At 60.0% G+C, this 56,888-nt stretch carries 53 protein-coding genes, 2 tRNA genes and 1 pseudogene (2 of these 56 running past the window's edge); 28 read left to right on the forward strand and 28 right to left on the reverse strand.

Going from position 1 to position 56,888, the window contains the following annotated elements:
* Together Q8L25_RS22400 and Q8L25_RS22405 are read left to right on the forward strand one after the other, a co-directional pair.
* Positions 1–292, forward strand: the 3' portion of a protein-coding gene (locus tag Q8L25_RS22400; protein WP_308921504.1) for a thioesterase family protein. It extends 152 nt beyond the left edge of the window; the window shows 292 of its 444 coding nt (coding positions 153–444); the start codon falls outside the window, past its left edge; it ends in the stop codon at positions 290–292.
* Between the two features lie 111 nt (positions 293–403).
* Positions 404–1,768, forward strand: a complete 1,365-nt coding sequence (locus Q8L25_RS22405) for an amino acid permease (protein WP_308921505.1) — start codon at positions 404–406, stop codon at positions 1,766–1,768.
* Between the two features lie 73 nt (positions 1,769–1,841).
* On the opposite strand, the gene Q8L25_RS22410 is transcribed toward Q8L25_RS22405, so the two are convergent.
* A complete protein-coding gene (locus tag Q8L25_RS22410; RefSeq protein WP_308921506.1) occupies positions 1,842–3,419 on the reverse strand; it encodes a hypothetical protein in 1,578 nt (525 codons plus the stop codon).
* A gap of 477 nt (positions 3,420–3,896) precedes the next feature.
* On the opposite strand from Q8L25_RS22410, the gene Q8L25_RS22415 reads away from it, so the two are divergent.
* From Q8L25_RS22415 to Q8L25_RS22425, 3 genes are all read left to right on the forward strand, one after another.
* Positions 3,897–4,610, forward strand: coding sequence for a tail fiber protein (locus tag Q8L25_RS22415; RefSeq protein WP_308921507.1), 714 nt, complete (start codon positions 3,897–3,899; stop codon positions 4,608–4,610).
* 228 nt (positions 4,611–4,838) lie between these two features.
* The gene (locus Q8L25_RS22420) at positions 4,839–5,522 is read left to right on the forward strand and encodes a tail fiber protein (protein WP_308921508.1); all 684 of its coding nucleotides are present in this window, start codon (positions 4,839–4,841) and stop codon (positions 5,520–5,522) included.
* A 105-nt stretch (positions 5,523–5,627) separates the two neighbouring features.
* Entirely contained in the window at positions 5,628–6,341 is a 714-nt protein-coding gene (locus Q8L25_RS22425) for a tail fiber protein (protein ID WP_308921509.1), read from the forward strand.
* Positions 6,342–6,344: 3 nt separating this feature from the next.
* Here the strand turns inward: Q8L25_RS22425 and Q8L25_RS22430 are convergent, their stop codons facing one another.
* Entirely contained in the window at positions 6,345–7,328 is a 984-nt protein-coding gene (locus Q8L25_RS22430; RefSeq protein ID WP_308921510.1) for a class I SAM-dependent methyltransferase, read from the reverse strand.
* Positions 7,325–7,636: a hypothetical protein gene (locus Q8L25_RS22435; protein WP_308921511.1), complete on the reverse strand. Its 312-nt coding sequence runs from the start codon at positions 7,634–7,636 to the stop codon at positions 7,325–7,327. The genes Q8L25_RS22430 and Q8L25_RS22435 overlap by 4 nt, the downstream gene beginning before the upstream one ends.
* 96 nt (positions 7,637–7,732) lie before the next feature.
* On the opposite strand from Q8L25_RS22435, the gene Q8L25_RS22440 reads away from it, so the two are divergent.
* The 4 genes from Q8L25_RS22440 to Q8L25_RS22455 all read left to right on the forward strand — a co-directional run bounded on the left by Q8L25_RS22440 (position 7,733) and on the right by Q8L25_RS22455 (position 11,323).
* Positions 7,733–8,224, forward strand: coding sequence for a GNAT family N-acetyltransferase (locus Q8L25_RS22440; protein WP_308921512.1), 492 nt, complete (start codon positions 7,733–7,735; stop codon positions 8,222–8,224).
* On the forward strand, positions 8,221–8,934 hold the full coding sequence (locus Q8L25_RS22445) for an aspartyl/asparaginyl beta-hydroxylase domain-containing protein (protein WP_308921513.1): 714 nt from the start codon (positions 8,221–8,223) through the stop codon (positions 8,932–8,934). Before Q8L25_RS22440 ends, Q8L25_RS22445 begins: the two co-directional genes overlap by 4 nt.
* Positions 8,931–9,947: a hypothetical protein gene (locus Q8L25_RS22450; protein ID WP_308921514.1), complete on the forward strand. Its 1,017-nt coding sequence runs from the start codon at positions 8,931–8,933 to the stop codon at positions 9,945–9,947. Before Q8L25_RS22445 ends, Q8L25_RS22450 begins: the two co-directional genes overlap by 4 nt.
* A gap of 74 nt (positions 9,948–10,021) precedes the next feature.
* The gene (locus tag Q8L25_RS22455) at positions 10,022–11,323 is read left to right on the forward strand and encodes a diguanylate cyclase domain-containing protein (protein WP_308921515.1); all 1,302 of its coding nucleotides are present in this window, start codon (positions 10,022–10,024) and stop codon (positions 11,321–11,323) included.
* Positions 11,324–11,398: 75 nt separating this feature from the next.
* Here the strand turns inward: Q8L25_RS22455 and Q8L25_RS22460 are convergent, their stop codons facing one another.
* From Q8L25_RS22460 to Q8L25_RS22475, 4 genes are all read right to left on the reverse strand, one after another.
* On the reverse strand, positions 11,399–13,630 hold the full coding sequence (locus tag Q8L25_RS22460; RefSeq protein WP_308921516.1) for an NADP-dependent isocitrate dehydrogenase: 2,232 nt from the start codon (positions 13,628–13,630) through the stop codon (positions 11,399–11,401).
* A gap of 285 nt (positions 13,631–13,915) precedes the next feature.
* Complete coding sequence (locus tag Q8L25_RS22465) at positions 13,916–15,304, reverse strand: amidase (protein WP_308921517.1); 1,389 nt, start codon at positions 15,302–15,304, stop codon at positions 13,916–13,918.
* Positions 15,305–15,337: 33 nt separating this feature from the next.
* Positions 15,338–15,946, reverse strand: coding sequence for a glutathione S-transferase (locus tag Q8L25_RS22470; RefSeq protein ID WP_308921518.1), 609 nt, complete (start codon positions 15,944–15,946; stop codon positions 15,338–15,340).
* A 45-nt stretch (positions 15,947–15,991) separates the two neighbouring features.
* Positions 15,992–16,897 carry a LysR family transcriptional regulator gene (locus tag Q8L25_RS22475; RefSeq protein WP_308921519.1) on the reverse strand — a complete coding sequence of 302 codons (906 nt, stop codon included), beginning with the start codon at positions 16,895–16,897 and terminating at the stop codon, positions 15,992–15,994.
* A 120-nt stretch (positions 16,898–17,017) separates the two neighbouring features.
* Here Q8L25_RS22475 and hmgA point away from each other — a divergent pair, with 120 nt between their 5' ends.
* Together hmgA and Q8L25_RS22485 are read left to right on the forward strand one after the other, a co-directional pair.
* Complete coding sequence (gene hmgA / locus Q8L25_RS22480; RefSeq protein WP_308921520.1) at positions 17,018–18,313, forward strand: homogentisate 1,2-dioxygenase; 1,296 nt, start codon at positions 17,018–17,020, stop codon at positions 18,311–18,313.
* Positions 18,314–18,403: 90 nt separating this feature from the next.
* On the forward strand, positions 18,404–19,489 hold the full coding sequence (locus Q8L25_RS22485; protein ID WP_308921521.1) for a DUF1176 domain-containing protein: 1,086 nt from the start codon (positions 18,404–18,406) through the stop codon (positions 19,487–19,489).
* Positions 19,490–19,505: 16 nt separating this feature from the next.
* On the opposite strand, the gene Q8L25_RS22490 is transcribed toward Q8L25_RS22485, so the two are convergent.
* Positions 19,506–20,405, reverse strand: coding sequence for a LysR family transcriptional regulator (locus Q8L25_RS22490; protein WP_308921522.1), 900 nt, complete (start codon positions 20,403–20,405; stop codon positions 19,506–19,508).
* A 129-nt stretch (positions 20,406–20,534) separates the two neighbouring features.
* Here Q8L25_RS22490 and Q8L25_RS22495 point away from each other — a divergent pair, with 129 nt between their 5' ends.
* The gene (locus Q8L25_RS22495) at positions 20,535–21,284 is read left to right on the forward strand and encodes an SDR family oxidoreductase (RefSeq protein WP_308921523.1); all 750 of its coding nucleotides are present in this window, start codon (positions 20,535–20,537) and stop codon (positions 21,282–21,284) included.
* Between the two features lie 236 nt (positions 21,285–21,520).
* Here Q8L25_RS22495 and Q8L25_RS22500 read toward each other — a convergent pair whose 3' ends face one another.
* From Q8L25_RS22500 to Q8L25_RS22505, 3 genes are all read right to left on the reverse strand, one after another.
* Positions 21,521–21,811 carry a hypothetical protein gene (locus Q8L25_RS22500; RefSeq protein ID WP_308921524.1) on the reverse strand — a complete coding sequence of 97 codons (291 nt, stop codon included), beginning with the start codon at positions 21,809–21,811 and terminating at the stop codon, positions 21,521–21,523.
* Between the two features lie 38 nt (positions 21,812–21,849).
* Positions 21,850–22,068, reverse strand: a complete 219-nt coding sequence (locus Q8L25_RS31770; protein ID WP_374694193.1) for a helix-turn-helix domain-containing protein — start codon at positions 22,066–22,068, stop codon at positions 21,850–21,852.
* A gap of 78 nt (positions 22,069–22,146) precedes the next feature.
* Positions 22,147–22,539 (reverse strand): hypothetical protein, encoded by a 393-nt coding sequence (locus Q8L25_RS22505; protein ID WP_308921525.1) that lies wholly within the window; start codon positions 22,537–22,539, stop codon positions 22,147–22,149.
* 66 nt (positions 22,540–22,605) lie between these two features.
* On the opposite strand from Q8L25_RS22505, the gene Q8L25_RS22510 reads away from it, so the two are divergent.
* Positions 22,606–23,786, forward strand: a protein-coding gene (locus Q8L25_RS22510; protein ID WP_308920653.1) for an IS3 family transposase whose coding sequence is annotated in 2 segments (ribosomal slippage) — positions 22,606–22,876 and positions 22,876–23,786 — 1,182 coding nt in all. Because the reading frame shifts where the segments join, the coding sequence is not laid out codon by codon here.
* 129 nt (positions 23,787–23,915) lie between these two features.
* Positions 23,916–24,083, forward strand: a complete 168-nt coding sequence (locus Q8L25_RS22515; protein ID WP_308921526.1) for a hypothetical protein — start codon at positions 23,916–23,918, stop codon at positions 24,081–24,083.
* Between the two features lie 341 nt (positions 24,084–24,424).
* Here Q8L25_RS22515 and Q8L25_RS22520 read toward each other — a convergent pair.
* Positions 24,425–24,497 (reverse strand) — tRNA-Gly (locus Q8L25_RS22520).
* 821 nt (positions 24,498–25,318) lie between these two features.
* Between Q8L25_RS22520 and Q8L25_RS22525 the strand changes: the two genes are divergently transcribed.
* From Q8L25_RS22525 to Q8L25_RS22550, 6 genes and pseudogenes are all read left to right on the forward strand, one after another.
* Positions 25,319–26,185 carry a hypothetical protein gene (locus tag Q8L25_RS22525; RefSeq protein ID WP_308921527.1) on the forward strand — a complete coding sequence of 289 codons (867 nt, stop codon included), beginning with the start codon at positions 25,319–25,321 and terminating at the stop codon, positions 26,183–26,185.
* Between the two features lie 1,384 nt (positions 26,186–27,569).
* A pseudogene (ltrA, locus tag Q8L25_RS22530) lies at positions 27,570–29,269 on the forward strand (group II intron reverse transcriptase/maturase).
* 133 nt (positions 29,270–29,402) lie between these two features.
* Positions 29,403–30,107, forward strand: coding sequence for a hypothetical protein (locus Q8L25_RS22535; RefSeq protein ID WP_308921528.1), 705 nt, complete (start codon positions 29,403–29,405; stop codon positions 30,105–30,107).
* Between the two features lie 276 nt (positions 30,108–30,383).
* Positions 30,384–31,316, forward strand: coding sequence for a hypothetical protein (locus Q8L25_RS22540; protein ID WP_308921529.1), 933 nt, complete (start codon positions 30,384–30,386; stop codon positions 31,314–31,316).
* Between the two features lie 99 nt (positions 31,317–31,415).
* Complete coding sequence (locus Q8L25_RS22545) at positions 31,416–31,883, forward strand: helix-turn-helix domain-containing protein (protein ID WP_308921530.1); 468 nt, start codon at positions 31,416–31,418, stop codon at positions 31,881–31,883.
* An 8-nt stretch (positions 31,884–31,891) separates the two neighbouring features.
* A complete protein-coding gene (locus tag Q8L25_RS22550; RefSeq protein WP_308921531.1) occupies positions 31,892–32,416 on the forward strand; it encodes an IS630 family transposase in 525 nt (174 codons plus the stop codon).
* A 390-nt stretch (positions 32,417–32,806) separates the two neighbouring features.
* Here the strand turns inward: Q8L25_RS22550 and Q8L25_RS22555 are convergent, their stop codons facing one another.
* Positions 32,807–33,052, reverse strand: coding sequence for a hypothetical protein (locus tag Q8L25_RS22555; protein ID WP_308921532.1), 246 nt, complete (start codon positions 33,050–33,052; stop codon positions 32,807–32,809).
* Positions 33,053–33,555: 503 nt separating this feature from the next.
* On the opposite strand from Q8L25_RS22555, the gene Q8L25_RS22560 reads away from it, so the two are divergent.
* Positions 33,556–34,724 (forward strand): IS3 family transposase gene (locus Q8L25_RS22560; RefSeq protein WP_308921162.1). Its coding sequence is split into 2 segments (ribosomal slippage): positions 33,556–33,820 and positions 33,820–34,724, totalling 1,170 coding nucleotides; the frame shifts between segments, so codons are not numbered across the junction.
* A 7-nt stretch (positions 34,725–34,731) separates the two neighbouring features.
* Entirely contained in the window at positions 34,732–35,085 is a 354-nt protein-coding gene (locus Q8L25_RS22565; protein ID WP_308921533.1) for a hypothetical protein, read from the forward strand.
* Positions 35,086–35,782: 697 nt separating this feature from the next.
* On the opposite strand, the gene Q8L25_RS22570 is transcribed toward Q8L25_RS22565, so the two are convergent.
* From Q8L25_RS22570 to Q8L25_RS22600, 7 genes are all read right to left on the reverse strand, one after another.
* Positions 35,783–36,325 (reverse strand): hypothetical protein, encoded by a 543-nt coding sequence (locus tag Q8L25_RS22570; RefSeq protein ID WP_308921534.1) that lies wholly within the window; start codon positions 36,323–36,325, stop codon positions 35,783–35,785.
* Between the two features lie 64 nt (positions 36,326–36,389).
* The gene (locus Q8L25_RS22575; protein WP_308921535.1) at positions 36,390–36,914 is read right to left on the reverse strand and encodes an IS630 family transposase; all 525 of its coding nucleotides are present in this window, start codon (positions 36,912–36,914) and stop codon (positions 36,390–36,392) included.
* Between the two features lie 8 nt (positions 36,915–36,922).
* Complete coding sequence (locus Q8L25_RS22580; protein WP_308921530.1) at positions 36,923–37,390, reverse strand: helix-turn-helix domain-containing protein; 468 nt, start codon at positions 37,388–37,390, stop codon at positions 36,923–36,925.
* A gap of 450 nt (positions 37,391–37,840) precedes the next feature.
* Positions 37,841–37,915: transfer RNA gene (locus tag Q8L25_RS22585), tRNA-Val, on the reverse strand.
* An 83-nt stretch (positions 37,916–37,998) separates the two neighbouring features.
* Positions 37,999–38,712, reverse strand: a complete 714-nt coding sequence (gene dnaQ, locus Q8L25_RS22590) for a DNA polymerase III subunit epsilon (protein ID WP_308921536.1) — start codon at positions 38,710–38,712, stop codon at positions 37,999–38,001.
* Between the two features lie 101 nt (positions 38,713–38,813).
* A complete protein-coding gene (gene rnhA, locus Q8L25_RS22595) occupies positions 38,814–39,251 on the reverse strand; it encodes a ribonuclease HI (RefSeq protein ID WP_308921537.1) in 438 nt (145 codons plus the stop codon).
* Positions 39,244–40,020 (reverse strand): class I SAM-dependent methyltransferase, encoded by a 777-nt coding sequence (locus Q8L25_RS22600; RefSeq protein ID WP_308921538.1) that lies wholly within the window; start codon positions 40,018–40,020, stop codon positions 39,244–39,246. The genes rnhA and Q8L25_RS22600 overlap by 8 nt, the downstream gene beginning before the upstream one ends.
* A gap of 19 nt (positions 40,021–40,039) precedes the next feature.
* Here Q8L25_RS22600 and gloB point away from each other — a divergent pair, with 19 nt between their 5' ends.
* A complete protein-coding gene (gene gloB, locus Q8L25_RS22605) occupies positions 40,040–40,849 on the forward strand; it encodes a hydroxyacylglutathione hydrolase (protein WP_308921539.1) in 810 nt (269 codons plus the stop codon).
* Between the two features lie 71 nt (positions 40,850–40,920).
* On the opposite strand, the gene aceB is transcribed toward gloB, so the two are convergent.
* Positions 40,921–42,519, reverse strand: a complete 1,599-nt coding sequence (gene aceB / locus Q8L25_RS22610; RefSeq protein ID WP_308921540.1) for a malate synthase A — start codon at positions 42,517–42,519, stop codon at positions 40,921–40,923.
* Positions 42,520–42,691: 172 nt separating this feature from the next.
* Here aceB and Q8L25_RS22615 point away from each other — a divergent pair, with 172 nt between their 5' ends.
* Positions 42,692–43,603 (forward strand): LysR family transcriptional regulator, encoded by a 912-nt coding sequence (locus Q8L25_RS22615; protein ID WP_308921541.1) that lies wholly within the window; start codon positions 42,692–42,694, stop codon positions 43,601–43,603.
* A 173-nt stretch (positions 43,604–43,776) separates the two neighbouring features.
* Here Q8L25_RS22615 and Q8L25_RS22620 read toward each other — a convergent pair whose 3' ends face one another.
* The 4 genes from Q8L25_RS22620 to Q8L25_RS22635 all read right to left on the reverse strand — a co-directional run bounded on the left by Q8L25_RS22620 (position 43,777) and on the right by Q8L25_RS22635 (position 47,164).
* Positions 43,777–43,980 (reverse strand): cold-shock protein, encoded by a 204-nt coding sequence (locus tag Q8L25_RS22620; protein ID WP_010398811.1) that lies wholly within the window; start codon positions 43,978–43,980, stop codon positions 43,777–43,779.
* A 309-nt stretch (positions 43,981–44,289) separates the two neighbouring features.
* Complete coding sequence (locus Q8L25_RS22625; protein WP_308921542.1) at positions 44,290–44,652, reverse strand: Hpt domain-containing protein; 363 nt, start codon at positions 44,650–44,652, stop codon at positions 44,290–44,292.
* Between the two features lie 22 nt (positions 44,653–44,674).
* Entirely contained in the window at positions 44,675–45,325 is a 651-nt protein-coding gene (gene upp, locus Q8L25_RS22630; RefSeq protein ID WP_308921543.1) for a uracil phosphoribosyltransferase, read from the reverse strand.
* Between the two features lie 144 nt (positions 45,326–45,469).
* Complete coding sequence (locus tag Q8L25_RS22635; protein ID WP_308921544.1) at positions 45,470–47,164, reverse strand: isovaleryl-CoA dehydrogenase; 1,695 nt, start codon at positions 47,162–47,164, stop codon at positions 45,470–45,472.
* A gap of 383 nt (positions 47,165–47,547) precedes the next feature.
* Here Q8L25_RS22635 and Q8L25_RS22640 point away from each other — a divergent pair, with 383 nt between their 5' ends.
* Positions 47,548–49,287 carry a GGDEF domain-containing protein gene (locus Q8L25_RS22640; protein ID WP_308921545.1) on the forward strand — a complete coding sequence of 580 codons (1,740 nt, stop codon included), beginning with the start codon at positions 47,548–47,550 and terminating at the stop codon, positions 49,285–49,287.
* A complete protein-coding gene (locus tag Q8L25_RS22645; protein ID WP_308921546.1) occupies positions 49,284–50,780 on the forward strand; it encodes an HDOD domain-containing protein in 1,497 nt (498 codons plus the stop codon). Before Q8L25_RS22640 ends, Q8L25_RS22645 begins: the two co-directional genes overlap by 4 nt.
* A gap of 199 nt (positions 50,781–50,979) precedes the next feature.
* On the opposite strand, the gene aroC is transcribed toward Q8L25_RS22645, so the two are convergent.
* Positions 50,980–52,074 carry a chorismate synthase gene (gene aroC / locus Q8L25_RS22650; RefSeq protein WP_308921547.1) on the reverse strand — a complete coding sequence of 365 codons (1,095 nt, stop codon included), beginning with the start codon at positions 52,072–52,074 and terminating at the stop codon, positions 50,980–50,982.
* 285 nt (positions 52,075–52,359) lie between these two features.
* Here aroC and Q8L25_RS22655 point away from each other — a divergent pair, with 285 nt between their 5' ends.
* Positions 52,360–54,621, forward strand: a complete 2,262-nt coding sequence (locus Q8L25_RS22655) for an EAL domain-containing protein (RefSeq protein ID WP_308921548.1) — start codon at positions 52,360–52,362, stop codon at positions 54,619–54,621.
* A 65-nt stretch (positions 54,622–54,686) separates the two neighbouring features.
* On the opposite strand, the gene Q8L25_RS22660 is transcribed toward Q8L25_RS22655, so the two are convergent.
* Positions 54,687–55,133 carry a CBS domain-containing protein gene (locus Q8L25_RS22660; protein ID WP_065309015.1) on the reverse strand — a complete coding sequence of 149 codons (447 nt, stop codon included), beginning with the start codon at positions 55,131–55,133 and terminating at the stop codon, positions 54,687–54,689.
* 144 nt (positions 55,134–55,277) lie between these two features.
* On the reverse strand, positions 55,278–55,886 hold the full coding sequence (locus Q8L25_RS22665; protein ID WP_308921549.1) for a 2OG-Fe(II) oxygenase: 609 nt from the start codon (positions 55,884–55,886) through the stop codon (positions 55,278–55,280).
* Between the two features lie 243 nt (positions 55,887–56,129).
* On the opposite strand from Q8L25_RS22665, the gene Q8L25_RS22670 reads away from it, so the two are divergent.
* Positions 56,130–56,888, forward strand: the 5' portion of a protein-coding gene (locus Q8L25_RS22670; protein ID WP_308921550.1) for an O-acetylhomoserine aminocarboxypropyltransferase. 552 nt of this gene lie beyond the right edge of the window; 759 of the gene's 1,311 nt are visible here — the first part of the coding sequence; the start codon lies at positions 56,130–56,132; the stop codon falls past the right edge of the window.

Consider the following 56,888-nt stretch of genomic DNA (forward strand, 5'->3'; position numbering starts at 1 on the left):
GGACTACCGCCGTCTCGACCGGGCCATGGCGATCCGCCGTGGCGAATACGATTATCTGCTGCCCACGCGAGAAGGCGAAGCCTTGCGCCTGGCCACCTGGCTGTGCGCCAGCGATGGACGTTCCAGCATGGAACGGCGCTTCCAGCTGATCCGCGACAGCGACGGCGCCACCGTGGTGCGCGGGCGCTGGGAACTGGTATGCATCGAACTCGGTAGTGGCCGCGCGCGCCGTTTGCCGGCCGAGTTCCTGGCCGTCTACGAGCCGGCCATCGTCGCCAGCAGGTCCGCCTGAACCTGGTGCGGCTTGCCACCCCGCAATGCAACATGTTTTTCCCTGCTGTTCATGCGTTTCATGCATTAGAATCACTGGCCTTGCCCACCCATGAAAACAGGATAAAACAAGATGACGGCAGTCGGTAATACGGAAGCGACAGAACTCAAGCGCGGGCTGAAAAGCCGCCATATCCAGCTGATCGCCCTGGGCGGCGCGATCGGCACCGGCCTGTTCCTGGGCATCGCGCAAACCATCAAGATGGCGGGGCCGTCCGTGCTGCTCGGCTACGGCATCGCCGGCGTGATCGCCTTCCTGATCATGCGCCAGCTGGGCGAGATGGTGGTCGATGAACCGGTGGCCGGCTCCTTCAGCTACTTTGCCGACAAATACTGCGGCCACCTGCCCGGCTTTCTGTCGGGCTGGAATTACTGGGTGCTGTATGTGCTGGTCAGCATGGCCGAACTGACGGCCGTCGGCATCTATGTGCAGTACTGGTGGCCGGGCGTGCCGACCTGGGTCTCGGCGCTGGTGTTCTTTTGCGTGATCAATGCCATCAGCCTGTTGAACGTCAAGGCCTTCGGCGAGATGGAATTCTGGTTCGCGCTGATCAAGGTGGTGGCCATCATCGGCATGATCGTCTTCGGCGCCTACCTGCTGGCGTCCGGCGACGCCGGACCGCAGGCCTCGGTGGCCAACCTGTGGCAGCACGGCGGCTTTTTCCCGAACGGCTGGCAAGGCCTGGTCATGGCGATGGCCGTGATCATGTTCTCGTTTGGCGGGCTGGAGCTGGTCGGCATCACGGCGGCCGAAGCGGACGATCCCAGCACCACCATTCCGCGCGCCACCAACCAGGCCATCTACCGCATCTTGATCTTTTATATCGGCGCGCTGGGCATTTTGCTGTCGCTGTACCCGTGGCAGAACGTGGTTACCGGCGGCAGCCCCTTCGTGCTGATCTTCCACGCACTCGACAGCAACCTGGTGGCCACCGCCCTGAACGTGGTGGTGCTGACGGCCGCGCTGTCCGTCTATAACAGCGGCGTCTACTGCAACACGCGCATGCTGTTCGGCCTGGCGAAACAGGGCAATGCGCCGCGCGCGCTGTTGCACCTGAACCGCCGCGGCGTGCCGCTGGTGGCGCTGGGCGTGTCGGCGCTGGCCACCGGCATCTGCGTGGTGGTCAATTATTTCATGCCCGGCGAAGCGTTCGAAGTGCTGATGGGGCTGGTGGTGTCGGCCCTGATCATCAACTGGGCCATGATCAGCTGGATCCATCTGCGCTTTCGCGCACAAAAGAAAATCGAAGGCAAGACCACCCTGTTCCGGAGCCTGGGCTATCCATTCACCAACTACCTGTGCCTGGCGTTTTTGGCCGGCATCCTGGTGATCATGTTCCTGACCCCGGGCCTGCGCATTTCCGTGTACCTGATTCCCGTCTGGCTCGGGGCGCTGGGCATCGGTTACTGGATACGACAAAGCAAGGCCAAGGCCTGACCTTACCTGGCCGCAAATGAAAAGAGCCCGTCCTGGCAGCAGGACGGGCTCTTTTTCATGGTGCGCGGACAGACTACCTGCCGGCATCGGCCTTCAGCAATACATCGCCACTCAATTCAAACAGCCTCTGCGTGCGCTGCTGCGCCTTCTGCTCAAGGTTCAGCTGTGTCTCGCCGGCCTGGTACGGCGCCAGGCTGGCCACCAGGTCGCGCGTCAGAGAATGGACGCTCGGATTGGTCAGATCCGACTTCAGCTTGCCCATTTCGTAGCGCTGCACGCGCGTGGACTGGCTGGACGACTGTTCGAGCGTGGCCTTGGCCAGCTTGCCGTCCCGGTAAGATATATTGGCCTCGCTGCGGGCGCTGTCGTCGATCTGGTGGTAGCTATAGTTCTGCGACTCGGCGGCGGTGGTCAAACGCAGCGAGGTGCCGGCCACCAGCGGCATATGGAAGCTGGCGCTCAGGCTGGAGGTCTGCTTCTGCGATATCGCGCGGTCATCGATACTGCGCCCGGCGATGCTGGTGCTCTGCCCCACTTCGTAGTGGAACGCATCCTGCTCGGACAGGCGCATCGGATTCTCCATCTTCGGCGTTTGCAATACGGACGCCGAAAAATCGGCCAGGCCCGTCAGCATGGCCTGGTCTTGCGCGGCCAGCTGCCATTTGCCGGGCGTGGCGCCGCCCAGGCTCAGCTGCGCTGCATCGCCGACAGTGGTGTGCAAGGCGCTGAAGGTCTCCTTGAACAAACTCATCAAGGCACCGTCGGCATGGCCACGCGTGGCCGCCTGGTCGAACTGGCTCATGTAGCTTTTCATGGCGCGTGCCTGCTGTTCTGGTCCGCCCAGGCTGGCCGCCTGGCTGGCGTCAACTTTTACGTCCAGGCTGCCGGCCGCGCCGCTGAACGCGACCTTGCGCTGGGTGGCGTCCGCCTGGAACGACAAGGTCTGCACGCTGGGCGGCTGGGTATCGAGACCCACCCTGGCGCGCAGGTCGAGCGAGGCCAGCTGCTTCGCATCGAACTGCATCAGGCCCGCCAGCTTGAGCTGGGGCGGGTCCTGCGCCATGCCGTCGATCGCTTCCTGGAAGGCTTTCGACAACTGGCCCAGCGCCCGCGTTTCAGCGTCAGTCAATTCGCCGCTGGCCGTCATCTGCACGGCCAGGGCATCGCCATCGCTGTCGAGCGACAGTCTCACTTGGACCCCGCTGTTGGTGGTGATGCCCAGGCTGAACTTGTCGTCGCCCATGCCGTGCAAGGCGCCCGAGACGCCAGTGGCGATGCCGGCGTAGGTAGCGGCCTGCGCGCCGTTTGGTGCACGCTGCGCCGTTTGCGACAACTGCGTCACGCCGCCCTTCAACTGGTCGAGCAGGGCGGCACCGAGGCCGCTGAAGCGCCCCGCGCTGGAACCGGCCGCGAAGTTTTTCGCCATCAGCTCGCTGACCTGGTCGCGTGAGGCGCGTTCCCACTGCAGCGGCGCCGCAACGGCCTGGGCAAGGCCCTGGGCAGCGGCGGCGCCGAGCGCAATAATGGTGGAAGACGTGCCGGAAGACGTGGAGACTGGCAAGGAAGAAGCCTCCTCGCGGCTGGCGGGGGGCGTGGCGGTACTGCGCAGGGTGCTGGCATTCCAGCTTGCGATGGAGGAAACAGAAGTCATGGCCGTCATAATGGGTGCATGGATAAAACTGACAAGCTTCAGTTTTTGACAATGATTTACCGCCAGGCAGGCACGCGCATGCAAAGCAGTCACAGCTATAACGACCGGCCACGCCAAAACATGAGTCCCGTTCGCGTGCCATTTTATTATTATCCCCGGTTTTGCACAAGCGCCGGCGATCGATTCGGTTGCATGTTTTTCAATAATAATATGGCAGCGATAATTAATAGATATTTTTAAAATTTTGAATTAATATATCCACTCCATGCCGCGCCGGCTTAATCGGCAGCGAGACAGCCGTATTCCATATCCGAAAGGAAGAACATGCAAGCCTATGCCGCCAGCATAATCCATGCGGACTTTTCTTTTCAGCTTACGGCAGGCTGATCCTTGCATGCAGAAGCTTCAACATCCCCCCCCCAGCGGCGTGGTCGCGCCGCCTGTCTTTTCATTCCCGTCAATTGAAAGAGTACACGCATGGATCCGATTTTAGGTAGTGTCATCTTGTGTCCCTACACCTTTGCACCGCAAGGCTGGATGTTCTGCAATGGCCAGACCCTCAATATTCAAACCAATGCCGCGCTGTACGCACTGCTCGGCATACAGTTTGGCGGCAATGGCCAGACCACCTTCAACCTGCCCGACTTGCGCGGACGCATCCCGGTGGCGGTCAACAACACCGTCGCGCCCGACCGTATCGTTACCGCCCCCGTCAATGCGCAGGGCCAACCGACCAGGCCAGGCGTGGTGGGCGACACCCTGGGCGCCAATGTGCGCCTGGTCAGCACCGGCGGCATCAGCTTCGCGCTGACGGTCAACAATCTGCCGGCACACACCCACGCCGCTACCGTGTCGAGCGGTTCGTCGACAGTCGACGTGACCCTGACCGCCTCGCTCGATGAAGCCACCGACCCCGCGCCGACGGCCGGCGGCTACCTGGCCACCGCCGCATCGTCCAGCGCTGCTGTCACCAATATGTACCTGCCGGCGCTGGGCAGCAACGGCAGCGTAACCCTGGCCAAGGCAAGCGGACAAGTCAGCTTCAACCCGACCGTCACCAACGCCAGCACCGGCAGCGGCGTACCGGTCGCCGCGCCCATCACGCTGACGGCGCAAAACGCGCCAACGCCGCCCTTCCTGGCCATGCAGTACATCATCGCCGTGGAGGGAGTTTTCCCGCAACGCAACTGATAACGGGGCGCATGCGGCGTCGGCCATATGATTATTATCGTTTATATTTTTACGATGTGGCGGTATATTGTCTTTTTAAAAATAACACCGTAGTGCAAATTCGGCCTCATGTTTTTAAAACCGACTTAATATGCCCAGGCTGGATGCGTTTCATCCGGACCAGCCTGGCGGTCCCGGCGACATAATATTGAAGTTCTCATTTGAAAGGCAGCAAACATGGATGCATTTATGGGTACCATTCTTGGCGTAGGCTTTGCTTTTCCACCACGCGGCTGGATGACATGCAATGGCCAGCTGCTGAACGTTAATAACAACGCGGCCCTGTTTGCATTGCTCGGCACGCAATATGGCGGCGACGGCATCAACACCTTCGGCTTGCCCGATTTGCGCGGCCGCGTCGCCGTGGGCCAGAATCAGGCCGGCATGGCGAGCCGCATTCCGGGCGGCAATGGCGCCGCCGGCGGCACCGTGTCCAGCACGTTCGTCGCGCCAGGCACCGGCTCCGCCACCGCCACCCTGACCGTCGCCAACCTGCCGGCCCACAACCATTCCGCGACGTTTACGGCCGGTAGCGGTGGCGCGCCCATCACCGTCGACATCAATGTCAGCACCACCGATGCCACGTCAGCGGCACCGCTGAACAGCGGCTACCTGGCCGCCGGCGCCAGCGATGGCAGCAGCCCGCCGTTCCTGTATGCCGAAGGCGGCACGCTGACCAAGCTCAATGCCGCCACGGCGACCGTGTCCGGCGGCGGCGGCAGCGGCACCGTCACGGTTGGCAATACCGGCGGCGGCGCCCCCGTGGTGGCAGCGGTCACCACCACCACCAACGGTAGCGTGCCCACCGTGCCGCCGTTCCAGACGATACAGTACATCATCTGCATCAACGGCATTTTCCCTAGCCGCAACTAAACCCCTGTGGCACGATTCGGGGCGCACAAGGCGCGCCCCGGTTCGCAGCGCTCGCAGCTGTTTCACCTACCCATCTGACCTACTCCTCACTTCACCAGAGACAATATGGATCCACTTATCGGCACCATCATGCTGGCGGCATTCCCTTTCGCACCGAAGGGCTGGATGTTTTGCAATGGCCAGATACTCAACATCAGCACCAACAACGTGCTGTACGCGCTGCTGGGCGTGCAATTCGGCGGCGACGGCAAGACCACCTTCGCCCTGCCCGACTTGCGTGGCCGCATTCCGGTGGCGCTGAACAACACGGTCGCGCCTGACCGCATCGTCACCGCGCCGGTCAATAGTGCAGGCGCACCGACGCGGGCGGCGCAAAATGGCGACACGCTGGGCGCCAACGTGCGGCTGGCCAGCACCGGCGCAGCCAACATCACGCTGACGGTCAACAATATGCCGGCACACACCCACGCGGCCACCGTGTCGAGCGGCTCGTCGACGGTCGACGTTACCTTGAAGGCGGCCCTGGACGAGGCCACCGACCCCGCGCCAACGGCCGGCGGCTACCTGGCCACCGCCGCATCGTCAAGCGCTGCGGTCACCAATATGTACCTGCCTGCACTGGGCACCAACGGCAGCGTCACCCTGGCCAAGGCCAGCGGACAGGTCAGCTTCAACCCGGCCGTCACCAACGCCATCACCGGCAGCGGCACGCCGATCATCGCGCCGGTCACGCTGACGGCGCAGAGCGCGCCGACGCCGCCCTTCCTGGCGATGAATTACCTGATCGCCGTCGAAGGCATCTTCCCGATGCGCAATTAAGCATCAGCGCAATACCTCGCACGCCAGGCCCGGCGTGCTGCCCAGCTGATAGGAAAAAGCCAGCGTTTCCGATCCCGTCAGTTGCGGCTTGCCCGGCAGGTGCAGCGGCAAGTTCAGGCTGCAGTCATAATCGTGCAGCACGATCTGGCCATGCACCTGGATGCGCGTCAGCAGTTTCGGCGCGCGCGCCAGCTGCGCCGGCAGGCGGATGCTGGCGGCCGGCAGGGAACCGCCCTGCTGTCCTTGCCACGCCAGGATACTGGCGGCATTCACTTCAAAGATGCGGCCCCAGTCGGCGCACGGCTCGTCCATGGCGCGTCCCGGCTGGCCCAGATGCACCGCGATGGCGGCAGGCACCAGTGCCGCCTGCGGCGCCTGTACGAACAGATTGCGCATGATGGCCACCTGCGGTTCCTTGCCCAGTGCCGTATTCATGGTCTCGCTGACGATCACGTCCGGCATCGCATCGGGCGCGATGCGCCAGGTCGCGGCGTCGGCGCAGACGAATGCCGCCACGTGCGCGCCATAACCGAGCTCTTCGATCAGCGCGCGCGCATAGTCGAGCGCTTCCTGGTGCACCTCGAGGATGGTGAACTGTACCTGCAAGGGCGAAAAAATCGCCATTAGCGGCAGGGCCAGCAAGGCAAACGGGCCGCAGCCCGCATACAGCACCGATACCGGCCGCTGCGGCGTGGACGCGGCGTGGATGGCCGCCGCCAGGCCCTGGATGAAGGCGGCGCTGCGCAGCGGTTCGCGCGCGCACAGCGCCGCTTGCACCGGTGAAATCGCCCAACCGCTGGGCAAGGTGCTTTCACCCTCGGTCATGCGGTCCGAGCCCGCCATCGACAGCTGCGAGTGGCGCTCGACAAAGGCGCGCAGCTGTCCGGTTTCGCCGATCAGCGAGGCCAGCGGACGCGCCGGATCGGCGATGGCGCGGGCGATCTGCGCCAGCTCCGCCTGCTCGGCGGCGCGATCAACGCCGCTCACGACAGCGATACCTGGTAGCACTGCTTGCCGATCTCGCTGGGTCTGGCCGGCAACGGCGCCGAGATCGGCCACAAGTACAGCTCCAGCCGGCCCAGCTGTTCGTGATCGAGGGTGTAATTGCCGTCTGACAGTACCAGTTCGGCCGGGCCCGCGAAGATCATGCTCAGCGGCGTACGGAACTGCTCCGGCAAGCCGCGCCGCGGCAGTTCCTTCGCTTCGGTCAGGATCAAGGGAAGCACGCCGGCGGCGGTATGGGCCATGAAGACGCTGTCGACCAGAGGAGCGACCAGTTCAAGAGTGATGTTCATAGGGGAAATCCTGTAAATGTGATTGCAAGACGGCGTAAACATTGGCAGCATAGCAAATAGATAGCCATTTGAACCACCCCTTTTTTTGGAGCGCCGGTGTATTCCTTATCCTCCCCTTTCAACTTGCGCGAGCTCGATGTCGCCAGCGAAAGCGACCAGGCTTTTGTGCGCACGCTGTACCGCAGCAGCCGCGGCGACTTGCTGCAGATGCAAGCCGAAGCCGACTTCATCGACCAGCTGATCGCCATGCAGCAGCGCATGCACGATCAGGGCTACCGCCAGTCCTATCCGCAGGCGCGCCACCTGATGATCGAACGCGACGGCGCGCCGATCGGCCGGCTGATTGTCAACCCCGCCGAACAGGCGCTGCGCGTGGTCGACATCACGCTGCTGCCGCAGGCGCAGGGCCAGGGCGCGGGCAGCGCCGTGCTGGCCGGCCTGCAGGCGCATGCCGCAACGCAGGGATGCACCGTCAGCCTGGGCGTCAATCACGCCAACCTGGCCGCGCGCCGCCTGTATGCGCGGCTCGGTTTCGTGGCCGACGGCGAAGACCCGATCCAGCAACAGCTGCGCTGGAGTGCGCCATGACCGCGCCCAGCACGCATCTGCGCCTGCCTTTGCTGTTCGACGTGGCGCGCATGCAGCAGGAAATTGCCCGCTTCCACGCCACCGACTGGCTCGCGCATTTCAATACGGGCGCCTATGAAAATGGCTGGAGCGTGCTGCCGCTGCGTTCGGCCGGCGGCGACGCGCGCCACATCATGTCGCTCGACGACGTGGCATATGCCGACACGCCGCACCTGGCGCACTGCCCGTATCTGCGGCAGGTGATTGCCAGTTTTGACTGCGAGATCGGCGCCGCGCGCCTGATGGCGCTCGAAGCCGGCGCCGTGATCCGCGAACACCGCGACCCCGGCACCGCGCTGGTCGACGGCGTGACGCGCATCCATATCCCGATCAGGACCTCGCCGCAGGTGCTGTTCCGCATCGATGGCGAGCAAGTGCATTTCAGCGCCGGCCATGCCTGGTACATGGATGCCAGCTGCCGCCACGCCGTGGAAAACCGTGGTGCGGCGCCACGCGTGCACCTGGTGATCGACTGCGTCACCAACGACTGGCTGCAACGCTTGTTCGCCAGCGCCGGCTTCGTGCCGAAGGCGACGCCCAAGTATGGCGACGCCAGCATCAACGACGGCAATGTGCAGCACATTATCGCCAGCCTGCGCGCCACCGGCGAGCCGGCCGTGCTGGCGCAGGCAGAGCGCCTGGGCGCGATTTACCGCGGGGTGGCCGCATGAACCCGCACAACGGCTTTGCGGTGCAGGAGCGCCAGCTGACCAAGGGCGAACAAGTCGCATGGCAGCCGGGCATGGACCTGCGCCACTGGTTCCCGCTGACGGCCGGTATTGTTGATGGCGAAGTGACGCTGGCCTGGCGCGACATGGCCGATATCGCCTTCACCGATTCCTTCTTTGAAAACACCCTGGCGCGCCAGCAGCGCGACGCACGCCGCGTCTGCCATACGCCGGCCACGGCACTCGATCAGTTCAACGGCGTGCCGACGCCGGACGCCTTTATCTTCCACGTCTCGCGCTGCGGCTCGACCCTGCTGACGCAATTGCTGGCGTCGCTGCCGCAATGCATCGTCATGTCCGAGCCACCCATTATCGACTCCGTGCTGCGCCTGCACCACGACCAGGGCGCGCCTGACGGCACCGTCGCCCTGCTGCGCCAGGTCATGCGGGCCATGGGCCAGCGCCGTACCGGGCAGGAAAAGCACTTTGTCATCAAGTTCGACTGCTGGCACATCCACAGCCTGGAACTGCTGCGCGCAGCCTTCCCCGAGACGCCCTGTTTGTTCCTGTACCGCGCGCCGCAGGCGGTGCTGGCCTCGCACCAGCGCCAGCGCGGCCCGCAGATGGTGCCTGGCCTGATCCACCCCGCCTTGCTGCCCTTGCCGGCACACGCCACCGCCCCCGGCGACCTCGATGCATATACCGGCCTGGTGCTGGACAGTTTTTACACGGCAGCCCTGGCCCATGCGGCCGCCGGACGGATCAGGCTGGTCAACTACAGCCAGTTGCCCGGTATCGTCTTTTCGGACCTGCTGGCCAGCTTGAAGATCGACTGCACACCGGCGCAGCTGGAAGCGATGCGGCAGCGCTCGCAGTTTCACTCCAAATACACCGGCAATGCCTACCGCGGCGATGCGCGCCCGCCGCAGGAAGAACGGCTGGCGCAGCTGGCGGCACAGATTGCGCCTGGCTACGAGGCGCTGGAGCAGCGGCGCCTGGAGATCGAGGCGCTGTGAAAATATAAATATTTCAATTATTTCCACAATGAACATTTTCTGTGCGGCGATGAAATGTCCATTAGAATGCGCTGATGGAACCCCTCATTCGCGCCCCGATGGCCAGCTTTGCCGATTTGCTGCTTGATGCCATTTGCATGGTCGACAAGGACGGGCGCTTTGTGTTTGTCAGCGCCGCCTGTGAACGCATCTTTGGCTACACCCAGCGGGAAATGATCGGCATGGTCATGCTCGATCTGGTGGCGCCGGCCGACCGCCAGCGCACCATGGCGGCGGCGCGCGCCATCATGGATGGCAACGCCCACGCGCATTTCGAAAACCGCTACATCCGCAAGGATGGCAGCCTGGCGCATATCATGTGGTCGGCGCGCTGGTCCGAAGCCGACCAGCTGCGCGTGGCGGTGGCGCGCGACATCACCGTACTGAAGCAGGCACGCCAGAAGCAGGCGGCGCTGTATGCGATCTCCGAAGCGGCCCATGCCTCCGAAGACCTGGCGACCCTGTTTCGCCACATCCACCAGATCCTCGGCGAACTGCTGCCGGCCGCCGGCTTGTACATGACCTTGCTGGACCAGCAGGACCAGCCGGAAGAGTTCGCCTCGCGTGCCGATGAGCGGCAGACCGCCCCACCGTGCGACCTGCCGCGCCTGCTGGCCGGCGAGGTGCTGGCCGGTGGCCAGCCGCTACGGCCCGGCCCCGGGACCGCCGGCGAGCACGGGCACTGGCTGGCCGTGCCGCTGACCACGGCGCGGCGCACCATCGGCGCGCTGCTGCTGCATGGCGGCAGCGATGCCGGCAGCTACACGGAACAGGACCAGGAACTGCTGCAGTTCGTTGCCAAGCAGATCGCCACCGTCATCGAACGCAAGCAGCTGCACGCCCACATGCAGTTCATGGCCATGCACGACGAACTGACCGGCCTGCCGAACCGCCGCCTGTTCCATGACCGTTTGCAAACGGCTTTTGCGCGTGCCCAGCGCAAGCAGGAACGGCTGTCGCTGCTGTTCCTGGACCTCGACGGATTCAAGCGGGTCAATGACGAGCACGGCCATGCCTGCGGCGACCTGCTGCTGCAGGCGGTGGCCAGGCGGCTCAAACAATGCCTGCGCGAGAGCGACACCCTGGCGCGCCTGGGCGGCGACGAATTCGTGGTGCTACTGGAAAACAATGCGCAGGGCGCCGACGTCTTGCTGGTCGAGCAGAAAATCCACGCGGCGCTGGCGCTCGACTTCGCGCTCGATAACGGCCGCTGCCTGCGCACCGCCGCCAGCATCGGCAGCGCGCATTATCCCGAGCATGGCGACAGCACCCAGCTGCTGCTGCGCCACGCCGACCAGGCCATGTATGTGGCCAAGGCTCAGGTGTTCAAGCAATAAAAAAGCCGCCGGGATCTCTCCCGGCGGCTTCGCGATGCGGCGCCTGCCTGCGCGCCGCACCTTCCTGTTACGCGATCAGATGCTGCCCAGCACCGTGTTCAAGGTGGCGCTCGGACGCATGACGGCATCGGTTTTTGCCGGATCAGGCATATAGTAGCCGCCGATATCGGTGGCCACGCCTTGCGCCGCCAGCAGTTCTTCGACGATCTTCGTCTCATTTTCGCTCAGGGCGGTGGCCAATGGCGTGAAATGGGCTTTCAGTTCGGCGTCGTCGTTCTGCGCAGCCAGTGCCTGCGCCCAGTACAGCGACAGGTAGAAATGGCTGCCGCGGTTGTCCAGCTCGCCGGTACGTGGCGATGGCGACTTGTTGTTGTCCAGCAGCTTGCCGGTCGCTTCGTCCAGCGTCTTGGCCAGGATTTTCGCCTTGTCGTTGCCGGTCTTGATGCCCATGTCTTCCAGCGACACGGCCAGCGCCAGGAACTCGCCCAGCGAATCCCAGCGCAGGTGATTTTCTTCCACCAGCTGCTTGACGTGCTTCGGTGCCGAACCGCCGGCGCCCGTTTCGTACATGCCGCCACCGGCCATCAGCGGCACGATCGACAGCATCTTGGCCGAGGTGCCCAGTTCCAGGATCGGGAACAGGTCGGTCAGGTAGTCGCGCAGGATGTTGCCGGTGACCGAGATGGTGTCCAGGCCGCGGGCAACGCGTTCCAGCGTGTAGCGCATGGCGCGCGTCTGCGACATGATCTGGATGTCGAGGCCGCTGGTATCGTGGTCTTTCAGGTAGGTTTGCACCTTCTTGATGACTTCGTTTTCATGCGGACGGTAGGTGTCGAGCCAGAACACGGCAGGCATGCCCGAGTTGCGCGCGCGGGTGACGGCCAGCTTGACCCAGTCGCGGATCGGTGCGTCCTTGACCTGGCACATGCGCCAGATATCGCCCTCTTCCACGTTCTGCGACAGCAGCACTTCGCCGGTGGCGATGTCGGTGATGTTGGCCACGCCGGCTTCCGTCACTTCGAAGGTCTTGTCGTGCGAGCCGTATTCTTCGGCTTGCTGCGCCATCAGGCCCACGTTCGGCACGGTGCCCATGGTCTTCGGATCGAAGTTGCCATGCCATTTGCAGAAGCCGATCATTTCCTGGTAGATGCGCGCGAAAGTCGATTCCGGCATCACGGCCTTGACGTCTTTCGGACGGCCATCGGCGCCCCACATCTTGCCGCCAATACGGATCATGGCCGGCATCGACGCGTCGACGATGATGTCGTTCGGCGAATGGAAGTTGGTAATGCCCTTGGCCGAGTCGACCATCGCCAGTTCCGGACGGTTCGCGTGGCAGGCGTGCAGGTCCTTGAGGATCTCTTCTTTCTTGGACGTCGGCAGGGTTTCGATCTTGTCGTACAGATTGACCATGCCGTTGTTGACGTTCACGCCCAGCTCGTCGAACAGCGCGGCGTGCTTCGCGAACGCATCCTTGTAGAAAATGCGCACGCAGTGGCCGAACACGATCGGGTGCGAGACCTTCATCATGGTCGCTTTCACGTGCAGCGAGAACATTACGCCGGTCTTGAACGCGTCGTCGATTTCCTTCTCGTAGAACTCCAGCAGCGCTTTCTTGCTCATGAACATGCTGTCGATGATTTCGCCGGCCAGCAGCGAGACCTTCGGTTTCAGCACGATGGTCTTGCCGGAATTGGTGACCAGTTCCATCTTGACGTCGCGCGCGGCGGTGATCGTCATCGATTTTTCGCCATGGTAGAAGTCGCCATGGTGCATGTGCGACACGTGGGTACGCGATGCCTGGCTCCACTCGCCCATCGAATGCGGGTGCTTGCGGGCGAATTCTTTCACCGCTTTCGGTGCGCGGCGGTCGGAGTTACCTTCGCGCAGCACCGGATTGACCGAGCTGCCGACGCACTTGCCGTAGCGGGCCTTGAGCGCTTTTTCTTCGTCGGTTTTTGCGTCTTCCGGATAGTCCGGCAGCTTGTAGCCGCGGCCTTGCAGTTCACGGATGCACGAGACCAGCTGGCCTACCGACGCGCTGATGTTCGGCAGCTTGATGATATTGGTGTCGGGGTTTTGCGTCAGGGCGCCCAGCTCGGCCAGGGTGTTCGGGACTTTCTGGTCGTCGGAGAGGTACTCGGGGAACTCAGCCAGCACGCGGGAAGCGACCGAAATATCACTGGCGACAACGTCGACGCCAGCCGGCGCAGTGAACTTCTTGATGATCGGCAGCAGGGAATACGTCGCCAGCATGGGCGCTTCATCGGTCAGCGTGTAGATGATCTTGGATTTTTGTGTTGCCATGTTCAGTCCCTTGTATGCGGTGATGCTTGGTGGTTAACTTTCTTCGTTCCAAACACAGGGTGGTTGACCTTGCTTTGGACGGCTAGTGTACCGGCGGTGACGCCGTGCTTGGCCCACCACGTATTTTAGACTGTCCGGCCGCCGTTTGTGTACCCGATGGCGAGGAATCTTATATAAGACAGCAAATTAGAAGCCCGAGCCAGTGCGCAAGCGCCAATTTCATGCAATAAAACGAAATTTCACCTGCTGAAATGCCATAACGACAATATCAACATGAAAACATGTTCAGTTCAAGGCGGCCTCGATGCGCGTGGCGGCCGCAAACAGCTGCGCTTCGGCACCCGGTGCGCACAGCACGGAGATGCTCGGCGGCAAGCCGGTGGCAGGGTCCGCAAATTTCCAGGCCGGAATCGCCATCGCCGGCAAATCCAGGTAATTGCCCAGGGTATGGGCGGTAAACCAGCCATTGACACCGGGTTTCAACGATAGCCGGTTCATCTGCCCATGCGCAGGCGCCAGCAGGCCCAGGGTCGGCAAGACCATCACGCCATCGGTACCCAGCAATGCCTGGCAGCGCGACCGGGCCTCGGCAAACCGCGCCGCGATCGTGTTGACGTTGGCCGCGCTACGCGGCTTCATCAGCGGCGCAATCAGCATCCAGCGCAGCAAGCCTTCGTCGATGGTCGGCTTTTTCATCAATTGGCGCAGCAGCTCGGCCCACGGCGAAAAGCGCCCTGCCTCGGGTGTCGACAGCAAGCGCAGCCAGCCGTCGTAAAAATCATCGAGGATCAGCTTGGGAATCTGGTTGTATAAATAGGGAACGTCGGAAAAATCCTGCGCCTCCGGCCGGTAGCCCTCTTCCAGCAAGGCCGTCCTGGCGGCGGCCAGCGCCCCGGCCATGCAGGGTTCGCGCATCGCCAGCGGAAAGCCGCCCGGCGTGACCAGCCTGCCGGCAGCGGGCGGAACGGCAGACACCGGCTGCGCGGCGATCACGTCGTAGACCAGCCGCGCATCGCGCACGCTGCGCGTCAACGGTCCCAGGCCCAGCCAGGACCGGGTATTGCCGGTCACCACCGGCCAGGTGCCGCGCTGGTCGACGGCGCCGGAATGGGGCTTGAAGCCGACCACGCCACAGAAGGCGGCCGGGATGCGGATCGAGCCGAGGATGTCGGAGCCGACGCCGAACACGGAAGCACCCGCACCGACCAGCGCCCCTTCGCCACCGCTCGAACCACCGGCCACCCGATCCACGTCGAGTGGATTGCGGGTGCGCCCGTAGCGCGGATTGACGCTCTCGGCCGTCATGGCAAACTCCGGCACATTGCTGCGCGCTACCACGATGGCGCCCGCTTCTTTCAAACGGCGCACGATCTGCGCGTCTTGCGTGGATACTTGCGGCGTCATGCGCATGGAACCGGCCGTCAGCGGCTCGCCGGCGATGGCAAAGGTTTCCTTGACGCTGCACGGCAAGCCGAACAGCGGCAGCGACCTGTCGCCGGCGCTATCCAGCAGGCGCGCCTGCGCCAGCGCTTCGTCACGGAAAACATGCGTCGCGCCATTGACCTGCGGCTGCACCTGGTCCAGCCGCGCCAGCTGCGCCCGCGCCAGTTGCTCCACGCTCAATGTGCCCTGGCGCAGCGCCGCCAGCAAGGCCACGGCGTCCGGACCGTTCAAGTCTCTCTGGAAGTTGTCCATCGCGCGCCCTGATCAGCCTTCGGTGATGGCCATGGCCTTCTGCCAGGCCGGGCGCGCCTCGATGGCGCGCACAAACGCCTGCAACCTGGGCCAGCGTGTTGCTTCCGGCTGCTTGGTGGCAATGCCGACCGGGAAACTGAGCATGATGTCGGCGCCGGTCAAGCTGTCGCCGATAAAGTAGCCGGACGGCTGCACGATGCTTTCCAGATAATCAAAATGGCTGACCACCTCGCCATCGATGCGCCCGTGCAGCGGCGCGCCACCATCGCCGAGGCGTGACACATAAATACGCAGCAGCAGCGGAATCATGGCCGAGCCCTCGGCAAAGTGCATCAGTTGCAGATGGCGCAGCGCCTGCGGCGATCCGGCCGCAGGCAGGAACTGCCCATGCTGTTCGCACAGATATTGCACGATGGCGCCCGACTCTTCGATCAGCACGCCGTCCACTTCCAGCAGCGGCGACTTGCCCAGCGGGTGGATGGCTTTCAGTTCCGGCGGCGCGAAATGGGTGACGGCGTCGCGCCGGTAGCGCACGAGTTCATAGTCCAGCCCCAGTTCCTCGAGCAGCCAGACAATGCGCTGCGAGCGGCTTTGATTCAGATGATGTACGCGGATGGCCATGGTGTTCCCTGATAAGCAAAACCGTATAGTAATGCACAGTCCGCCCTATTCGGCGAACGTGTCGGCCAGCAGATTGCGCAGCCACTGGTTGCCCGCATCCTGGGTATAGCGCCGGTGCCAGAAGATATTCGTTTGCAGCGAAGGCAAGTGCAGCGGCGGGCGCAGGTAAGCCAGGTTGAACGGCGCGGCCGCGCGCTGCGCCAGCTTTTCGGGCACCGTCACCACCAGGTCCGTGCTGCTGACGATATACGGCACGGCCGTGAAATGCGGCACCTGGAAACTGGTGGCGGCGCGCACGCCGGCCTTGTCCAGCAGCGCGTTGACTTTATCGTAGGGGCTGTCCGACGAGGCCACCACCAGGTGTTCCAGCGCCAGGAAGCGTTTCAGGGTCGGCTTGCCGCGCCCCAGCGCATGGCCCTTGCGAAACATCGTCACATAGGCCTGCTCGAACAGGCGCCGCTGGTACAGCGCGCCCGAGACGTCGCCAAACGCACCGATCGCCAGGTCAACCCGGCCCGCTTCCATTTCCGTCTTGATATCGATGGCGCCCGCGCGCACGGTGCTGACCTGCACCTGCGGCGCCAGTTGGCGCAACGTTTTGACCAGCACCGGCATGAAATACACTTCGCCGACGTCGCTCATGGCCAGGCGAAAATGGCGCGCGCTGCTGGCGGCGTCAAATGCCTGCGGCGGCTTGAAGGCCTCGGCCAGCGTAGCCAGCGCGCCGGCCACCGGCTCGGCCAGCAGCTGCGCATAGGGCGTGGGCTGCATGCCCTGCGCCGTGCGCACGAACAATTCGTCGTCGAAGGTGCGCCGCAGCCGCCCCAGCGCATTGCTAACGGCCGACTGGCTCAGGCGCAGCCGCCTGGCCGCGTTGGATATCTGGCGTTCGCGGTACACCTCGTGGAACACCACCAGCAGGTTCAGGTCGATATTGCGCACATCGATCATGGCGAGGCTTTCAAGCGGGGACTATTCATATTGTAAATACTCTGTATTCACCTATTTATCTCGTCAAATATTATCCCACGTTCTAGAGTAGGGCCTGCCATCACAATGGAGACAAAAACAATGAATGCGCCCTACCAATCCGGCTTTGCCAATGAATTCGCCACCGAGGCCCTGCCCGGCGCCCTGCCCGCCCACCGCAACTCGCCGCAGCGTGCCGCCTACGGCCTGTATGCCGAGCAGGTGTCCGGCACGGCGTTCACCGCGCCGCGCAGCCATAACCGCCGCTCGTGGCTGTACCGCATCCGCCCGGCCGCCATGCACCGGCCGTTCCAGCGCCTGGACAACGGCCGCATCGCCGCCGATTTCGACTACGTCGAGGCGCCGCCGAACCAGCTGCGCTGGGATCCGCTGCCGATGCCTGTGGAACCCACCGACTTTATCGACGGCTGGGTGACGATGGCCGGCAACGGCTCGGCGGCGGCGCAATCGGGCTGCGCCATCCACCTGTACGCGGCCAACCGCGACATGCAGGGCCGCTACTTCTATTCGGCCGATGGCGAGCTGCTGATCGTGCCGCAGCAGGGCCGCTTGCAGCTGCGCACCGAACTGGGCGTGATCGAACTCGAACCGCAGGAAATCGCCGTGATCCCGCGCGGCATCCGCTTCCAGGCCCTGCTGCCGGACGGTGAGGCGCACGGCTATATCTGCGAAAACTTCGGCGCCCTGCTGCGCCTGCCCGACCTGGGCCCGATCGGCTCGAACGGCCTGGCCAATCCGCGCGACTTCCTGACGCCGTGCGCGGCCTACGAAGACGTCGAAGGCGACTTCGAACTGGTGGCCAAGTTCTGCGGCAATCTGTGGACGGCCAAAATCGGCCACTCGCCGCTGGACGTGGTCGCCTGGCACGGCAATTACGCGCCCTACAAATACGATTTGCGCCACTTCAACACCATCGGTTCGATCAGCCACGACCACCCCGACCCGTCGATCTTCCTGGTGCTGCAGGCGCCCAGCGACACGCCCGGCGTCGATACGCTGGACTTCGTCATCTTCCCGCCACGCTGGCTGGTGGCCGAAGACACTTTCCGCCCACCCTGGTTCCACCGCAACGTGGCCAGTGAATTCATGGGCCTGATCCACGGCCAGTACGACGCGAAGTCCGCCGGTTTCCGCCCGGGCGGCGCCAGCCTGCACAACTGCATGAGCGGCCACGGCCCCGACTCGGGCACCTTCGACAAGGCCAGCAGCATCGACACCAGTGTGCCGCAAAAGGTCGACAACACCATGGCCTTCATGTTCGAAACGCGCAGCGTGCTGTGCCCGACCGCCCACGCGCTGGCCTCGCCGCAATTGCAAGCCGATTATTTCGAGTGCTGGATGGGCATCGGCAAGCATTTCGATCCGGCCCAGCCTTGATCCCTGACGCCCGTTCCGTGTCCGCCATTGTCGTTCGGGGTCCAGGCCATCCCATCCTATAATGCGGATCGAACAGTCAGGAGAGTTGAAATGAAGACAGGCTTGGCCATCATGTTGTTGACCGGCGCATCCGCCATGCCCGGCCTCGGCCTTGCCGCCGACAAGCCGGGCATCGGTTTCTCGCACAAGGACTGGGAACTGGCCTGCGACAATACCGGCACCTGCCGCGCCGCCGGCTACCAGGTCGAAGGGGCCGAGCCGGCCGTGTCCCTGCTGCTGATGCGCGACGCGGGCGCGAAACAGGCGGTCAGTGCAAAAATCCAGCTGGGCTCCTACGCCGAGAGTGATGTGGCGCTGGCCGCCAATGTCAGTCATCTGGTGATCAAGTCAGGTGGACGCAAACTCGGGACAATCGACCTGGTCCCTGGCGCGCAGTCCAGCCCCCTGAACGGCGCAACGCTGGCCGTCATCCTGCCGGCGCTGCTGCAGTCGTCGAGCGTGATATTTTCAAGTGGCAAGCAGGACTGGACCTTGTCCACCGCCGGCGCCAGCGCCGTGCTGTTGAAAATGGACGAAGCCCAGGGCCGCATCGGTACCGCCGGCGCCTTGGTGCGCAAAGGCGGCAACGCAGAAACCGGCGTACTGCAACCCAGTATCGCGCCGGTCGTTATCGCCGCTGCCGTGCCGCAGCACAACGACAAGGATCTGTTATTACCGGGCGTCCAGCGTGCCGCCTTGTTGCAAGAACTGCGGAAAACGGCCTCCCGGGAAGACTGTGAAGGGCTGTACCCGTCCGAAGACGGAGAGAAAGCGAACGAGCTTAGCGTGCACCGTTTGTCACGCACCAAGCTGGTCGTGTCGACGGTCTGCGAGACCTATGCCTACAATCAATCCGGCATGTTCTGGGTGGTCAATGCCACGCCACCGTTTGATCCGGTCAGCGCCGGCGGCGACGCCAGCGGCTATGACGAGGGCGAGATTTCCGCGTCGCATAAAGGTCGCGGCCTGGGCGACTGCTGGAGTTCGAGCATCCATACCTGGGATGGCAAGCAATTCGTCTGGACCAAAGAATCGACCACGGGCATGTGCCGGCTGGTGGCGCCAGGTGGCGCGTGGGAGTTGCCGACGTATGTGACGACCGTGCGCAGGAGCGGGAGCAGGAACCAGGCGCGCTGAAACAAGCGCAACACGGTCAAACTATCGTGTTGCCGTCGAGCCCGGGCGTGGCCGCAAACACGGCGCTGATAAAATCGATGAACACGGCGGCACGCCGTGGCAACAAGCGCTCGGCGGCGTACACCGCATTGAGCGGCGTGCGCCCAGCCGCATGCTCGCTCAGCAACGCGCGCAGCTCGCCGCTACGCAGCTGCTCCGCAATCGTCCACGACGGCAAATAGGCGATGCCGATGTCCTGCATCACGGCTTTGCGTATGCCTTCCAGGCTGTTCAGGCGCAAGCGGCCTTGCACCTGCACCTCGCCATTCTTGAAAGGCCAGCCGCCCGCGCCCGTCATCAGGGTATAGATCAGGCACTGGTGCCGCAGCAGATCTGCCGGTTGCTGCGGCACGCCATGTTTTTCCACATACTTCGCGCTCGCCACGCAAATCCGCTCGGAGGTGCCGACACGGCGCGCCCGCAGCGCACTGTCCTTGAGGACACCGCCGCGAATGGCGATATCGACGCCTTCCGCCACCAGATCGATGTAATCATCGCCGAGCCGAAGCTCGACCTCGACATCGGGATAGCGCGCGAGGAAATCCGGCAGCGCCCCGATAATTTTCTCCGTGGCCAAGGTCGGCGCACACGACACCCTCAGCAAGCCATGGGGCTTGTGCTGGCCGCGCGCATCGGCGTCGGCCTGCGCGATCAGATCGAGCGCCTGGCGTGCCTGCGTATAATAGCGTTGCCCTTCCGGCGTGGCGACCAGCTGGCGCGTCGAGCGATGCAGCAAGCGCGTATCGAGCGCTTTTTCCAGCGACGCGATATGCCGGCTGACATTGGGCTGGCCTATGCCCAATTCGCGCGCCACCGCCGAAAAGCTGCCCGTCTCGACAGCGCGCACCAGGCACTGCATCCACAGCAATTTATCCATTTCTACATCCCCCTGCGATCAATTCATGCTACTGAAGCATAGCTGATATGCGCGCCGCCTGTCTTATCACGGCGGCAGTCGCGAGGCACACTGCATCCGTCCCCATTCACCAGATCAAGGAAAAACAGCATGAAACTTGCAGAAAAAGTAGCCGTCATCACCGGCGGCAGCACCGGCATCGGCCTGGCCATTGCAAAACGTTTTGTGAGCGAAGGCGCACACGTCTACATCACCGGCCGCCGCCAGGCCGAGCTCGATGCGGCTGTGCAAGCCATCGGCGGCACGGCCGAAAGCGCCCGCGTCGACTCAAAGGACATCGCCCAACTGCAGGCACTGTTCGACCGCATCAGGGAAAAACACGGCAAGCTCGACGTCCTGGTCGCCAACGCCGGCGGCGGCTCCCTGCTGCCGCTGGGCCAGATTACCGAAGAGCACTTCGACGACACCTTTGCGCGCAACGTCAAAGGCACGCTGTTCACCGTGCAGACTGCCCTGCCACTGCTGGGCAAGGGCGCGTCGGTGATACTGACCGGCTCCACCGCAGCAAGCGGCGGCACCGAAGCATTCAGCGTCTATGCGGCATCCAAAGCGGCCGTGCGCGCATTTGCCCGCAACTGGATCCTCGACCTGAAAGGCCGCGATATCCGCGTCAACACCCTCAGCCCCGGCCCGATCAAGACTCCAGGCCTGGTGGAACTGGTCGGCCACGACGCCGGCCAGCAGCAAGTCTTCCTCGACCACCTGGCATCCCTGATCCCGATGGGCCGTGTCGGCGACCCGGACGAGATCGCGAAAGCGGCGGTGTTCCTGGCGTCGGACGATGCGAGTTTTGTGAATGGGATTGAGTTGTTTGTGGATGGGGGGTTGAGGCAGATTTGATGACACGGGGCGCGCAGCCGTGAAAGTATCAATTTGTTCCAGGACGAGTTAGGTAGAAGATGTTGCGGATCGGCGAGTAGATCAGCGCGAAGTAGCCTTGATTGATGCCTGACCACTCCTAAAGGTGGATACAGATGCCAGCGCAGCCGACAAACGTCTTGCCCGAGCCGAACCTGGCCACGTAGGCCTTGAACTTGTGCGGCAGCTGCAGGAAGCTCTATTGCTGGAGGTTTAAGTCAAACTGGATTGTCGTCATGGCGCTTGGCGTCTTTCACGCCGAAGGTGATGCCGACAGGCGTAGGCGCGTCGTCGTCCGGCTTCACTTCCTTGCTGGCTTTCAGCAGGTTCAGGCCGATCTCGGCAGCGCCATTGGCCATCTTGGTCAACACGGCGATATCGCCCAGTGCCAGGCGGCTTTTGTCGTCCAGCGGCTCGGCGTCATCGATCTCGCCCGCCTTGTGGTGAGCGATGTCGGGCAGTCGGTGCGAGGTGGCAGCGCCATATCGTGCGGCGCCGGCCAAGTGCATAGAGATTTCTTTCAACTCGTCGGCCAACGTGTGCGCACTTATATGCGCACCAATCGGTAGCGCGCTAGATGCTGACTCTGCCACAACCAATTGATTTGCAATGTCTTTATTTGTTTCGTCTGCGCACCAAAGCGTTTCCTGATCGCAGCTTCGGATACGCCGAACTCCTTGGCAAGCGCTCGTGCCGCCTCCCCCTTGAGAAGACGTTGCCCTATCGCTGCCCACTGCTTGTCTGTCAGCGACGATTTGCGCCCCATACTCCCTCGCGGCTTTACAAATGAGATATACTAAATGACAAGCCGCCATAAGGCGGCTAAACTTTTCGAAGATCACTCTTACTCCAAAACCGGCCCTTCGATTAAGCCGTATGTCATAGACATGATGGCGCTAAAGACGCCATGCCATTGATCATCTTCGAAGCTATCGTTTAGCTTTATGGTCAACTTACCGTCACCAGTTCCGGTAAAAGGATCCTCAAACTGCGGAATATGCAGCGCCCACACCGGCTCCCAATACGTTTGGTCATACTTGTCTCGGCAAACGCGCTCGCAAATAATAAGGCCCACCAACTCCTTGCCGCCTATCTTCCAAGACCGAACGAGTCGCCCCTTGCCAAAAGGTGTGCTAAGTATAGCTAGCTCAGGCTGAGTTTCTGACTTACTTACAAGGATTTGCGCCTCCTTTAAGGTCCTTTGCTTAACACACGAGGCAATCAGCAGATTAATCACTGTGCTGTGGTCTAATTTGCTCGGACACCTCGATAGGTGGAAAATACACCACCTGAGGAGTTAGACATGACAACAAGAAAACGAAGAGTATTCGATGCCAGCTTGAAGCTGGAAGTAGTGCGCATGATCAAGGAACAGGGTCAGAGCGTCCAAAACGTCAGCGAGACCATGAGCATCGGCCAGACGGCGATCCGGCGCTGGTTGACGCAATACAGTGCTGAACAGAACGGCCAGCCAGGCATCGGAAAACCGCTCACCGCCGAGCAACAAAGGATCCGGCAACTGGAGCAGGAAAATCAGCAACTGCGCCAGGACGTCACCATCTTAAAAAAGGCATCGGCCTTCTTTGCCCGCGAAATGAAATGATTTACACGGTCATTCGTCAGCTGCAAAAGGAGGCCTTGCCTGTGCAGAAGAGCTGTGATTTGCTGGCCGTCAGCAGGTCGGGTTTTTACACGGCACAGCACCGTACCGCCAAGCCTGCATCCTGCAAAGCGAGCATCCATCTGAAAGCGGCATTCATGGCCAGCCATCAGAGCTACGGAAGCCGGCGACTGGTCACGGCCATGGCCAACGCGGGTGTGCGCATCGGGCGTTACAAAGTACGCCGGCTGATGCGCCAGGCGGCCTTGAAGCCGGTCTGGAAGCGTAAATTCGTACACACAACGGACAGCAAGCACGGCTTGCCGGTGGCCGCCAATGTGTTGAACCGGCAGTTCAATCCGGCCGCACCGAATCTCGCTTACGTCAGTGACATCACTTACATTCGGACTGGCGCAGGATGGCTGTACCTGGCCACGGTTCTCGATCTGTATGCACGCAAAGTGGTCGGCTGGGCCATGGCGCCGAGCATGCCCGCCCAACTGGTCTGCGATGCCTTGAGCATGGCGATCGGACAGCGGCGGCCAGCCCCGGGATTGATCGTCCATTCGGATCGCGGCAGTCAATATGCCAGCGCGCTGTACCAGGAGATGCTTGAGCGGCACGGCTTCGTTTGCAGTATGAGCCGTAAGGGGAATTGTTGGGATAACGCCGTCGCAGAACGCTTCTTCCTGAATCTGAAAATGGAGCGTGTGTGGCAGCGCCAATATGCCAACCATGCCGAAGCAAAAGCCGATATTACCGACTACATCGTCGGTTTCTACAACTGCAAGCGTCTCAATTCAGCATTGGGCAATCTGCCACCCACCGTCTACGAACGGAAAATGGCAACACGTGAACCTATCGTTGTGTCCGAAATTACTTGACCACCACACTGCATCGCTTCTGGCGTTAATGCGGCCCATAGTTGGCGCTAGATCGCGGAAAATTTGCCACTTGTCCTGGGATATATTTCCAAAATTCATAATTACCTCCAATGTTGTTGAATGTGAATTATGTCATGGTATGAAGCCACCGCCCGCCTCCAGCAGGCGCCGCGGCGCATCGCGGCCGAAGTCGTCTGGATCTTTGTTACGTCGGCGACTGCGCCCATTTCTTCAAGCCCTGCCAATGAAGCGCGCTGGCAGATTAGCGGCAAATACACCTACGCAAAATTGATTTGAGCTACTGATTAAATTTTAAGCAGCGAAAAGCTCATAGAATTGGTTCTCGATACAACAACTGGAGAGCTCCATGTACGAAACGAAATACAGTTCTCGGCTTAATCGCTATGCAGCGTTAGAAATGCCCTCGCTATCACCTCCATGCAGCCCACTTCGGCGCATTCGCCTTGCAAAGCAGATCCACCTACTCCACAGTTAGCTTGAGGGAAACGCGCCCTGGCCCGAGGCTTACCGCAGCTGAGTCGCTTGGGCGGCCGTGATGGTGGTTGCAGTGATGGACACGCCACATCATCGCTGTGATGCAGCAGGCGGCGAAACCCGGCGTGCCGGGCAAGGGAAACTGGAGCGGGCGTGGGAATCGAACCCGCATGGAAAGCTTGGAAGGCTTCCGCTCAACAATTGAGCTAAGCCCGCGAAATCTGGTTGCCAGTTACAGCGTCTGCAGCCGAATTGCGGGAGGTACAAAGTCCGTCAGCTGTTGCGCTGCGGCCTGCTCGGCGTATCCTGCGGGCTTCTTTGTCCCGGCTTAGACTTTGTCCGGTCGACAGCTGTTGGCAGATCTTGGTGATTCCATGGTTGTAGGCTGATTGATGCGAAGGCCTCGCCAGTGAAAAACTACCCACTGCGCCGATGGCTAAATGCGCGGTAAGTCGCCATCACATTGCGCCGTGCGGCGCTGGGGGTTGAATTCTTCGTTAATTCATGGTGCACCGCCATTTCAGGCCTGCGGTGGCATGCGCGCGCGCATCTGGATAGTTCAGTTTTGTTCGTCGCGCTTGGCATGCGCCTGACGCTCAGCGGTGATCAGGGTTCAACCCAACTCGCGGCGCACCTCATCCTGCGTGGGCAGCAGGTCGGGCGCCGGCTTGCAGCGCTCCAAGTACTCGCCGGCGACGTAGCGTGAATAAGGAATGGTTTCTGACATGGCGGCCTCGAAGGTGGCGCGCAATAGAAAAAGCCCGCATGAGCGGGCGCCAGTGTTTGCCCCTTGGCTATAGTGCGTGGTGAGCGATAAATCTCCAAGCGACCTCAACCAACGGGGCACAGGGTAAAATCGCGAGTCCCAGCTCTCGGCTAGGCGCGGAGTGCTGGAAGAATTCCTTCATTCTAAGCGGTTAAAAATTTTTTCACAATGCATATTGCAAATAGATGAGAAATCAAATATCGTTATTCAAATTAAAATCACGGCGACACACAGATTGGCTCACATGGCGTTCCTGTTATAGGTTTGAGAAATGACTACAGATTTATGCAAACTTACCAAAAAGAGGGGGCGTTTTGCGCGATCCCATCTTTTGCCAAAAGCGCTTACCCGCTTGAGCTTAACTGGCGAGCGTTTAGTAGAGGTTGGAATTGGTGAGGGCATAAAGAAAAGGTTCGATAGCTGGTTCGACCTGGAACTGTGCACACACGAAGGTGAAAAAATACTTGCAGATATTGACACAAAAGCGATAAGAATCCTGCGGGAAAATTTATTAATTTGGGGATCATGGGGGGGTGCAGAAAAACTTCAAGCTGATTTTGATGTCGGTACAGCAGACGATCAAAACATACGCCAGATAACAATTAAAAATGCGCCTGCCCTACAATTATTCTTTCTGAGCCTACTCTGGCGTGCTGCAACAACCAATAGAGTAGAATTCAAGCATGTACAAGTTGCACCAGAGATATTAGAAGACATCCGCTTACGTGTCTTAAATAAAAATATTGGCCAAGTTGAGGACTACCCAGTACATCTTTATCAAGTCACAACTATCGGGGTAAAGCACAACAGAGTGCCACTATCAGAAGAAGTCAACATCGCAACGGACGATGAGATTGGAGAGAGAAATGTTCCCTATGTAAGGTTCTATTTCGACGGATTGGTTGCGCTCGTGTACCTTTTCAAAGATAGAACAGATGGCGAGGATCACAACAAAGTATCATTGTGCGGACGTGGTGATAACAAAACATTTGTATTTGGAAACCCATTTGAAAAATCCAGAGTTAACGATAATATTAAGACGATGGTTGAAATAGTAAATGAAGAATCCGCACTTCTCAGGCCCAGCGCCATGAGAGCAGCCAGCGCCTGTTGCGCAAAGGAATCCGAAGTCCTGTAATAGGAAAGCTGCTCAGGACGTCCAGGTCGCAATCAGCAAGCTCGTCGGCTGGTCATGGAGGGCGGCCGTCTGACCGTGCACTGGACATATGCCATCGAGAAGCAGCCCGAGGCGAAGCGTCTTCAGATGGTCACGACATGTGCTTATAAGGCTGCGTGCCGGGGTGGCGGTGCGCGAGAGATCATGTTCTATCGCAAGGGTAAATTGATGGGATTGCATCGCCAAAAGCTGGTGTGCGACTGATGAAGTAGTGCAACAATTCGCTAGATTTCCTATTATCAATATTTTATATAATTCAGTGCGACACGTAGTCGCTAATTGGTCGCTATGCGGCATTGATTTACAAGCAACAAAACCTGCAAACATGCGCTAAGTCCTTGATTTTTACAGGATGTTAGCGTCGGGTGTATAACTCCGCCCAGCGGAAACGATACAGTTCAGATCAAATCCACACTCAAACAATCTTCACGTATCCGACGTTCATGCACAGGTTTTCCTGTCCCATGCGCTTCCTTGCGTCGAAAATTCGCCCACAAGGCGGAATTGTGTTGCCTCCAAACAACGAACGGTATATACCCGTGAAACTGGAACGTACGCCTTCCGCGCAGACGTTCATGGCAAGCCAGCAATGGCATTTGAGACATTAAGCAGGCAGCAGTTGCTATGTATAGAGCGCAAGCTCTGAGATACCTTGTCGTACCCGAATTATCAGGTGCTACGACCGGATGCACGACCATCTGTCACCTATTCGAACATGCGTCACTGGCAACGGTGGGGTGTGAAGCTTCGAAGACAATGTACCCCCATGTTCGTATGCGGCGTTTTGTTCATGCGAGTGAGCAAGGCGGAGACTGCCAGCAGAAAGGCGGTTGAGGGGCTAGGTGAGTGCTGCAAGGGTAATGTAATGTGAATCGTCGTTTGAACCCTCGTAAATATTGATGGGCCTAAGCTGCTGACAGGCCCTAACCAAAACGGTACCGTGGATGGTTGTCCTTGTTGAATCTGGGGACACGTCGTCATTAACACCACCGGGGGATAGGCGGACTCTAAACAGTCAATCGCAATGTATTCAGTTGCGTTGGTATCTCAGGGAACGTGGTAAGCCTGATTTCCTGCCGTAGCTTGGCAGCTACAAGTCATACGGCAGGCGACCCGCAAGGGAAGCTGACGGGAAAGCAGGTATGGGAGGATGGAAAAAGCGAATGCTGCGCAGTAATAGCGTGGATAGGGATTCCAAATTTGTCCCACCGTGAAAGCGGGCAGACTTCCATCTGGTGCAATAGTCGTCAAACGACTGTATAGACAATAACGCCTCGAAGGGACGCAGTTCATCCCTTCGGGGTGACTTGCGTCCTCGATAGGTGTCAACCAACGAGGTACAGCAATGAGAGTAACTGAAGAAAATTTCGGTTCTGCGTCCTCGCACATTCCTGCTGAGTGGAGCGCCATCGACTGGCGCAAAGTTCAGAAGAATGTGAGAGTCATGCAGCATCGTCTAGCGAAGGCTACGTCGGACAGTGACTGGCGCCGAGTGAAAGCTCTGCAACGGTGGCTGACCCATTCGTTTTGTGCCAAAGCAGCGGCAATCAAACGCGTGACCGAAAACCAAGGCAAGCGAACATCGGGTGTCGACCGGCAGCTATGGGAGACCCCGCAACTGAAACATGCGGCAATTGCCAACCTCGGAAAATCCCGGTATCGACCCCTGCCCCTCCGGAGGGTTAATATTCCCAAGACCAATGGAACGTTACGCCCTTTGGGCATTCCAACTATGAAGGACCGGGCCATGCAGGCGCTACACCTGCTGGCGCTCGATCCGGTCCTGGAAACAGTGAGCGATCAGAACTCGTATGGGTTCAGGAAAAATCGTGCAACTGCCGATGCGATGTCCCAGATATTCGTCAGACTCTCCCGCAAGGGTTCAGCTGAATGGGTATTGGATGCGGACATCGAAGGGTTCTTCGATAACATCAGCCACCAATGGATGATCGACAACGTCCGCATGGACAAGTCGATACTGACTAAATGGCTGAAGTCCGGTGTAGTGGACGGTAAGCAATTGCTGGCGACAACTGCCGGAACTCCGCAGGGTGGCATCATCAGCCCCGCACTTGCAAATTGGACACTGAATGGGTTGGAAGCGGAACTTGTTGCGCATCTCGATGCAAAATGGGGAGTAGCCAAGGCCAAGAAACTCAAGGTCGGCGTCATACGGTACGCGGATGATTTTGTCATTACAGGGGCTTCACGAGAGCTGCTGGAAGACGAAATCAAACCGTGGGTGGAGAATTTTCTCGCCATCAGAGGTCTGAGGCTTGCAAAGGCGAAGACCAAGATCGTGCATGTCGATGAAGGGTTTGATTTCCTGGGATGGAACTTCCGCAAATACACAGGAAAGTTGCTCATCAAGCCAAGTAAGAAAAACGTCAAGGCGTTTTATAAAAAGCTGGGAACGGCAATCAGTGACAATTTGGGCGCAACGCAGGAGAATTTGATACGCCTGCTGAACCCCATGCTACGCGGGTGGGCGCAGTACCACTCGCCTGTTGTAGCAAAGCAAACGTTCTCTCGTCTGGAGTCGCTGCTGTTCTGGCGACTCATGCGATGGGCAAAACGCAGGCACCCGACCAAGAGCGCAGATTGGATACGCAAAAGTATTGGCGTACCGTCGGCAATCGGCATTGGGTATTTGCATGTCAAATTGATACTGAGTTCGGCAATAAGGCAACAATGGAACTGTACTCGCTTGCGGGAACGGCCATTGAGCGTCACATCAAGATCAAGGGAGCATTCAACCCTTATGATCCGTCATGGGAGATGTACGGTGAGACGCTTCGGATGGAGCGCATGGTGAAAAACATGCGCTACCGAAAGGAGTGGATACGGCTGTACGTGGATCAGGACGGAAAGTGCGCGCTGTGCGGGTATGCGATGGACTTTGACACCGGCTGGCACGACCACCATATGCAGTATAGGGTAGCGGGCGGGTCCGATGCGCTGGGAAATCGGGTATTATTGCACCCAAATTGCCATTCTCAGGTTCATAGCCTTGGATTGAAAGTAACAAAGCCGGTTCCTGTATAGGAACTTTTTATTAAGCCCGAGCCGTGTGCGGCGAAAGTCGCAAGCCCGGTTCCTAGGGGGGAGGACTCCAGTAATGGAGTCTTCCTACCCTACATAAAGAAACGGCATATCTTTGCTGGTACTGGAACCGATAGTGACCAATTCATCCATTCTGAAAATATGCATAACCACAGCAACCTTGCTGCTGTTCGGGTGCGACAATCATAAGCCCGCAAATAAAAGTCGGGAAGAGTCTAGCATAGCCCTCGCCGCGAAGACACAAGAGATTAACCCGCCAATGGAAAATATTGCCATATTAGCAGGCCCATTTGGATTAGCCAAAGGGGTGACGACCGAGCAATTGACGGGAGCGTTTGGCTTTAAGGCCGCAGAAACCGCATCAAATGTTTATGCAGGCATTCCACCTAGGCCTGTCGAGGGTCTTGTTGATTACATCGTTCTTGCAACAAAACGTAGCGGTCTATGCAGAATTGTGGCGTCAACTCCTGTTGCAGTGGCTAATGACTCGGGCGATCAGGTCAAGGCATCAGTTGATCGGCTGGCGGAGTCCCTGAAAATTAAATATGGCGACACCCCCGTTAAAACAAACTATGTTGGCAGCGGGACATTTAAGCGAAATCCCGATATGTGGATGATTGGTCTAAAAGATGATTCGGTCATTTATGGATACACATGGGAAAGTAAAGCGGCAGCCCCATTGCATAACGAATTAAGGGCGGTCGAAGTCACCGCCCAAGCCTCGGACAGTTCTAACGCATACGCTAAAATCGTCTATACATTTAACAATTTCGATGATTGCGCTAAAGATATTAAGTCAATGCAAGCGCAGAACTTGTAGCACGTTTTAGGTCAGTACCGCCGCGAAATAGCCCACCTACGCAAAAAACATACCCACGGCATCACTTAGCCGGCGGCGGGTGTGCTGCTGATGAGATGAAGGCACCCAATTACAACTAATCTAAGCGTCGACAAGGCCAAGCAAGCCCTCATAACTGCCATCGCAGTAGCGGACGGCTATGATCGAGCCAATTCCACCGAACAAGCAAAACCAATTTCTCACATTCCGCTGCAAGCGGAATTCCACCGATAGAAACAACCTCAGGTAGCCAGAAAAATGAGCAATACAATCAGTAAGTTGCCTTCGATTATGCCCTCCAAGATGTCCGGCCAAGGATCCCTGGATTTGGGCATAAACAAGCAGATCGAGATTGATGGTGTTGGTATGGGTGTCCTTTCGGACGGAACGCCATTCTTAACCCTTCGCGGACTAGCGCGATTATGCGGCGTAAATCACAGTGTTATCCAAGGCATAAACGACGAATGGTCCCAGCCGGTACAGCAGTCTCGATCTTTGAGAATACGGGAAATAATCATCTCCCATGGAGATGCTGTCGAACACCCATATATCGAAATTAAACAGCGCAGTGGTGTTGCTTTTTACGCCTACCCCGATGTGGTTTGCTTGGCGATACTTGAGTATTATTCCTTTGATGCTGGAGCAAACATCAAAGAAGAGGCGAAGAAGAACTACCGGCTGCTTGCAGGCAAAGCGCTTCGAGAATTTATCTATAGCCAAGTTGGGTATGATCCTTCTGCTGCTAGCACTGAAAAATGGCGTCAATTTCATGATCGAGTGTCATTGACATACAACTCAGTTCCCAATGGGTATTTCGGGATTTTCAAAGAAATTGCTGACCTGATTGTTACCCTGGGACAAGCTGGGCTGCACATTGACTCGGGCTTTGTGCCGGACATTAGTGTCGGGCAGGCGTGGGCCGCACATTGGAAAAAGGGAACGCTAGGTGGAATATACGGTGAGCGAATTAAATTTGAGCACAACTACCCAGATTATTTTCCGCAAGCGGCATCCAATCCACAAGAGCCATGGTGCTACCCGGAAATTGCTCTCGGCGAATTTCGTCGATGGTTTCGCGAGACTTATGTTGGCGAGGGGAAGTTGCAAACTTATATCGAGGGCAAGGTAAGGGATAAGTCCTTACCATTGTCATTTGCACAACTTGCTCTAGCTGCTTACCAAAAAGAATAGTGTCCAGCCCGCCGCGCGGGCTTTTTTTCCGAAGCTCCTAAGTAATTCGTCAATTTTTGCTGTCAAAGCCTAATAGGTAACGACGCAGGAGTTGATGTGATGAAACTACTGATACTACAACCGGCTGAACAGCAAACATTGCGCGACATGGGTGTTTTTCATCAGCATCCACGTGTCCGGATACGTGCCCAAGCGATCGTTCGATTGAGTCAGGGACTGACTTTGCAGCAAACCGCGAACGAATTCCATGTCCATCTGAACAGCATTGAAGCATGGCGGCAACGCTGGAACAAGCAAGGCCTGATGGGTCTTTATGAAGGCCATCATACCGGGCGCAAACGCAAGTGGACGGCCGAACAGCAAGAGACACTGCGCGCATTGGCGCAAGCCGATGGGGGCAGCGCCAACAGCCTGCTACGGACTCTGGCGCAAACGGAAGGCTTGCCAGTCATCAGCCAGGAAACGGCAAGGCGATATCTGCATGAGATGCAGTTCAGCTACAAGCGCTACCGTTACAGTTTAAAAAAAAGCATCCGCCTGAAGCTTTCGGCAAGTCCGCACGGATAATCGGCGAGTTGGATTACTTGGCACGCGCCGGGCGGTGTGAACTGCTGTTTTATGACGAATCCGGTTTCAGCCAGAATCCGCCGATTCAGTCCGGTTGGTCGCCGATTGGGCAGACGCGTGGCGTGGAACCGCTATCGCATGGCGAGCGCGTGAATGTTCTGGGTGCGCTCAGCCATGACCACAAGCTGCACTGGCGAACGCAACGTCGGCCGACAGTACGCGACGACGTGATCGCTTTTTTCGACGAGCTCGCGGCACAAAAATATACCGTGCCGCGCATTGTCGTACTGGACAATGCGTCATTTCACAGGGGGTCGCAGATTGAGAAATGCCGACGAAAATGGATGGCACAGGGACTGTTTCTGTATTACTTGCCGCCTTACAGCCCGGAACTGAATCGCATCGAGATCCTGTGGAAACAGGCCAAGTACTTCTGGCGCCGTTTCGCCGGGCTGAAAGGAAGTGAGTTGCTGAGCGAGGTGGAATCCTTGATGAAAGGTTTCGGAACTGCATTCACAATAAATTTCGTCTGACTACTTAGCTGTATCAGCGCATAGTCGGTTCCTCAATATGGAACCGCTGATGGGCGCCGTCGAGCTTCGCCTGCAGTACAGTAGCGGCTGAGGGACAGGGAGCGGTCTGAGGGGCAGGTTCACCATTACGACACGAGCTCGGAAATACCAACGTTTGGCCTGATACGCAGAGTCGTGATACTGTCATTGAAGCAATATCATGCCGCTACTGCGATATAGACAAAGCAATGGCCCGGACTTATTTTCCGGCGGCCTTTAACATGCATGGCAATGCCGCCGCTTTCAATATATCGAGCAGAATAGTCAGTCGAGCCATCTTCACATTTTTAAAACTCACAACTTGCTGCGAAGAAGGTCAATAAAGGCGGAGATCGTGTACAAATGACGGACCTAACCCCCCCCCCCCCCATGTCGGCGCAAAACACCGTCAGCGACTTCGGGGCGCACGATCTTGCCGGTGTCGAGCAGGTAGGTGATCAATATCAGCGTTGCGCTATTGTCCATCCCGCCGGACCAAGCGATGCCCCAGTACTCATGCGTGGCGCCGTAGGCCAGCAGCGATTGAACGGTCAGTTCGATTGAATCGGTCATTTGCAGGCGCTGGGCGCCGGAAGAGAAAATATCGGATTGGTTCATGTGCTTTGCCAATTTCATTCTGAAATAACAAAAATGCAACGTAGCTTTTTTCCAGTAGATCATTCTGCTGTTGTTGTGGAATTGACTCGTTCCCAGGGTCAACATCTACCGTGTTACGATTCCGCCAACATAAACTGGAGGCGCAATGGCTTGGTTCGATAAATGGGCGATCATGGTTGCCGCTGCAGCTATCGCGTTGGCGGTTACTACGGCATTCCGTGGGATAAAATGGGAGTGTCCGAATGGGCATACTGGTTGGGTGCAGTTGGAACGATCGGAGCAATGATTGGAACGATTTGGCTCGCTACCACGGAGAGCCGTCGTCGAGCGAGAGCAGAGACCCGACGCGCTTATCTTCACGCAGCGAGTTTTATCCTTCGTCTATCTCGTGCTCATGCACTGCTTAAGCAGGCCTGCAACCAGTTGAAGGTGTACGCCCTCACTGAGGTACCCTGACTTTTTCGGACACTCTAGTTTGGTAAACTTCACCAACTGGAGAACTTATGACACGCTCAACAACATACACACCGGAGCTTCGGGAAGAAGCGGTAAAACTGGTCCTGACACAAGGCCTGACGCTGGAAGACGCCGCGTTGCGTCTCACCATTCCCAAGGGCACGCTAGCGAACTGGGTCAGTGCGGCAAGGCGCGGCACGTCGCCCAAAGTAGCCCCTGGTAGCCGCTCCGTGCCGGAGCTTGAGGCTGAGGTAACCAAGCTGCGCAAAGAGCTTGCCGAGGCACGCATGGAGCGCGATATCGTAAAAAAAGCGGCAGCGTACTTTGCGCGGGAGTCGCTGCCAAGTACGCGGTCATGAAGACCTTGCGACTCGAATTTCCTGTCACCATCATGTGCCGCGTCTTTGGCGTCTCGCGCAGCGGTTTCTACGCTTGGTCGAACGGCAAACCGTCGCAGCGGGCGCAGGACGACGCACGCCTGAAGGTCGCCATCGAGGCCGTGCACGCGCAGAGCCGGCAGACTTATGGCCCGTTGCGCATGCAGCCGGAACTGACGGCGCAAGGCTTTCCGGCCGGCCGTGATCGTATCGTCCGTCTGCGTCGCGAGCTCGCCCTGCGCTGCAAGCAAAAGCGCAAGTTCAAGGCCACCACGAACTCGAATCATGACCTGCCGGTGGCCGACAACCTGCTCAATCAGACTTTCGCGCCGACCCGGCCGAACGAAGCCTGGGTGACCGACATCACCTATGTGGCGACCGGCGAGGGCTGGCTTTACCTGGCCGGTATCAAGGACGTGTTCACCTGCGAGCTGGTGGGCTACGCGATGGACGAGCGCATGACGCAAACGCTGACGGCAACAGCACTGTGGAAGGCCGTGCGCAACAAACGCCCCGCGCCGGGCTTGATTCACCACTCCGACCGTGGCAGTCAGTATTGCGCCCACGACTATCAGAAACTGGTGACGCAGTTCGGCATGAAGCCGTCCATGTCGCGCCGAGGAAACTGCTATGACAACGCGCCCATGGAAAGCTTCTGGGGCAGCCTGAAAAACGAGCTGGTGCACCATCAACGTTACGCGACCCGGGCCGACGCGAAAGCCGCAATACAGGAATATATCGAAAGCTTTTACAACCGCCAGCGACGCCATTCGCGCCTTGGCAATGTTCCGCCCGCGTTGTTCGCTGAAAAATTCAGCAAACAGCCGCGGGTGGCTTGAAACAAGAGTGTCCGCTATTGACAGTACACCTCACACTGATCACCCTCCGGAGGCAATCATCAGCGCAAAACAGTATCTGACAAAAATTGATCTGTGGGATGTGGATGATCTCATTCCGTTGGCCTCGCTTCGCGGGGATAGCACATTCCAGTTGGCGGAAGCGTGCACTGAAATTAGATCTGGAATATTTTCCTTTGAAGTTGCAGAAAGCAGTAATGTGCTCGCCACTGAGGCTGGCAGACAAAATTTTTGCAACGGAATTGCAGGCTTACTTGCACTTACCGCGAACAAGGGTGCCGCCGCGTCCGCGGTTCTTGGGCCATCGGTTCATATGTTCCGCATCGTTAATCGCGAAATTTGAGGCTATTTGAACCAAGCCATGACCGTCGCCGGGAACAAGCGCACAGGGGTGCGCCATTACGACACGACCTCGGCAATACCAACGTTCGGCCTGAAACGCAGAGCCGTGGCACTATCATTGGCGCAATATCAGGCCGCTACTGCGACATAGACAATGCAATGGCCCGGACTTATCTTCCGGCTGCTTTTAACATGCATGGCAATGCCGCCACTTTCAATATATCGAGCAGGATAGTCAGTCGAGCCATCTCCACATTTAAAACTAACAACTTGCCGCAAAGATGATCAATAAAGGCTGAGATCGTGTAAAAATGGCGGACCTGACCTAACCGCCCACTAATCGTCCATGCCCTCTGATCCTGTGGCACGGCAGGCATGGAGCGATAGCGTGCATGCCACGTCACGCTCACGTCTCGTACAAACAGTCCACGTCGCGGTTAGGCCGCGCGTACCGCAAGACGTCATCGGAAAAGTGCTGGTGTCGAAAAGGCCAACAACACCCCATGCGCTGCCAGACAAGATGTTGTGGGTGTGTTTATCTGGAGCGGAAGCAATATTGAATTCCACTGGAGATTAATAGCAGATGCTACGGGCTGCTGCGTGAAGGAGCGGTAAACTTGAAAATCGACGCTGGCGTGCCATGCCGATTCTCCATCACGAACCAGCATTTACAACCAGCGACCTTTTCGGCCTATTAACTATAGCAAGCTCAGCCGAATTTCCTGCGCCGATGAGTACCGGGATGCTATTGTCTCCCGTTCAAGCTGGTACCAGCGCAGACAGCATTCGAACATCCACTGCTGCGTCGGCTCCAAAGTTCTTATCATGTGAGCAATCCCTGCAAATAACAGAGCAATAGCTACCAACCAGCATACCGACATGAAATGTGTCCAGTCAGCGGAAGTGGCTGGTGCTTTTTTAATTGTTTCGTTAAAGGAATACGCTATCGTGCCCAAAATCAGAATAACGATCGGATGCCGCAGAAGCGAGGTCAATCCTGGTGGCCGTCCAGTGCGGTTTATTTCAGCCAACTTTAGAGCATTTTTCAATTCAAGTAGGCTCGGCTGCGCATGCTCTCTCGCTAACCGAGCCGTAAAATAAGCATATCTTATGATGGCTCGACGCATCCTCATTGGCTGCCGATCAAGATTTTTCACAGCACTGTATTCAGGAAATTCCAACGCAACCCCTTTTTGCACTTCAAGCTCGGCACAGTACAGAAATACTGCCTCCATCAGCATGGTAGATAAAAACCACCAAACTGAATCAAATACCCACATCGCTGCAAACGAGCACACTAAGTAGTCAGACGAAATTTATTGTGAATGCAGTTCCGAAACCTTTCATCAAGGATTCCACCTCGCTCAGCAACTCACTTCCTTTCAGCCCGGCGAAACGGCGCCAGAAGTACTTGGCCTGTTTCCACAGGATCTCGATGCGATTCAGTTCCGGGCTGTAAGGCGGCAAGTAATACAGAAACAGTCCCTGTGCCATCCATTTTCGTCGGCATTTCTCAATCTGCGACCCCCTGTGAAATGACGCATTGTCCAGTACGACAATGCGCGGCACGGTATATTTTTGTGCCGCGAGCTCGTCGAAAAAAGCGATCACGTCGTCGCGTACTGTCGGCCGACGTTGCGTTCGCCAGTGCAGCTTGTGGTCATGGCTGAGCGCACCCAGAACATTCACGCGCTCGCCATGCGATAGCGGTTCCACGCCACGCGTCTGCCCAATCGGCGACCAACCGGACTGAATCGGCGGATTCGGGCTGAAACCGGATTCGTCATAAAACAGCAGTTCACACCGCCCGGCGCGTGCCAAGTAATCCAACTCGCCGATTATCCGTGCGGACTTGCCGAAAGCTTCAGGCGGATGCTTTTTTTTAAACTGTAACGGTAGCGCTTGTAGCTGAACTGCATCTCATGCAGATATCGCCTTGCCGTTTCCTGGCTGATGACTGGCAAGCCTTCCGTTTGCGCCAGAGTCCGTAGCAGGCTGTTGGCGCTGCCCCCATCGGCTTGCGCCAATGCGCGCAGTGTCTCTTGCTGTTCGGCCGTCCACTTGCGTTTGCGCCCGGTATGATGGCCTTCATAAAGACCCATCAGGCCTTGCTTGTTCCAGCGTTGCCGCCATGCTTCAATGCTGTTCAGATGGACATGGAATTCGTTCGCGGTTTGCTGCAAAGTCAGTCCCTGACTCAATCGAACGATCGCTTGGGCACGTATCCGGACACGTGGATGCTGATGAAAAACACCCATGTCGCGCAATGTTTGCTGTTCAGCCGGTTGTAGTATCAGTAGTTTCATCACATCAACTCCTGCGTCGTTACCTATTAGGCTTTGACAGCAAAAATTGACGAATTACTTAGCAGGATTAAAACTGCTCGAAATAAATAAGTAGTATATGTTTTTAGCTTTGGACGAAATACAAACCGCAAAAAATTCGTCCCTTTTTGCGCATGTTCGAAGTGGTATCGCAATTCGCCATACGTACAAATAGGATGGGCTAGTCGAGGCATGGTGTCATGGGAAAGTATAGGGAGCCAGCTTATCCTATCGCACGCGAAGTATTTTCACAACACCCAAGTGCATCGGAGGAAATTACAGTACGGCTATGCGCTAACACAAAATCGTCATTGCAAAAGAAATTGGTACTAATTTAATAATTGAATGGCATTTAGTTCATGAAGAATAAAAAAAAGCCGACCACATGATGTGTCGGCTTTAATGTAAATACTTGATTTTACAGCGAATTCTTGGTGGGAAGTGCAAGTTTCGAACTTGCGACCCCTGCAGTGTGAATGCAGTGCTCTACCCCTGAGCTAACCTCCCGAAGCGAGGCGAATTATCGCATACGTATTGCGCCATCTGCAAGGGCTGGGGCAAGAAATTTGCTCCGGCCCTGCTTTTATTGATCAGGCAGCGGCCGGGGTGCTGACGGCGGTCCAGATGCACTGGCCTTTGACGGTCTTGTCGAGGCCGGCGATGGTGGCTTCGTGGGCGGCGAGCTCGTCGGCGCTGGCGCTCTGGAAGATGACTTCGGCCAGCGGCACGATTTCCAGGATGGCGCCGTCGACGGGGGCGGCCACTTCTTCTTCCATGCTGAGGCTGTTCTGGCCGCGGGTCATGGCCAGGTACACGTCGGCCAGCAATTCCGAGTCGAGCAGCGCGCCGTGCAGCTTGCGGTGGGCGTTCGAGACGCCGTAGCGGTCGCACAGGGCGTCGAGCGAGTTGCGCTTGCCGGGGTGCATTTCTTTCGCTTGCACCAGGGTGTCGATCACGCCATGCACCTGTTCGTGCACGGGCGGCAGCTTCAGGCGCTTGAATTCGGCGTTCAGGAAGCCGATGTCGAACGGGGCGTTATGGATGATCAGTTCGGCGCCGGCGATATAGGCGCGGAACTCGTCGGCGATTTCGGCAAATTTCGGCTTGTCGCTAAGGAACTCGGTGGTCAGGCCGTGGACGGCCAGCGCGCCCTCTTCCGAATCGCGCTCGGGATTGATGTAGTGGTGAAAATTATTCCCGGTCAGCATGCGGTTGTTCAGCTCGACCGCACCGATCTCCAGGATGCGGTCGCCCGTGCGCGGGTTCAGGCCGGTGGTTTCAGTATCGAGAACAATTTGACGCATGAGGCACTCACATAAAAGCAAAAAAGCGAAGGACGCAGTATAGCAAACCTGCGTCCTTCATTTACGGCCTGTAGCCGGCTGGCGACAACGCTGGCGCGAACTTATGCGCGCACGGTTTCCACGCCCAGGTTGGCCAGTTGGTCGGCCCGCTCGTTGCCCGGATGGCCGTTGTGGCCGCGTACCCAGCGCCATTCCACCTGGTGCACGGCCTGGGCCGCATCGAGCGCCTGCCACAGGTCGACATTTTTGACCGGCGCCTTGGCCGCCGTCTTCCAGCCGCGCGCCTTCCAGCCGTGGATCCACTCGCTGATGCCCTTTTGCACGTACTGGCTGTCGGTGTACAGTACCACCTGGCAGGGCCGCTTGAGCGCCGTCAGGGCTTCGATCACGGCCTGCAATTCCATGCGGTTGTTGGTCGTGTTCAGCTCGCCGCCGTAAATTTCCTTCTTGGCGCCATCGGCCACCATCAGCGCGCCCCAGCCGCCCGTGCCGGGGTTGCCCTTGCATGCGCCATCGGCGTAAATCTCTACCTTATCCATGTTCCTGTTCCCGCCTTTTATTGGTAACCGGTGCGCCTGCGGGCGCCGTCGCCGGTTTCTTGGTCCACGCCGGACCGATCAAACGCATCCCTTTGACGCGCTTGATGGCCTGCACTATATACACTGCGCCCAGATATGGCCACCAGCGCGCGCCAGCCTTGTCCATGTAGGCGTGGCGGCGCAGCCATTTATCGGTCTTGCAGGCGGGCGCGTAGCAGCCGAAATGGCTGCGACTGACGCCCATGTTCAGCAATTTCAGCCAGTCCTTCATGCGCGGCATCGAGATCAGCTCGCCTGCCCTGGGCAGGTAATGCCGGCCGGTGATGCGGGCCAACCCCTGGCGCGCGCCCCACAGGCTGGCCGGATTGAAGCCGCAAATGATCAGCTGGCCTTCAGGGATCAGCACCCGCTCGACTTCGCGCAGCACCTGGTGCGGCTCGGCGGCGAATTCGAGCACATGCGGCAACACCACCAGGTCCAGGCTGTGCGAATCGAAGGGCAATTCGTCAAACGCGGAGACCAGCTTGAGCGCGCTGCCCTGCGGCTGGCTGGCCGGCAGGCGCGCATCGATCTGCCATTTGTTGGGCATGCGGCTGGCGGCCAGCGCGTCGAACTGGGGCAGGCCCAGCTGCACGGCGTTAAAGCCGAAGATATCGACCGTCAGGCTGTCCAGGCATTGCTGTTCCCATTGACGCACATACAGGCCGGCCGGCGTCTGCAACCAGCCGTCAAGCGCTATAATGGATTTTTCGGATGCCGCACTGTCCATTCAGTTTTCTCTCTTACACATGACCAATTCCCCTGAACACGCTTTATCGGTACTTGCCGTGCCCGCCTTTAACGACAATTACCTGTGGCTGATCCATGACGGCAAGCAAGCCGCCGTGGTCGACCCCGGCGACGCCAAACCCGTCCTAGCCGCGCTCGCCGCGCATGGGCTGACGCTGTGCGCCATTCTACTGACGCATCACCATGCCGACCACACCGGTGGCGTGCCTGAATTGTTACAGCATTTCGCCGTTCCCGTCTTCGGTCCGCGCAACGAGGCTATCACAGCCATCACGGAACCGCTGGCCGAAAACGATGTCGCCCTTGTCGCCGCATTGGGCCTGCAGCTGACCGTGATCGACGTGCCCGGCCATACCAAGGGCCATATCGCCTATGTGCGCCAGCGCGGCGAGGCCAATGGCGCACCGTGGCTGTTCTCCGGCGACACCCTGTTTGCCGGCGGTTGCGGCCGCCTGTTCGAAGGCACGCCGGGCCAGATGGCCGACTCCCTGGGCAAGCTGGCCGCCCTGCCCGACGATACGCTGGTGTATTGTGCCCACGAGTATACCCTGTCCAATCTGCGCTTTGCCAGCGCGGTCGAGCCTGGCAACCTGGCGCTGCAGGAACGGGTGGCCATCGATACGGAAAAGCGCCAGCAGGGCTTGCCGACCGTGCCGTCGACCGTGGGCCTGGAAAAAGCCACCAATCCCTTTTTGCGCTATCGCGAGCCGGCCATCCTGAGCAGCCTGAAAGTGGCCGGCAAGCTGGGCAATGACGCGTCGCCGGTGGAAGCGTTTGCGGCGCTGCGCATGTGGAAAAACAATTTTTAAGTTGCCGCGACATCTGCGCACGTAAAAAATCCCGGCATGCCGGGATTTTTTCATGCGCAGTACGGTAAAAATCAGATTTCTTCGTACAGCGGCAAGGTCAGAAATTCGGCAAACGATTCCGAGGTCGACATTTCCTCGAAAATCTGGCCGGCGCGGACATAGGTCGGGCCGTCGCCGCCCGGCGCATCGCGCTGCACCTTGGCCAGCTCTTCCGGGATCATGGCGCGCACCATCTCGGCGGTGACCTTGCGGCCGTCTTCCAGCACACCCTTGCTGGACCGGATCCACTGCCACACTTGCGAGCGGCTGATCTCGGCGGTGGCCGCGTCTTCCATCAGGTTGTGGATCGGCACGCAGCCGTTGCCGGCCAGCCAGCTGCCCAGGTAGTGGATGCCGACATTGATGTTGTAGCGCAAGCCCGCTTCCGTGATCGGCGCTTCCGGCTGGAAGTTCAGCAGGTCGGCCGCCTTGACGTCGATGTCGGGGCGCTGCTTGTCGATCTGGTTCGGCTTGTCGCCCAGCACTTTCGTGAACTCGCCCATGGCCAGTTCCACCAGGCCCGGATGGGCGACCCAGCCGCCGTCATAGCCATCGGTGGCGTCACGCGCCTTGTCGTTGCGCACGCCGCCCATGGCGACATCGTTCTTTTCCGGATCGTTCTTGATCGGGATCAAGGCTGCCATGCCGCCGATCGCCGGCGCACCCCGCTTGTGGCAGGTTTTCAGCAACAGCAAGGCGTAGGCGCGCATGAACGGCGCCGTCATGGTGACCTTGGCGCGGTCGGCCAGGCAGAAGTCCTTGTCGAGCTTGAATTTCTTGATGCACGAGAAGATGTAATCCCAGCGGCCCGCGTTCAGGCCCGAGCTGTGTTCTTTCAGTTCATACAGGATTTCATCCATCTCGAAGGCAGCCAGGATGGTTTCGATCAGCACGGTGGCCTTGATGGTGCCTTGCGGCAGGCCCAGCTCGTTTTGCGTCATGACGAAAATATCGTTCCACAGGCGCGCTTCCAGGTGCGATTCCATTTTCGGCAGATAGAAATACGGGCCGGCGCGGCGCGCCAGCTGTTCCTTGGCGTTATGGAACATGAACAGGGCGAAATCAAAAATGCCGCCCGAGATGCGCTTGCCGTCGACCAGCACGTGTTTCTCATCGAGGTGCCAGCCGCGCGGACGCACCACCAGGGTGGCTATCTTGTCGTTGAGCTTGTACGACTTGCCGTTCTGCTCCAGCGAGATGGTCTTGCGCACGGCGTCGAACATATTGATCTGGCCCGTCAGCTGGTTGTCCCAGTTCGGCGTGTTCGAGTCTTCGAAGTCGGTCATGTAGCTGTCGGCGCCCGAATTGAAGGCGTTGATCACCATCTTGCGCTCGACCGGACCGGTGATTTCCACGCGGCGGCATTCCAGCGCCTTCGGAATCGGTGCAATTTTCCAGTCGCCGTCGCGGATATGCGCGGTTTCTGGCAGGAAATCAGGACGCTCGCCCGCATCGAGGCGCCTGGCGCGCTCGACACGCACGGCCAGCAATTCCTGGCGGCGCGGCTCGAATGCGCGTGTCAGCTTGGCCACCAGCGCCAGCGCCGCGGGCGTCAGGATCTGTTCGTAACCAAGCTGGATCTCGCCCGTGATTTGCATGCCTTCCGGCAAAGCGATGGGGGATTGCGTCATGATGTTCTCCGTTATAAGTAAGGGTAATCTGGCAGGCAAAGTATAAGCGGTAGCGATGTTGCGGCACGGTCGTTTCGCGTGCTGTTGTTGTATAGTATATTCACTATTAGGCATGGAAACGAGATTAAAAATCACTTCATCCATGCGTTTTTGTCACAAGTGAAAGGGCATCATGGGACAGTTCAGGCAAATCTCCACTTTTGTGGAAGTGGTCGCCAAGGGCAGCCTGTCGGCCGCCGCGCGTGCCGAGGGCATTGCGCCGGCCATGATAGGACGCCGGCTCGATGCGCTTGAACAGCGCCTGGGCGTCAAGCTGCTGCAGCGCACCACGCGCAAGCTGGCCCTGACCAATGAAGGCGCGGCCTTTCTGGAAGACTGCCAGCGGATTCTGGCCGAGCTGGAAGAGGCGGAACTGGCGGTGGCCGAGCGCAGCGTGAAGGCCAGCGGCCACCTCTTGATTTCCGCGCCGGCCGGCTTTGGCCGCCAGCATGTGGCGCCGCTGATCCCTTCGTTTGTCGCCGAGCACCGCGACGTGACGGTGGCGCTCAACCTGAACGACCGCCTGGTCGACCTGATCGGCGAAGGCATCGACGTGGCGATCCGCATCGCCAGCCTGTCCGATTCTTCCCTGGTCAGCACCAAGCTGGCCGACAATCACCGCGTGGTGGTGGGCGCGCCCTCTTACCTCAAGCGGTCCGGCACGCCACGGGTGCCGAGCGACCTGATCAAACACAATTGCCTGGCGATCAGCGGCGAAGGCAGCCAGCGCGGCTGGACTTTTCGTGAAAACGGCAAGAACGTGACCTTGAAAGTGGCCGGCAATATGGTATGCAACGACGGCGAAGTGCTGCACGACTGGGCGCTGGCCGGCAAGGGGCTGGCCTGGCGCTCGATGTGGGAAGTGGGGGCGGAGATAGAATCGGGGCAACTGGTGACCATGCTCGACCAGTTTGCCGCGCCCGGCAACGATATTTATGCGGTGTTTGCGCAGCGGCGCCATCTGCCCTTGCGCATACGGGCGTTTGTGGATTTTTTGCGGCATAGCTATGCGCAGCCCGAATACTGGCGCGAACGGGCTATCTGAGGACGTCGGACCAAACCTGCTGCGCGTCGGCATAGGCGGCCTGCAGTGAAGCATAAACGCGCCGAAAGTGCGGCGCAGCCCACGACACTCGCAAAAATCGTACTTCACGGAAATTCAGGCGAAAAAAAATCCTCGGAGACCGAGGATTTCTTTATTTCGTTTGATCCAGCGTATTAGATTGGCTGAATGTTCGAAGCTTGCTTGCCTTTAGGGCCAGCGGTCACTTCAAAAGAAACGCGTTGGTTCTCTTGCAGGGACTTGAAGCCGTTCGACTGGATAGCCGAGAAGTGAGCGAACAGATCTTCGCCGCCTTCGTCAGGGGTAATAAAGCCGAAACCCTTCGAATCATTGAACCATTTTACGATGCCAGTTGCCATTACAATTTCCTATTTCAGTTAAGTTGGGCTTGCGCCCGTTATATCGTTTGAAGCAAGAAAGAAATGACAGACAAACTGCACTACTACCTCGAATCCAACGATGCCCAATTATACCAACAAAACCGGGAAAAACCATTTTTTCGCAAAATAAACTTGCGAGGCCTACTTTCATAGTCAAAACAGCCAAAATCCCGGTCTTGCGGCACCGCTGAAGCAGCGGTATGGAGACACTATATCCTAATCCGAGCCGCATACGCTTTGCGTTGTATCAAATATATCATTTGAACCACGCTTCTCGAACATTGTCATTCAGGCCGTGAAATGCGTGGCGGCCGGGTCCCTCGCGGCCCAGCGCAGCAAGGCGCCGACCTGCGTGCTCAGCAATGGCCACTCCGCCAGCACATTGCCCGGCTCGTTCAACAACTGGCGCGCCAGCTGTTCCAGGCGCCGGCATTCCTGGCCCAGGGTGGCAAAGCCGAAGGTGGCAGCCGAACCGGCCACCGCGTGCAAGGCATGGTGCAAGGCGGTCAGCGGCTCCAGGCGCGGCCCTTCGCTGTCGCAGCGCGCCTGGGCGGCGGCGATCGCCTGCATCAGCGCCGGCACGCTGGCCGCATATTTGTCATTCAGGGCGCGCAAGCGGGCGCGGAAATCGGGGTCGATCAAGGTTGCCATGTTGGTGATACCCGTGAGTGAATTATTTGGTGCCGAAGATACGGTCACCGGCGTCGCCCAGGCCCGGCACGATATAGGCATGCTCGTTCAGGTGCGAATCGAGCGCGGCGGCAAACATCTTGACGTTCGGATGGGCGTTCTGGAACACGGTCACGCCTTCCGGTGCGGCCACCAGCGCCAGGAAGATGATCTGCTCGTCGGAGACGCCACGCTTCTTCAGCACGTCGACGGCGTACACGGCCGAGTTGCCGGTGGCAACCATCGGGTCGCACAGGATGAAGGTACGCTCGCTCGGGTCCGGCAGGCGCACCAGGTATTCCACCGGCATGTGGGTGGCCGGATCGCGGTACACGCCGATATGGCCGACCCGCGCCGATGGCACCAGGTTCAGCAAGCCGTCGCTCATGCCGATGCCGGCGCGCAGGATGGGCACGATGGCCAGTTTCTTGCCGGCGATCACGGGCGCGGCGATCGTCACCAGCGGCGTCGTGATTTCGCGCGTGGTCAGCGGCAGGTCGCGCGTGATTTCATAGCCCATCAGCAAGGTGATTTCCTTGAGCAATTCGCGGAAGGTGCGCGTCGACGTGTCGTGCTCGCGCATATGGCTCAGCTTGTGCTGGATCAGCGGGTGATCGGTGATGAACAGATTGGGAAAGCGTGGATCTTGTTTCATGTGCTTGTGTCTTTCGTCAAGCGCGGCGCGGCGGCAAGGGGCCTGGCCTGCGCATAGCTATCGATTGGTGGTGTATGACCGCATTATCCCAGCCTCAAGCGTTGCTGTGGCTGGAATTTACGAAATAATTACAACAAGTAATATTCACGATTCGCGCAAGGCGCGCGCCAGGATGGCCGTGCAATCGGTGCCGGCGGGCAAGCGTCCATAGGCGCCGCCCGGCGCGTGGGCCAGCCGCGAGGCAACAAACGCCGTGGCCACAAAGCCGGGCGCGTGGCGCAGCAGCAAGGCCGCCTGCACCGCCAGCACGATGCGCTCGGCCAGCCCCCGTGCGCCGAACTCATCGGTATCTCCCTGTTCCAGCGCCTGCAGCAATTGCGCACGATAGGCAACGAAGACCGCATCCGCATCGCCGGCCAGCGCCAGTTCCGCCGCCAGCGCCGTGCGCGCGGCCGGCGAGCGAGCCAGCGCGCGCAGCACGTCCAGGCACATCACATTGCCCGATCCTTCCCAGATCGAGTTGACGGGCAATTCGCGGTACAGGCGCGCCAGCGGCGTTTCCTCCACATAGCCGGTGCCGCCCAGCACTTCCATCGCCTCCGCGCCAAAGCCGGGCCCGCGCTTGCAGATCCAGTATTTGCCGGCCGGCGTCAGCACGCGCGCCAGCGCGGCCTGCCCCTCGTCTTCTTTTTCATCGAAACAGCGCGCCAGGCGCATGGCGAACACGGTGGCCGCTTCCGATTCCAGCGCCAGGTCGGCCAGCACGTTCTGCATCAACGGTTGTTCGGCCAGCACCTTGCCGAAGGCCATGCGCTGGCGCGCGTGGTGCAGCGCCTGGCTCAAGGCGGCGCGCATGATGCCGGTCGTGCCCAGCACGCAATCGAGCCGCGTATGGCTGGCCATCTCGATGATGGTCGGTATGCCCCTGCCCGCCTCGCCCACCCGCCAGCCATAGGCGCCGGCAAATTCCACTTCGGCCGAGGCGTTCGAGCGGTTGCCCAGCTTGTCTTTCAGGCGCTGCACGCGGATGGCGTTGCGGCTGCCGTCGGGCAAGTAGCGCGGCAGGAAGAAACACGACAGGCCAGCAGCGCCCTCCTGCGCCAGGATCAGATGGGCGTCGCTTTGCGGCGCCGAGAAAAACCATTTATGGCCGACGATGCGGCAAGCGTTGGGCGCCTCGTCGCCGAACAGGGTTTGCGCCTCGGCCAAAGGCAGCGCCTCGGCGCGCGTGGTATTGCTGCGCACATCGGAGCCGCCCTGCTTTTCCGTCATGCCCATGCCGATCAGCGCGCCGCGCTTCTGCTCGACCGGCAAGGAACGGGGATCATAGTCGCGGGAAAGGATTTTCGGCAGCCAGCGCGCCATGATCTGCGGCAAGCCCGTTGCCTGGCGCAGTGCCGGCACCGACGCAAATGTCATCGTGACCGGGCATTGCGCGCCGTTTTCCAGCTGCCCCACTAATATATAGGCGGCGGCGCGCGCCACATGGGCCCCGGTCCCGGCGCCCGACCACGGCGCCGCGTGCAGTCCCGCGCTGACCAGCACTTCCATCAGCCCATGCCAGGCCGGATGGAATTCCACTTCGTCGATGCGCCGCCCGCCGCGGTCGAACTGACGCAGTTGCGGCCCATGCACATTGGCCAGCCGCGCCAGCGCGATCAGTTCGGCACTGCCCAGCCGCTCGCCCAGCATATCGAGTCCGCCAGATGCCGCCTCGCCGCCTTCGCGCCGCACCGCCTCCTGCAGCGCCGGATCGCAGGCAAACAGGTTGATGCCCTCGAAAGGCGTGGCCTGGTTGAACACTTCATGCGTATTTTCTGGCAGATGACAAGCATTCATGGCGGTTCCCCATCGCGGTTTGCTATCATGGCGGACTGGTCTGGCAGGCGGCACGCAATAACGCCAGCCTGCCTGCGAGACTAGCGCAAAGGCAGGGCCCCGGCAAGCGTGACGCCGGTACGTCCCTGCGATTCAGGATGAACAACACTCTTTCTATTACTTGAAGGAATGTTGCTCAATTTCATGTTTTTGCCTGGTTTTCAATGATACATTCCCTATAAATCGGGTTCCAGCGAGAAGGTCAGGCGATTTATTGCCGTCCTGTCAAGCCGATTCCCCTTAACAGGCGTGTTGCCCATGAGGCGGCGCGCCATGCGCAATGATTTTGCTTGCCGCCATGCGCATAGTTGGGCGGCAGCACTGATAAAGGTAAAGCCAGCACGATGTTTTCCAGTACCCCCTCCGCCGCCCACCGCGAGACACGCCACGAGCTGGACAACCTCATGGAAGAGGCAGGCGATATCGTGTTCCGGCTCGATGCGGACGGCGTGATCCTGTTTGCCAGCAAGCGCGCCGCCACCCTGTTCGGCGCGCCCGCCGGCCTGGTCGGCCATCTGCTGCTGCCGCTGGCGGCCGAAGCCTCGCGCGCCGCGCTGCAGGCGGCACTGCAGGACGCGCTCGAAGTACCGGGCCGCCTGGAAGTAAGGCTGCAAATGCCGGAACAGGAAATCTGGTTCGAGCTGCGCTTGTCGTCCTACGCCAACCAGGCCGGCGTGGCCGAATTGCTGGTGGTCGGGCGCGACACCTCGGCCCAGCACAATACGGAAGAGCGGCTGCGCCATATGGCCACCCACGATGCGCTGACGGGGCTGCCGAACCGGCTGCTGCTGTCGGACCGCATCCGCATGGTGATCGCCCAGGCGGCACGCTCGGGCCAGGGCTTTTCGGTGGCCACCATCGGCCTCGACGGCTTCAAGAAAGTCAATGACGGCCTGGGCCACCCGGTCGGCGACGCCGTGCTGCGCCTGGCCGCCGCCCGCCTGCGCAAGACCTTGCGCGACAGCGATACCCTGGCGCGCGCCGGCGGCGATGAATTCGTCGCCGTGCTGCCCGGCAGCGCCACCGATGCGCAGATCAAGCTGGTCACGGGCCGCTTGCTGGCCACCCTGCAGGCGCCGTTCGAAGTCGATGGCCACAAGATCTACGTGGGCGCCTCGATCGGCGTGTCGATTTATCCGCTGCATGCGGAAGACGAAGTGCGGCTGGTGGCGCTGGCCGACGCGGCCATGTCGCGCGCCAAGGAAACCGGCAAGGCGCGCTGCCTGATCTACAGCCCGCGCCTGAACGGCCCCTCCGAACACGATATCTCGCTCGAGGCGGCGATGTTCCAGGCCGTGCGCGAAGGCGAATTTCTGCTGTATTACCAGCCCATCGTCGACGCGCGCACGCGCCAGATCCAGGGATTCGAAACGCTGATGCGCTGGAAGCACCCGACCCTGGGCCTGGTGCCGCCGGTGCGCTTTATCCCGATCGCCGAGGCCAATGGCCTGATCAACCTGCTGGGCGCCTGGGCGCTGAAAGCGGCCTGCGTGCAGCTGCGCCAGTTCCAGGAGGTGGCGCAGCGCCACCTGTATATCTCGGTCAATATCAGCCCGCGCCAGTTCCGCAACGATAAATTCCTCGACGTGCTCGACGATGCGCTGGCGTTTTCCGGCCTGTCCGGCGAAAACCTGGTGCTGGAAATTACCGAAGGCACGCTGATGATCGACCCGGTGCACGCCGAAGCCATCCTGGTCAAGATGACGGAGCGCCGCGCGCGCATCGCCATCGACGACTTCGGCACCGGCTACTCCTCGCTGGCCTACCTGAAGCGCTTTCCCATCTCGGTGCTGAAGATAGACCGTACTTTCATCAAGGACTTGCCCGAATCGAGCAAGGACGCCGCCATCTGCAACACCATTCTCGACCTGGCCAAGCACCTGAACCTGTCGGTGGTGGCGGAAGGCGTGGAAACTGAAGAACAAATGCATTTCATCGAATCACGCGGCTGCCGATATGTGCAGGGCTACCTGACCGGCAAACCCATGCCCGCCCACGCGGCGCTCTCGGCCTTGAGCGAAAAAACCTATGCGGCGCTGGTGACTGCGCCGCCTGCCAATCAACCGCGCGGAGGTGTGCAATGAACCCTGGCCACTATACGGCGCCGACCCAGCTCGGCAGGAACACCCTGGAACTGCTGTGGTCGCGCACGCGCCAGCAGGGCGACATGCCCGGCTTTGCCAAGGCCATCAGCGCCATACTGGGCGCCATGCGCGGCGAGGACGATCACGCCTTCGACATGACGCAAACCGTGCTGTCGGACCCGGTCCTGACGCACAAGGTGCTGCGCCTGGCCAACAGCGGCATGTACTCGGCCTTCGGCCAGCGCGTCAACACGGTGTCGAAAGCGGTGCTGGTGCTGGGCCTGGACGCCATCGGCCACCTGGCGCTGGGCCTGAAACTGATCGAGGAATTGTCGCAGGCGACGCCGGATTCGGTCAGCGCCCACGTCGAGATGGAAAAAGCGGTCCTGGCCGGCATGGTGGCCCAGCAAGTGGCCACCAGCGCCGGCAGCCTGCAGGCCGAACAGGCCGTGGTGTGTTCGATGCTGCATACGCTGGGCCGCATGATGATCACCTTCTACATGACCGACTATTGGGCGCGGCTGCAGGCGCATGGCGGACCCGGCAACGAAGCGGCGGCGGCGCCGGAAATCCTCGGCCTGAGCCTGCCCGAAGTGGGTTATGCCACGGCCGCCCACTGGGGCCTGCCGCAGCACCTGATCGACGGCATGCGCCCGCTGGCGCCGATGCAGCCCGATGAGGTCGTCAGCGGTGCCGACTGGATGGCCGGCCTGTCGACCATGGCGGCGCGCTGCGCCGATTCGCTGTGGCACGACGACGCCAACGGCGCGGCCGAAGTCCATGCGCTGATCGGCAACTACGCCGGCATGCTGGGCATGCAGCCTGAAGCGGTGGTGGAAGCTGTGGAAAAAGCCAAGGTCATGGCGGCTGCCGATCTCACCATCGCGCCGCTGTCGAAACCGATGGAGCGGCGCGCGCGCCAGCTGGCGTCGACCCGCTTGCGCGCCGAAGGCAACCGCATCCTGACCAGCGGCCTGCTGGACCTGCGTGGCGCCATCGGCACCGCCAATCCGGGCCAGATGGTCTCGATGGCGCTGGAAACCCTGCACCAGGGCTTTGATTTTTCGCGCTCGGTGGCCTTTGTGCGCAACCACAAGGAACATCTGTACTCGGCACGCATTTGCATGGGCGAAGGCGCGGCCGCGCTGCAGGACCTGATGGTGTTCGGCGACGCCTACGAGCCGAACGTGTTCCATGCGGCGCTCAATAGCGACCGCGTGATCTTCATCGACAACGCGCGCGACCCGAAATTCGCCGCCAAGCTGCCGCAATGGTGGAAGTCGACCCTGTCGGACGCGCGCAGCTTCGTGGTGCTGCCACTGTCGGCAAACGGCCACCCGACGGGATTTTTATACGGCGACTGGGACGACAGCTTCCCGCCGATCCAGCTGAACCAGACGGAATTCAACCTGATCAACGATATCCGGGCGTTGCTGGTGCAGTCGGTGGAGATGCGGCACCAGCTGGAATTGGTGACGAATAAAGTAGCGTAAGATTTTACCCCCCGACGGCGAAATGCCGGGGCCATGCGCCACAAGCACAGCGGCAAGACGTATTAAAGCCCATACGTCCGCAAAGGCGCACCGGGCCAAGCGGGCCTGAAAAATGTCGAGGGCAAGGCGCAGCGACGCAGGCAGTACGCATGTACGACAAGGAGCTGCAACGCCGCCATCGGCATTTTCTCAGGCCCGTTTACTTCAATTTCGGCGTCGAAACAGCCACATCACCGCACTGCGCCCGATGCATCAGCGCATGATCGATCAGCACCAGCGCCAGCATCGCTTCGGCGATCGGCGTGGCGCGGATGCCCACGCAGGGGTCGTGGCGGCCAAAGGTTTCCACCATCACCGGGTTGCCCTCTTTATCGATCGAGCGGCGCGGGGTGCGGATAGACGAGGTTGGCTTGATGGCGATCGAGACACTGATATCCTGCCCGGTCGAAATCCCCCCCAGCACGCCGCCGGCGTTATTGCCGACAAAGCCTTCCGGCGTCAGTTCGTCGCCATGCTCCGAGCCCTTTTGCGCCACCGAATCGAAACCGGCGCCGATTTCCACGCCCTTGACCGCATTGATGCCCATCATCGCGTAGGCGATGTCGGCATCGAGCTTGTCGTAGATCGGCTGGCCCAGGCCCACCGGCACGTTCTGCGCGATCACGTCGATGCGGGCGCCGATGGAGTCGCCGTCGCGGCGCAGCTGGTCCATCGCCTCTTCCATGCTGGCGATCAGCGCGGCGTCGTCGCTGGCGGCAAAGAAGGGATTGCCGTGCACGTGTTCCCAGGACCGGAACGGCACGGGAATGTCGCCCAGCTGGCTCATGCAGCCCTTGAACGTGGTGCCGTACTGCTGCAGCAGCCATTTCTTGGCGATCGCCGCCGCGCCCACCACCGGCGCCGTCAGGCGCGCCGACGAACGGCCGCCACCGCGCGGGTCGCGTACGCCGTATTTGTGCCAGTAGGTATAGTCGGCGTGGCCGGGGCGGAAACTCTCGGCGATATTGCCGTAGTCCTTGCTGCGCTGGTCTTCATTGCGGATCAGCAAAGCGATCGGCGTGCCGGTGGTCACGCCCTGGTAGACGCCCGATAAAATTTCCACCGTATCCGATTCCTGGCGCTGCGTCACGTGGCGCGAGGTGCCAGGCTTGCGGCGGTCCAGCTCGGGCTGGATATCGGCTTCGGACAACACCAGCCCGGGCGGACAGCCATCGATCACGCAGCCGATGGCCGGACCATGCGATTCGCCGAAAGTGGTAACAGTAAACAGCTTGCCAAAAGAGTTGCCGGACATAGTAGGGAATATGAAAGACTGGAAAACGCCATTCTACCAGCCCATGCCCCGCCCTACCCCTCCTGCGGTTGGCCGCCACAAAGTTTCGGCAGAAAATGTGGAGCAACAGTTACAATCATGCAAAGCTGCAAATATTGCTGCAATGAATAATCCTAAAAAAAACTTTTGCCTTGTTAAATCGCTATATACTTGGATCAAGACAGTTGGAAAAATGGTCGGCCTTCGATGTCGTGCCCTGTGTTTGCCGATATGCCTACCTTACTGAGCTCTGGAGAAGTTAACTACATGCCCGCACCGATCACTCCCCTTGATGCCGACAAGGACGATCACGACGACCTGGTATTCCTTGATGAGCAGCCTGCCGCGCCGGCCAGTACCAGTGCGCGCAGCGTGTGGCGGGTGATGATCATCGACGACGATGAAGACGTCCATTCCACCACCACCTTTGCCCTCGGCAACCTGGAGATGCAGCACCGTCCGCTCGAGTTCGTGCACGCCTATTCGGCCGGCCAGGCGCGCGAATTGCTCAAGCATGAAAGCGATATCGCCGTCATCCTGCTCGACGTGGTGATGGAACAGGACGACGCCGGCCTGCACCTGGTGCGCCATATCCGCGAAACGCTGAAGATGAGCGATGTGCGCATCATCCTGCGCACCGGCCAGCCCGGCTATGCGCCGGAAATCGACGCCATCCGCGATTTCGACATCAACGACTACAAGACCAAGTCCGAGCTGACCCGCATCAAGTTGTTTACCACCGTCACGGCGGCCATCCGCTCATACGAGCAGATCCGCTCCATCAGCAACAGCCGGCGCGGCCTGGACCGCATCGTCCACGCCAGCACCCAGCTGATGGCGCTGCACGGCGTGCAGAATTTCTCGGCCGGCGTGCTGGCACAGGTGGCCGACCTGCTGCATATCCGCGCCGACGGCGTGCTGTGCACCCAGGAAGTCAACGACAAGGGCAAGCGCAGCCTGCTGGTGTGCGCCCATGCCGGCTGCTTTTCGGGCGTGGCGCACGGCGCCCTGTGCAGCGTGGACAATCCGCGCATCGCCGCCGCCATCGAACACGCGCTGGCGCAGCGGCGCAATGTGTATGCGCACGATTACGCCACCTTGTATTTCGCCGGCAAGTCCAGCCGCGATTCGGCCGCCTACCTGCTGCTGCCGCGCCCCTTGACCGCCATCGAGGAAGGCCTGCTCGAAGTATTTTGCAGCAATGTCGCCGTCGGCCTGGACAATGTGGAGCTGGTCAGCCACCTGCATAATGCGGCGTTTTATGACCAGTTGTCGAAGTTGCCGAACCGCACGCGCCTGGTGGAAATCCTCGACGCGGCGCTGGCCGGCCCGGCCCGCGACGACGCCACGCTGTGCCTGGTCGACCTCGACCATTTCGCCGAAACCAATGATGCGCTGGGCCACAAGTTCGGCGACCTGCTGCTGCTCGCCGTGGCGGGCCGGCTGCAAACCCAGCTGGGCTCGCAACTGACGGTGGCGCGCCTGGGCGGCGATATCTTTTGCGTGCTCGGTGACGCGTCACAAGTCAATCCGGCCCAGATCCTGGCCCTGTTCCAGACGCCGTTCAGCATCGACGGCCAGGACGTGCAATTGTCGGCCACCCTGGGCCTGGTGCGCCTGGGCGAGCATGCGGGCACCGGCGCCGACGCGCTGAAGGACGCCGACATCGCACTGAAACGCGCCAAGACCCAGCAGCGCGCCGGCCACTTCTATTTTTCGCGCAGCATGGGCATCGAGATCCGCGAGCGCGTGCGCATGATGCATGCGCTGCGCACCGGCTTTGCGCAAGGCCAGCTGTTTGTCGTCTACCAGCCGCAGATCGACCTGTCGACGCGCCGCCCGGTGGGCGCCGAAGCGCTGCTGCGCTGGCAGACGCCGGACGGCAAGTTCATCTCGCCCGACCGCTTCATCCCGATCGCCGAATATTCGGGCATCATCATCGACCTCGGCGAATGGGTGCTGCGCACGGCCTGCCGCGAACTGGTGCGGCTGCGCGAACTGGGCCACCGCAATTTCGTCATGTCGGTCAATGTGTCGCAGGTGCAGTTCCGCCATCCGCTGTTCCTCGAGATGCTGCGCCAGGCACTGGAAGACACGCAGGCGCCGCCCGAATTCGTCGAACTGGAAATCACCGAATCGATGGCCATGGAAGAACCGGACCTGTTGATCAAGATGCTGTGGCAGATCAAGCAGACCGGCGTGAGCATCGCCATCGATGACTTCGGCACCGGTTTTTCCTCCCTCTCCTACCTGCAGCGGCTGCAGGTGGACCGGCTGAAGATCGACCGCGCGTTCGTCACGGAAATCACCGGCTCGGCACGCGGCAGCAGCATCGCCGAGATGGTGATACAGCTGGGCCGCAACCTGGGCCTGGCGGTGATCGCCGAAGGCGTGGAAGACGAGCGCCAGGCGCAGATTCTGCAGTCGCTCGGCTGCCCGATCGCGCAGGGCTTTTTGTTCGCCCGGCCGATGACGGCCGATGCGCTGGCCAGCTGGCTCAGCGATGAAGCGATGCAGGGCGCGGCCTGACGAGATTACTTTCCAAACGACAACGCCGGCAATGCCGGCGTTTTTCATGCTGCCGCGACCCGTGGTCAGTCCGGCGTTTCGGCCGGCCAGTCGCGGATATAGGCCTTGAGCATCTGGTTTTCAAAGCTTTGCGCTTCGAGCACGGCGCGCGCCACGTCATAAAACGAGATCACGCCCAGCAGGGTCTTGGCGTTCATCACCGGCAGGTAGCGCGCATGCTTTTCCAGCATGATGCGGCGCACTTCATTGACCTCGGTATCCGGCGTGACGGTGATCGGGTGGTCATCCATGTGCTTGCGCACGGTGCCGCCGCCGATCTGGCCCGCGTTTTCGTGCAGCGCATTGAGCACCTCGCGGAAGGTCAGCATGCCGACCAGGTCGCCAAATTCCATGACCACCAGCGAACCGATGTCTTTTTCCGCCATGGTATTGGCCGCATCCAGCAAAGGCTGGTCGGGCGTCACCGTGTAGAGGATGTTGCCCTTGACTTGGAGAATTTCAGATACTTTCATATTGGCCGTCCTGTCCGCGTGAGAGTGGTATTGTAGTTGTTCTGAGCCCTGATTGGGACTGTAGCCTATGCCTGCCAAAAAATCCAGCCTTGCGGTCAATCAAATCCCACAGGAAAGCTTCCAAGCCACCCTTGTCACCCTCATCTACGCGCGCCGGCGTAGCCAGCCGGCCAGCGACAGGCGCTCGCGGGCCGTCGGCAGCACCTCGTGCAGCATCTCGGCCGACAGGAACATCACCATGCGGCCCGCTTCGGGCAGGATATCGCGGCTGGCCTGCCCTTCGGGATGCAGGCGCAGCGCGCCGCCCTGGCCGGGCAGCCAGTCGTCATTGAGGTAAATCACCACCGACACCGTGCGCTGATCGTCGTCGCGAAAACGGTCCAGGTGGGCGCGGTAAAAGGCGCCCGGCGCATAAAGGGCGAAATGGCTTTCATATTCGTCCAGGCCGAGGAACAGTTCACGGTTCAGCTGCCGGCGCAAGGCGTCCATCAAGGCCAGGTACTGGTCGCAGGCGTCGGACTGGCCCGCTTCCAGCCAGGCGATGCTGTCGCCGCGGACGGTGCTGTCCACGCCAGGCGTGCGGCCGCTGCCGGTGCCGGCCGCCTTCATGCGGCCATCGCCGCGCGCCTGCACGCATTGCGCGGCCAGCTGGCGGCTCAGTTGCGGGGAAAGAAAGCCATCGTGCTGCGACCAGCCATGGCGGTGCAAATCATCGAACGACAGCTCGCATGCGGTGGGCGAAGTCAGCATCATGGCGAATCTTTCCTGGTGGACGTGCACCTGCACGTGCCGTTGCGCGCGCAGTCTAAGCCCAGGATTTCCGTGAAACGCATACGCCAAAGATCGCTGACGCGCCATCGTACACTACGCGCTCCGGCGCGTGGCATGTTTTCAGCGGCGCGCAAAGCCGCAGCCCATGCGCCCCGCACGGCCGCTCTTTTGTTCCTTCCGGAATCGGGGTACGATCTGGCGATTAAAACAATAGGTGGAGACATCATGAGCGGTCCGAAATACCTGGGTTTCGACACTCTTTCCCTGCACGGGGGCGCCGCGCCCGATCCGGCCACGGGCGCGCGCGCCACGCCGATCCACTTCACGTCCTCGTTCGCCTTCAAGAGCTCGGACCACGCCGCCTCGCTGTTCAATATGGAGCGCGCCGGCCATGTGTACTCGCGCATATCGAACCCCACCAACGCCGTGCTCGAAGAGCGCATCGCCGCCCTCGAAGGCGGCGTGGCGGGCATCGCCACGGCCAGCGGCCAGGCCGCCATGCACCTGGGCCTGTGCACGATTGCCGGCGCCGGTTCGCACGTGGTGGCCTCGCGCGCGCTGTACGGCGGCTCGCACAACCTGCTGGCCTATACCCTGAAACGCTTCGGCATCGTCACTACCTTTGTCGACCCGCGCGATCTCGACGCCTGGCGCGCCGCGATCCGGCCCGAAACCAAGGTGCTGTTTGCCGAAACGCTGGGCAATCCCGGCCTCGATGTACTCAATATTCCCCAGGTGGCCGCGCTGGCGCACGAACACCACCTGCCGCTGATGCTGGACTCGACCTTTACCACGCCGTATCTGCTGAAGCCTTTTGACCACGGCGCCGACCTGGTGTTCCACTCGGCCACCAAGTTCCTGTGCGGCCACGGCACGGCCATCGGCGGCCTGCTGGTCGACGGCGGCACCTTCGACTGGCAAGCCGCCTACGACCGGACCGGCCGCTTTGCCGAACTGTGCGAACCGTATGACGGCTTTCACGGC

Origin of the sequence: Janthinobacterium sp. J1-1, from assembly GCF_030944405.1 — a bacterium.
GTDB lineage: Bacteria > Pseudomonadota > Gammaproteobacteria > Burkholderiales > Burkholderiaceae_D > Janthinobacterium.

Coding starts and splice junctions, on each gene's coding strand:
- Q8L25_RS22405 (WP_308921505.1), top strand. CDS start 404: ATGACGGCAGTCGGTAATACGGAAGCGACAGAACTCAAGCGCGGGCTG.
- Q8L25_RS22410 (WP_308921506.1), bottom strand. CDS start 3,419: ATGACTTCTGTTTCCTCCATCGCAAGCTGGAATGCCAGCACCCTGCGC.
- Q8L25_RS22415 (WP_308921507.1), top strand. CDS start 3,897: ATGGATCCGATTTTAGGTAGTGTCATCTTGTGTCCCTACACCTTTGCA.
- Q8L25_RS22420 (WP_308921508.1), top strand. CDS start 4,839: ATGGGTACCATTCTTGGCGTAGGCTTTGCTTTTCCACCACGCGGCTGG.
- Q8L25_RS22425 (WP_308921509.1), top strand. CDS start 5,628: ATGGATCCACTTATCGGCACCATCATGCTGGCGGCATTCCCTTTCGCA.
- Q8L25_RS22435 (WP_308921511.1), bottom strand. CDS start 7,636: ATGAACATCACTCTTGAACTGGTCGCTCCTCTGGTCGACAGCGTCTTC.
- Q8L25_RS22445 (WP_308921513.1), top strand. CDS start 8,221: ATGACCGCGCCCAGCACGCATCTGCGCCTGCCTTTGCTGTTCGACGTG.
- Q8L25_RS22450 (WP_308921514.1), top strand. CDS start 8,931: ATGAACCCGCACAACGGCTTTGCGGTGCAGGAGCGCCAGCTGACCAAG.
- Q8L25_RS22455 (WP_308921515.1), top strand. CDS start 10,022: ATGGAACCCCTCATTCGCGCCCCGATGGCCAGCTTTGCCGATTTGCTG.
- Q8L25_RS22460 (WP_308921516.1), bottom strand. CDS start 13,630: ATGGCAACACAAAAATCCAAGATCATCTACACGCTGACCGATGAAGCG.
- Q8L25_RS22470 (WP_308921518.1), bottom strand. CDS start 15,946: ATGGCCATCCGCGTACATCATCTGAATCAAAGCCGCTCGCAGCGCATT.
- Q8L25_RS22475 (WP_308921519.1), bottom strand. CDS start 16,897: ATGATCGATGTGCGCAATATCGACCTGAACCTGCTGGTGGTGTTCCAC.
- hmgA (WP_308921520.1), top strand. CDS start 17,018: ATGAATGCGCCCTACCAATCCGGCTTTGCCAATGAATTCGCCACCGAG.
- Q8L25_RS22485 (WP_308921521.1), top strand. CDS start 18,404: ATGAAGACAGGCTTGGCCATCATGTTGTTGACCGGCGCATCCGCCATG.
- Q8L25_RS22490 (WP_308921522.1), bottom strand. CDS start 20,405: ATGGATAAATTGCTGTGGATGCAGTGCCTGGTGCGCGCTGTCGAGACG.
- Q8L25_RS22495 (WP_308921523.1), top strand. CDS start 20,535: ATGAAACTTGCAGAAAAAGTAGCCGTCATCACCGGCGGCAGCACCGGC.
- Q8L25_RS22500 (WP_308921524.1), bottom strand. CDS start 21,811: ATGCACTTGGCCGGCGCCGCACGATATGGCGCTGCCACCTCGCACCGA.
- Q8L25_RS31770 (WP_374694193.1), bottom strand. CDS start 22,068: ATGGGGCGCAAATCGTCGCTGACAGACAAGCAGTGGGCAGCGATAGGG.
- Q8L25_RS22515 (WP_308921526.1), top strand. CDS start 23,916: ATGTCATGGTATGAAGCCACCGCCCGCCTCCAGCAGGCGCCGCGGCGC.
- Q8L25_RS22525 (WP_308921527.1), top strand. CDS start 25,319: ATGACTACAGATTTATGCAAACTTACCAAAAAGAGGGGGCGTTTTGCG.
- Q8L25_RS22540 (WP_308921529.1), top strand. CDS start 30,384: ATGAGCAATACAATCAGTAAGTTGCCTTCGATTATGCCCTCCAAGATG.
- Q8L25_RS22545 (WP_308921530.1), top strand. CDS start 31,416: ATGAAACTACTGATACTACAACCGGCTGAACAGCAAACATTGCGCGAC.
- Q8L25_RS22555 (WP_308921532.1), bottom strand. CDS start 33,052: ATGAACCAATCCGATATTTTCTCTTCCGGCGCCCAGCGCCTGCAAATG.
- Q8L25_RS22570 (WP_308921534.1), bottom strand. CDS start 36,325: ATGCTGATGGAGGCAGTATTTCTGTACTGTGCCGAGCTTGAAGTGCAA.
- Q8L25_RS22580 (WP_308921530.1), bottom strand. CDS start 37,390: ATGAAACTACTGATACTACAACCGGCTGAACAGCAAACATTGCGCGAC.
- dnaQ (WP_308921536.1), bottom strand. CDS start 38,712: ATGCGTCAAATTGTTCTCGATACTGAAACCACCGGCCTGAACCCGCGC.
- rnhA (WP_308921537.1), bottom strand. CDS start 39,251: ATGGATAAGGTAGAGATTTACGCCGATGGCGCATGCAAGGGCAACCCC.
- Q8L25_RS22600 (WP_308921538.1), bottom strand. CDS start 40,020: ATGGACAGTGCGGCATCCGAAAAATCCATTATAGCGCTTGACGGCTGG.
- gloB (WP_308921539.1), top strand. CDS start 40,040: ATGACCAATTCCCCTGAACACGCTTTATCGGTACTTGCCGTGCCCGCC.
- aceB (WP_308921540.1), bottom strand. CDS start 42,519: ATGACGCAATCCCCCATCGCTTTGCCGGAAGGCATGCAAATCACGGGC.
- Q8L25_RS22615 (WP_308921541.1), top strand. CDS start 42,692: ATGGGACAGTTCAGGCAAATCTCCACTTTTGTGGAAGTGGTCGCCAAG.
- Q8L25_RS22620 (WP_010398811.1), bottom strand. CDS start 43,980: ATGGCAACTGGCATCGTAAAATGGTTCAATGATTCGAAGGGTTTCGGC.
- Q8L25_RS22625 (WP_308921542.1), bottom strand. CDS start 44,652: ATGGCAACCTTGATCGACCCCGATTTCCGCGCCCGCTTGCGCGCCCTG.
- upp (WP_308921543.1), bottom strand. CDS start 45,325: ATGAAACAAGATCCACGCTTTCCCAATCTGTTCATCACCGATCACCCG.
- Q8L25_RS22635 (WP_308921544.1), bottom strand. CDS start 47,164: ATGAATGCTTGTCATCTGCCAGAAAATACGCATGAAGTGTTCAACCAG.
- Q8L25_RS22640 (WP_308921545.1), top strand. CDS start 47,548: ATGTTTTCCAGTACCCCCTCCGCCGCCCACCGCGAGACACGCCACGAG.
- Q8L25_RS22645 (WP_308921546.1), top strand. CDS start 49,284: ATGAACCCTGGCCACTATACGGCGCCGACCCAGCTCGGCAGGAACACC.
- aroC (WP_308921547.1), bottom strand. CDS start 52,074: ATGTCCGGCAACTCTTTTGGCAAGCTGTTTACTGTTACCACTTTCGGC.
- Q8L25_RS22655 (WP_308921548.1), top strand. CDS start 52,360: ATGCCCGCACCGATCACTCCCCTTGATGCCGACAAGGACGATCACGAC.
- Q8L25_RS22660 (WP_065309015.1), bottom strand. CDS start 55,133: ATGAAAGTATCTGAAATTCTCCAAGTCAAGGGCAACATCCTCTACACG.
- Q8L25_RS22665 (WP_308921549.1), bottom strand. CDS start 55,886: ATGATGCTGACTTCGCCCACCGCATGCGAGCTGTCGTTCGATGATTTG.